The 47450-nt window shown below is 64.5% G+C and carries 37 protein-coding genes (1 of these 37 only partly in view); 22 read left to right on the top strand and 15 right to left on the bottom strand.

The window, feature by feature from the left end; all coding sequences use genetic code 11:
- From ACODTW_RS20315 to ACODTW_RS20290, 6 genes are all read left to right on the top strand, one after another.
- Nucleotides 1-527: hypothetical protein (locus ACODTW_RS20315; protein ID WP_488947900.1), on the top strand; the 527-nt coding region annotated here is incomplete at its 5' end.
- 151 nt (nucleotides 528-678) lie between these two features.
- Entirely contained in the window at nucleotides 679-1602 is a 924-nt protein-coding gene (locus ACODTW_RS20310; RefSeq protein ID WP_488947899.1) for a phytanoyl-CoA dioxygenase family protein, read from the top strand.
- Between the two features lie 18 nt (nucleotides 1603-1620).
- Nucleotides 1621-1839, top strand: a complete 219-nt coding sequence (locus tag ACODTW_RS20305) for a hypothetical protein (protein WP_488947898.1) — start codon at nucleotides 1621-1623, stop codon at nucleotides 1837-1839.
- Between the two features lie 98 nt (nucleotides 1840-1937).
- Complete coding sequence (locus ACODTW_RS20300) at nucleotides 1938-3203, top strand: methyltransferase domain-containing protein (protein WP_488947897.1); 1266 nt, start codon at nucleotides 1938-1940, stop codon at nucleotides 3201-3203.
- 36 nt (nucleotides 3204-3239) lie between these two features.
- The gene (gene rfbC, locus ACODTW_RS20295; RefSeq protein WP_488947896.1) at nucleotides 3240-3770 is read left to right on the top strand and encodes a dTDP-4-dehydrorhamnose 3,5-epimerase; all 531 of its coding nucleotides are present in this window, start codon (nucleotides 3240-3242) and stop codon (nucleotides 3768-3770) included.
- A complete protein-coding gene (locus ACODTW_RS20290) occupies nucleotides 3767-4732 on the top strand; it encodes an NAD-dependent epimerase/dehydratase family protein (RefSeq protein ID WP_488947895.1) in 966 nt (321 codons plus the stop codon). The genes rfbC and ACODTW_RS20290 overlap by 4 nt, the downstream gene beginning before the upstream one ends.
- On the opposite strand, the gene rfbG is transcribed toward ACODTW_RS20290, so the two are convergent.
- The 5 genes from rfbG to ACODTW_RS20265 form a co-directional block, all read right to left on the bottom strand.
- Nucleotides 4686-5756, bottom strand: coding sequence for a CDP-glucose 4,6-dehydratase (rfbG, locus tag ACODTW_RS20285; protein WP_488947894.1), 1071 nt, complete (start codon nucleotides 5754-5756; stop codon nucleotides 4686-4688). The two genes, ACODTW_RS20290 and rfbG, sit on opposite strands and share 47 nt — an antisense overlap.
- Complete coding sequence (rfbF, locus tag ACODTW_RS20280) at nucleotides 5753-6550, bottom strand: glucose-1-phosphate cytidylyltransferase (RefSeq protein WP_488947893.1); 798 nt, start codon at nucleotides 6548-6550, stop codon at nucleotides 5753-5755. The genes rfbG and rfbF overlap by 4 nt, the downstream gene beginning before the upstream one ends.
- A 156-nt stretch (nucleotides 6551-6706) precedes the next feature.
- A complete protein-coding gene (locus ACODTW_RS20275) occupies nucleotides 6707-6964 on the bottom strand; it encodes a hypothetical protein (protein WP_488947892.1) in 258 nt (85 codons plus the stop codon).
- A 416-nt stretch (nucleotides 6965-7380) separates the two neighbouring features.
- Complete coding sequence (locus tag ACODTW_RS20270) at nucleotides 7381-8034, bottom strand: hypothetical protein (protein WP_488947891.1); 654 nt, start codon at nucleotides 8032-8034, stop codon at nucleotides 7381-7383.
- 49 nt (nucleotides 8035-8083) lie between these two features.
- Nucleotides 8084-8410, bottom strand: a complete 327-nt coding sequence (locus ACODTW_RS20265; protein WP_488947890.1) for an NAD/NADP transhydrogenase alpha subunit-like protein — start codon at nucleotides 8408-8410, stop codon at nucleotides 8084-8086.
- 623 nt (nucleotides 8411-9033) lie between these two features.
- On the opposite strand from ACODTW_RS20265, the gene ACODTW_RS20260 reads away from it, so the two are divergent.
- The 8 genes from ACODTW_RS20260 to ACODTW_RS20225 all read left to right on the top strand — a co-directional run bounded on the left by ACODTW_RS20260 (nucleotide 9034) and on the right by ACODTW_RS20225 (nucleotide 21343).
- On the top strand, nucleotides 9034-10089 hold the full coding sequence (locus ACODTW_RS20260; RefSeq protein ID WP_488947889.1) for a sulfotransferase family protein: 1056 nt from the start codon (nucleotides 9034-9036) through the stop codon (nucleotides 10087-10089).
- Between the two features lie 306 nt (nucleotides 10090-10395).
- Nucleotides 10396-12522 carry a glycosyltransferase family 2 protein gene (locus tag ACODTW_RS20255; protein WP_488947888.1) on the top strand — a complete coding sequence of 709 codons (2127 nt, stop codon included), beginning with the start codon at nucleotides 10396-10398 and terminating at the stop codon, nucleotides 12520-12522.
- Entirely contained in the window at nucleotides 12519-13685 is a 1167-nt protein-coding gene (locus ACODTW_RS20250; protein WP_488947887.1) for a glycosyltransferase family 2 protein, read from the top strand. Before ACODTW_RS20255 ends, ACODTW_RS20250 begins: the two co-directional genes overlap by 4 nt.
- Entirely contained in the window at nucleotides 13682-14587 is a 906-nt protein-coding gene (gene cysD / locus ACODTW_RS20245; RefSeq protein WP_488947886.1) for a sulfate adenylyltransferase subunit CysD, read from the top strand. Before ACODTW_RS20250 ends, cysD begins: the two co-directional genes overlap by 4 nt.
- The gene (cysN, locus tag ACODTW_RS20240; RefSeq protein ID WP_488947885.1) at nucleotides 14587-16437 is read left to right on the top strand and encodes a sulfate adenylyltransferase subunit CysN; all 1851 of its coding nucleotides are present in this window, start codon (nucleotides 14587-14589) and stop codon (nucleotides 16435-16437) included. The genes cysD and cysN overlap by 1 nt, the downstream gene beginning before the upstream one ends.
- Nucleotides 16438-16552: 115 nt before the next feature.
- Entirely contained in the window at nucleotides 16553-18802 is a 2250-nt protein-coding gene (locus ACODTW_RS20235) for a peptidase domain-containing ABC transporter (protein WP_488947884.1), read from the top strand.
- A complete protein-coding gene (locus ACODTW_RS20230) occupies nucleotides 18771-20135 on the top strand; it encodes an HlyD family type I secretion periplasmic adaptor subunit (RefSeq protein ID WP_488947883.1) in 1365 nt (454 codons plus the stop codon). Before ACODTW_RS20235 ends, ACODTW_RS20230 begins: the two co-directional genes overlap by 32 nt.
- 401 nt (nucleotides 20136-20536) lie before the next feature.
- A complete protein-coding gene (locus tag ACODTW_RS20225) occupies nucleotides 20537-21343 on the top strand; it encodes a rhamnan synthesis F family protein (protein WP_488947882.1) in 807 nt (268 codons plus the stop codon).
- On the opposite strand, the gene ACODTW_RS20220 is transcribed toward ACODTW_RS20225, so the two are convergent.
- The 4 genes from ACODTW_RS20220 to ACODTW_RS20205 form a co-directional block, all read right to left on the bottom strand.
- Complete coding sequence (locus ACODTW_RS20220) at nucleotides 21337-24177, bottom strand: glycosyltransferase (RefSeq protein ID WP_488947881.1); 2841 nt, start codon at nucleotides 24175-24177, stop codon at nucleotides 21337-21339. The two genes, ACODTW_RS20225 and ACODTW_RS20220, sit on opposite strands and share 7 nt — an antisense overlap.
- Nucleotides 24177-24965 carry a hypothetical protein gene (locus ACODTW_RS20215; RefSeq protein ID WP_488947880.1) on the bottom strand — a complete coding sequence of 263 codons (789 nt, stop codon included), beginning with the start codon at nucleotides 24963-24965 and terminating at the stop codon, nucleotides 24177-24179. Before ACODTW_RS20215 ends, ACODTW_RS20220 begins: the two co-directional genes overlap by 1 nt.
- 111 nt (nucleotides 24966-25076) lie before the next feature.
- Nucleotides 25077-25985, bottom strand: a complete 909-nt coding sequence (locus ACODTW_RS20210; RefSeq protein WP_488947879.1) for a calcium-binding protein — start codon at nucleotides 25983-25985, stop codon at nucleotides 25077-25079.
- Nucleotides 25986-26350: 365 nt separating this feature from the next.
- Complete coding sequence (locus ACODTW_RS20205) at nucleotides 26351-28285, bottom strand: class I SAM-dependent methyltransferase (protein WP_488947878.1); 1935 nt, start codon at nucleotides 28283-28285, stop codon at nucleotides 26351-26353.
- Nucleotides 28286-28521: 236 nt separating this feature from the next.
- Here ACODTW_RS20205 and ACODTW_RS20200 point away from each other — a divergent pair, with 236 nt between their 5' ends.
- Both ACODTW_RS20200 and ACODTW_RS20195 read left to right on the top strand, forming a co-directional pair.
- A complete protein-coding gene (locus ACODTW_RS20200) occupies nucleotides 28522-29769 on the top strand; it encodes a glycosyltransferase family 4 protein (protein WP_488947877.1) in 1248 nt (415 codons plus the stop codon).
- Between the two features lie 153 nt (nucleotides 29770-29922).
- Nucleotides 29923-31563, top strand: a complete 1641-nt coding sequence (locus ACODTW_RS20195) for a tetratricopeptide repeat protein (protein ID WP_488947876.1) — start codon at nucleotides 29923-29925, stop codon at nucleotides 31561-31563.
- 187 nt (nucleotides 31564-31750) lie between these two features.
- Here the strand turns inward: ACODTW_RS20195 and ACODTW_RS20190 are convergent, their stop codons facing one another.
- Complete coding sequence (locus ACODTW_RS20190; protein ID WP_488947875.1) at nucleotides 31751-33814, bottom strand: glycosyltransferase family protein; 2064 nt, start codon at nucleotides 33812-33814, stop codon at nucleotides 31751-31753.
- A 67-nt stretch (nucleotides 33815-33881) separates the two neighbouring features.
- Here ACODTW_RS20190 and ACODTW_RS20185 point away from each other — a divergent pair, with 67 nt between their 5' ends.
- Nucleotides 33882-35171 (top strand): glycosyltransferase, encoded by a 1290-nt coding sequence (locus ACODTW_RS20185; protein WP_488947874.1) that lies wholly within the window; start codon nucleotides 33882-33884, stop codon nucleotides 35169-35171.
- Nucleotides 35172-35202: 31 nt separating this feature from the next.
- Here ACODTW_RS20185 and ACODTW_RS20180 read toward each other — a convergent pair whose 3' ends face one another.
- Nucleotides 35203-36225 (bottom strand): hypothetical protein, encoded by a 1023-nt coding sequence (locus tag ACODTW_RS20180; RefSeq protein WP_488947873.1) that lies wholly within the window; start codon nucleotides 36223-36225, stop codon nucleotides 35203-35205.
- A 207-nt stretch (nucleotides 36226-36432) separates the two neighbouring features.
- Here ACODTW_RS20180 and ACODTW_RS20175 point away from each other — a divergent pair, with 207 nt between their 5' ends.
- The gene (locus tag ACODTW_RS20175; RefSeq protein WP_488947872.1) at nucleotides 36433-37230 is read left to right on the top strand and encodes a metallophosphoesterase family protein; all 798 of its coding nucleotides are present in this window, start codon (nucleotides 36433-36435) and stop codon (nucleotides 37228-37230) included.
- Here ACODTW_RS20175 and ACODTW_RS20170 read toward each other — a convergent pair.
- Nucleotides 37187-38671, bottom strand: a complete 1485-nt coding sequence (locus ACODTW_RS20170; protein WP_488947871.1) for an O-antigen ligase family protein — start codon at nucleotides 38669-38671, stop codon at nucleotides 37187-37189. The two genes, ACODTW_RS20175 and ACODTW_RS20170, sit on opposite strands and share 44 nt — an antisense overlap.
- A 630-nt stretch (nucleotides 38672-39301) precedes the next feature.
- Between ACODTW_RS20170 and ACODTW_RS20165 the strand changes: the two genes are divergently transcribed.
- Both ACODTW_RS20165 and ACODTW_RS20160 read left to right on the top strand, forming a co-directional pair.
- Nucleotides 39302-41599 carry a GumC family protein gene (locus ACODTW_RS20165; RefSeq protein WP_488947870.1) on the top strand — a complete coding sequence of 766 codons (2298 nt, stop codon included), beginning with the start codon at nucleotides 39302-39304 and terminating at the stop codon, nucleotides 41597-41599.
- On the top strand, nucleotides 41565-42302 hold the full coding sequence (locus tag ACODTW_RS20160; RefSeq protein ID WP_488947869.1) for a hypothetical protein: 738 nt from the start codon (nucleotides 41565-41567) through the stop codon (nucleotides 42300-42302). The genes ACODTW_RS20165 and ACODTW_RS20160 overlap by 35 nt, the downstream gene beginning before the upstream one ends.
- A 4-nt stretch (nucleotides 42303-42306) precedes the next feature.
- On the opposite strand, the gene ACODTW_RS20155 is transcribed toward ACODTW_RS20160, so the two are convergent.
- The 3 genes from ACODTW_RS20155 to ACODTW_RS20145 are packed head-to-tail and all read right to left on the bottom strand — an operon-like array spanning nucleotide 42307 to nucleotide 45544.
- Nucleotides 42307-43497, bottom strand: coding sequence for a glycosyltransferase family 9 protein (locus ACODTW_RS20155; protein WP_488947868.1), 1191 nt, complete (start codon nucleotides 43495-43497; stop codon nucleotides 42307-42309).
- A gap of 34 nt (nucleotides 43498-43531) precedes the next feature.
- Complete coding sequence (locus ACODTW_RS20150; RefSeq protein ID WP_488947867.1) at nucleotides 43532-44908, bottom strand: O-antigen ligase family protein; 1377 nt, start codon at nucleotides 44906-44908, stop codon at nucleotides 43532-43534.
- Between the two features lie 57 nt (nucleotides 44909-44965).
- Nucleotides 44966-45544: a polysaccharide biosynthesis/export family protein gene (locus ACODTW_RS20145; protein WP_488947866.1), complete on the bottom strand. Its 579-nt coding sequence runs from the start codon at nucleotides 45542-45544 to the stop codon at nucleotides 44966-44968.
- A 239-nt stretch (nucleotides 45545-45783) separates the two neighbouring features.
- Between ACODTW_RS20145 and ACODTW_RS20140 the strand changes: the two genes are divergently transcribed.
- Together ACODTW_RS20140 and ACODTW_RS20135 are read left to right on the top strand one after the other, a co-directional pair.
- Complete coding sequence (locus ACODTW_RS20140) at nucleotides 45784-46896, top strand: hypothetical protein (protein WP_488947865.1); 1113 nt, start codon at nucleotides 45784-45786, stop codon at nucleotides 46894-46896.
- 206 nt (nucleotides 46897-47102) lie between these two features.
- Nucleotides 47103-47450: the 5' portion of an outer membrane beta-barrel protein gene (locus ACODTW_RS20135; RefSeq protein ID WP_488947864.1), read on the top strand. Its footprint extends 1032 nt past the window's final position; only the first 348 of its 1380 coding nucleotides appear in the window; it begins with the start codon at nucleotides 47103-47105; its stop codon lies beyond the right edge, outside the window.

Here is a 47450-nt window from a genome sequence, read left to right as displayed (position 1 = left end):
AGGAAGCGGCCCTGGCCGCATTGCAGGAGATGACCGCGCAGATCGAGCGGCTTCAGATTGATCACAGGTCGCTTGTAGAGGCCAACGAGCAGCTTGAGGCGGCGAGAGCAGCCGACCAGGAAGCGGCCCTGGCCCTTCAGGCGGAGCTGGAGCAGTTGAAGGCCACCCTGCATGTTGAACTGGCGCAGGAGCGGCAGAGTGCCGCAGAGCGCGAGGAGGCGGTGAACGCCCTTCAGGCGTCCTTGTCCGCCGTTTCAGAAGAACGGGCCAGCGCCATGCTGACGATCGCGGAAATGCAAGCCGTGATCGCCGACCTTAACGGGCAGCACCATCACGCGCTGGCCGAAAGCAGCGGATTGCGTGAGATTCTGGCCCATAAGGACGCCGAAATGGCGGCTGGCCAGGAGGCGCTGGCACAGGCGCAGGCCGAAGTGGCCGCGTTGCGATTGGCCTATCAGGAGTTGGAGAAATTCCTTGATGGGGTTGTGACCGGTCAACCCGTGGCCAATGTCGGCGCGCATGGGTAATCAGGGGCCTGGACAATGCCCCCCTTGGAGGACGGCGACGGCCGGAGCGCATACAAGCCAACGGATGTTGGCGCCGACGATTGCGAGGCGGGAAGGATTGACCATCGGTCAATAGTGCCCGCCGCGGGGATAAGACGGAGTTAGCAAGTCAATGGAACGCACGATGTTCGGCCACAATTCCCTGATGTCAGAAGAAGAGATGCTGGCTGACGAATGGGAGCGTCAGGGCCTGGTCACCTTGCGGGGGGCGGTTGACCCCGGTTGGATTGACGATGCGGCACGAGAGATTGCGGCGTTCCGCAGCAGTAATGGCGAACTGAAGGACGCGCATGGATATGGCGACCGTGTCGGCCAGTTTCATCAGATGTCGCCGGCCTATCTGCGTATGGCTTCGTCGCCCCGCATTCTGTCCTTCCTTCGTTACGCGCTGAAGGATGATCCTTTGCTGTTCGGTTCGTTGAATTTCGAACGCGGATCACAGCAGGGGGAACATATTGATTCTATCTTCTTCTACACCGAACCCAGCTATGCGATGTGCGGCGTCTGGGTCGCCATGGAAGATGTGAAGGAAGATGCCGGCCCCCTTTTCTACCTGCCGGGCAGCCACAAATGGCCATTTGCCCGGGGGGAGGAGATTGTGGCCCAGCATCCCGATCTGGCCGACGAGGTCGCCACCGCCCGCGCGAACCCCACCGCCCCCGAAAGCCAGAAGCTGGTGGAACGGCTGGGGCGGCTGTGGTCGGAAGATCTCAATCGCAAGATCGCCACCTATAATGGACAGCGGCAGGTTCTCCACCCCAAGCGCGGCGATTGCGTCATCTGGCACGCATTGCTGGCCCATGGCGGTACGCCGCGCCGCGATCCCAGCTTGTCCCGGCGCAGCGCCGTGTTCCACTATATTGGACGCAATTCACGACTGTATACTTTCCAGGACTTCTTTCTGAAGACCAATCAGGAAATATTTGAGGCAAAGGGGCTGTCGAATAATGTCGTCAGCACCCCTGACCTGGAGTACATCAAGTATAATTACGTCGTGAAGATCACGGAGAACGGTCAGGAAGTTGTCAACATCTGATACCAGCGGCATGAAATCATGACCGATGGTCACGATTTCATGCCCCCCTCAATCGCCGGGCGCCGCCATCCGGCGGCCTGGCTACGCGGCACGGGCCGCGCGGCGGCAGTCGCCGCCGTACCAACGGTCAATAATATTGGCCGTTGGTATGACTTCCCGTTGTTTTACGGCGATGTCGGAAGATGTTTTGAACAGTGGGATGAGCCGCACCGGCATGGTGTGTTTCTTCCACAATGATCACATCGGAATGTTGCTTGCAGGTCCTTCCTCAGTGTACCAACTAGGGTAGTTTCAGGGACGGCATGCGAATGGTGCTGTGGCTTTAAGGATCGCAAATGTCAATTGCTGCTTCGAATGTGGGTTCTCCGGCACCGAAATGTCGGTTCTGCGCAACGCCGCTGACACATAGTTTTGCCGATCTTGGCATGACGCCTGTTTCAAATGCGTTCCGCAAGGCCGATCAGCGCAATCTGATGGAGCCGTTTTATCCTCTGCGCGCCCTGGTCTGCAGCGAATGCAAGCTGGTGCAGTTGGAGGATTTCCAGTCGCCGTCGGAACTGTTCACCGACGATTACGCCTACTTCTCCTCCTACTCCGAAAGCTGGTTGCGGCACGCGCGCAATTATGTGGAGTTGATGACGGAGCGGTTCCACCTCAACTCCGACCATCTGGTTGTGGAGATCGCCAGCAATGACGGCTATCTTCTGCAATATTTCAAGCAGAAGAACATTCCCGTGCTGGGCATCGACCCTTCCGCGAATGTGGCCAAGGTGGCGGAAACGGAACGGGGGGTTCCGACCCTGGTCCGTTTCTTCGGGCGGGAGACGGCAACGGCCCTGAAGGCGGAAGGCAAGTCCGCGGATCTGATGCTGGGCAACAATGTGTTCGCCCATGTGCCGGACATCAACGATTTCGTCGCCGGCTTCAAAATCCTGCTGAAGCCCGAAGGCATCATCACGCTGGAATTCCCGCATCTGCTGATGCTGATGCGGAACAACCAGTTCGACACAATCTACCACGAGCATTATTCCTATATTTCGCTGCTGGCGGCCGAGCGTATCTTTGCGGCCCACGGGCTGGCGGTCTTCGACGCGGAGGAATTGCCGACGCATGGCGGTTCGCTGCGCATTTACATCACCCATGCCGAGCGCCAACTGCCCGCGGCACCGGGGCTGGTGACGATGCGGGCCCGCGAGGCGGCGGCACACCTGGACGATCTGTCCGCCTACGCGGCCTTTGCCGAGCAGGTGCGGGAGACGAAGCGCAAGTTCCTGTCGTTCCTGATCGAGGCCAAGCGCCAGGGCAAGACGGTCGTCGGGTATGGGGCACCGGCCAAGGGCAATACCCTGCTGAACTATTGCGGCGTTGGTACGGATTTCATCGACTATACCGTGGACCGCAGCCCGCATAAGCAGGGAACATGGCTGCCCGGAACCGGCATTCCCGTGCGATCGCCGGACGATATATTCCAGACCAAGCCGGACTACCTGCTGATCCTCCCCTGGAATCTCCGCGATGAGATCATGGAACAGATGTCAGGAATTCGCGCCTGGGGTGGACAGTTCGTCGTTCCGATCCCCGAGGTTGAGATTCTGCCCTGAAAGGGCCGATCGCATCGACCGACCACAGAGGCAATCGTGAAGATCATCCCCACACCATTGGATGGCTGTTTCGTCATTGAAATAGACCCGATGGAAGATAATCGCGGCTTCTTCGCCCGCACCTGGTGCGCACAGACCTTCGCCCAGGCCGGGCTGCTGGCAACGTTGAGCCAGTGTAGCGTGTCGTTCAACAAGCTGGCCGGCACTGTCCGGGGCCTGCATTATCAGGCGGACCCGCATGGAGAGGTCAAACTGGTGCGGTGCATGCGGGGCGCGATCTTCGACGTTCTGGTCGATATACGCCCGGCATCGCCCACCTTTGGCCACTGGTTCGGGGCAGAACTGTCCGCAGACAATCACCGTGCACTTTATATTCCGACGGGCTATGCGCATGGGTTTCAAACATTGACGGACGATGCGGAGGTCTTTTACCAGATCTCCACGTCCTATGTTCCGGAAGCGGCAAGGGGTGTGCGGTACGACGATCCGCGGATCGGAATTGCCTGGCCGGCCCCCGTCCGGGCGATTTCCGATCGTGATCGTGGCTTGCCCGGGCTGGCGGCATGAAGGTGCGGATACTTGTCACTGGCGGCACCGGGCTGATCGGCAGGGAAGCGGTCGACGCCTTGGCCGCATCCGATGTCGATGTGCATGTCGTCTCGCGACAGGCCCGCACCGCCGTTCTGCCGCAGGGGGTGACACCCCACGACCTGGACATCCTGGACGAGCCTTCGGTGGCGACCCTGTTGTCGGTTCTGCGCCCAAGCCATCTGGTGCATCTGTCCTGGGTCACGGCACACGGGCAATTCTGGAATGCGCCGGAGAACGAGGCGTGGCGGGCGCACTCCCTGCGGCTTGTCCGACAGTTCGCCGACCACGGCGGACGCCGGGTGGTCATGGCGGGGACCTGCGCCGAATATGACTGGACCGACCCCGCCCTAGTCACAGATTTTTGCCGTGAAGACACAACCCGCATTCGTCCGGCCACCTTCTATGGACAGATGAAGGAAGCCACGCATCGGGAAGTGGCGGCACTTTGCGCGGAACGCGGCCTGTCCATGGCCTGGGGCCGTGTCTTCTGGCTGTTCGGCCCGCGGGAGGACAAGCGGCGCCTGGTGGGATCTATCATCGACAAGCTGCAAGCGGGAGAGCCCGCCCCCTGTTCCCCTGGAACGCAGGTCCGTGACTTCATGGCGGTGGAAGATCTGGGGGGTGCGTTCGCCGCCCTGGCCCGGTCGGAAGTCGAGGGGGCCGTCAACCTGGCTTCCGGGGACGGCATGCGAGTCGGCGATCTGGCACTTTTGATCGGCCGCCTGATGGGCCGCCCGGACCTGATCCGTTTGGGGGCCCTGCCGATGCGGCGTGATGAGCCACCCCATCTGGTGGCGGACATCACCCGCCTGCGCCAGGAAGTGGGTTTCCGGCCGGCGACCAGCCTGGAGGAAAGGCTGGCCGCCACCATTCGGCAGATGGGAGCGGATATCAGCTCGCCAGAGCCATGTCGATCTGCTGTTCAGTCAGCTTCCTGACGTCGCCGCCCTTATAGAAGGTGCGATACCATTCAACGCTGAGTTCCAGCGCCTGAGCGAAGGTCCAGCACGGCTTCCAGCCCAGCTTGGCCGTGGCGCGGCTGCTGTCAATGGTCAGGTGACGCGCTTCATAGGGCTGTGCACCGGTTTCCAGGGCCCAGCGCGCACCCTCACCCCAGAAATCGCACAGCGCATCGACCAAGGCATGCACAGGCTGTACACTTTGATCGGAGGGACCGAAGTTCCAGCCCCCCTCCGTACCCGTCGGATCCTCAATCAGACGTTGCGCAAGGGCCAGATATCCGCGCACAGGCTCGCATACATGTTGCCAGGGGCGCACAGCTTGCGGGTTGCGGATAATCAGGATGTCGTCGCGACTGAAAGCCCGCATAGCATCCGGGACTAGTCGGTCTACCGCCCAGTCACCACCGCCGAAGATGTTGCCGGCCCGCACCGTAACGGTCGCCACCGGATCGACACGCTTGGACAGATAGGAATGCCGATAGGCCTCGGTCAACAGTTCGCAACAGGCCTTGCTGACGCCATAGGGCTCCTTCCCGCCCAACCGGTCAATCTCACGATATGGCCAGGGCCATTCCTGATTGTCATAGACCTTGTCGGACGTGACAATCACCAGCGCCCGCACCGACGGACAGTGGCGCACGGCTTCCAGTACATTGGCCGTGCCCATGATATTACTGGACAGCGTATCCAGCGGATCATTGAAGGCCGTCCGTACGATGGGCTGGGCGGCAAGATGGAACACGATCTCCGGCGCAGCCGCCTGCATGGACCGGCTCAGTGCGGGCAGATCGCGAATATCCCCGACCTGATGGTCAACCGCATCGGCAAGACCGATGGCGTCGAACAGGCTGGGATCGCTGGGTGGCGGCAGCGAAAAGCCCTGGCAGCGGCTTCCCAGGCGACTTAGCGCCAAGGCCAGCCACCCACCCTTGAAACCGGTATGCCCGGTCAGGAACACCTGCCGCCCACGCCAGAAATCAGCTTTAATCAATTGCGTCATCGTGCTGCTCGCTTGCCAGAGTGCACCCAGGGAGCCTTGCCGCCGGCCCAAAGTTCCTCCAGCATATGCTTTTCGCGCAGCGTATCCATGGGCTGCCAGAAACCATCATGATGCCAGGCCGCCAGTTCGCCAGTCGCGGCCAACGAGCGTAACGGTTCCTGCTCCCAGGTCGTATCGTCACCTTCAATGAGGTCGATAACGCTGGGGGACAGAACAAAGAACCCGCCGTTGATCAGACCCTGCTCGGTCTGCGGCTTCTCCTGGAATTCACGGACCATCCCGTCTTCAATGCGGGTGCTGCCGAACCGGGCCGACGGACGGACGACGGTCATCGTTGCCTTGCGGCCATGCTTCTGGTGGAAATCGATGCTGCCGGCGATATCAATGTCGGAAAGACCGTCACCATAGGTCAGCAGGAAGTAGGGATCATCCGCTACCAAATGGCGAATGCGCCGGATGCGCCCTCCCGTCATCGTCGTTTCACCCGTATCCACCACATGGATACGCCATGGCGGCAGCTTTCCCGCGCTGAACGTCACCTCATTACGGGTTAAGTCCACAAATACATCACTGTTGTGCAATGCAAAATTCGCAAAATACTCCTTGATCATATAGCCCTTGTAGCCGGCACAGATGACGAAATCTGTGATGCCAAAATGACTATAAATATTCATGATGTGCAGCAATATCGGCCGACCGCCGATCTCAACCATGGGCTTGGGCCGTAAACCAGTTTCCTCCGACAAGCGCGTCCCCAAGCCACCCGCCAGAATTACCGCTTTCACATCAGGCATTTTCTGAAACCCCTTCCCCTTATGGGCATCAATGTCAGCTCGCTTGTATGGAGGTATCTGCCTTATGGGGCGGTGCCGTCAAGTTGCTGTCGCAGCTTAGTGGTCGGGTCGACGCAACGGAGGCGCCGCCGGGGCCTGCCGACGGCGCCTTGGCCATCAGGCCACGACCGCTCCCCAAAAGGCGGGCTCGGCCACCAGTACCCCATAGGCCTGTTCAACGGTCAGGTTGCCCGTAACGTCAATCACCATCTGGTCACGCGCCTGCGGGAAGCGCTGATTCCTGTCCCGAAACGAGAAATAGCCCGCAACGACCAGGCGCGTCCTTCCGCTGTCCTTGTCCCAGGCGGTGTTGCGGATGTGCCAATATCGCAGGCAATACGGATCAGCCGTGTCGTAGGGTAGAATCAGGGCCATGTTTTAGTCTCCGCTTGTTAATCGGTGCCATGAGGGGAAAAGCTGGGGTCAGGTGCCGTGGCCACCGATGACGAACCACTGGGAACCATTGCTGATGACGCTGATCTAGGCGCCGTAGCTGCCCAGCAGAATGCCGGTGGCGGTATTATCGACCAGGCCGCCCGCCACCACCGCCACGGTGACGGTGCCACCGGCCGCATTGACGCGCTTGATCGTCCGCATGTGGCCATTCCATGAGCCGGCAGGCGATGCGTCGTATCGCCCCCAAAGCCGCTGACCAGATGGACGGCGGCGACCATATCCATGTCGATCACGCCACCCGCCGCTGGCGCGACATAACTGGTCTGAACCGCCAATGTTGAGGCGGCGACGGCACCGGTAACCGACAACGCCCCCGTCACCTGGACCGCCCCGCCCTATGGCTGAAGGGCCAGATTACCGGCGTTGGTGGCGATGACAGGGGTGCCGCCATTCGCCCCCTGGACCAACACGGCCCGGTTGGCGCTGGGGACATAGGAAACGCGCAGGCCTTCGGCGCCTGGCGGACCGGCCAGCGTCACGGTGCCATCATTGGCGAGCCGCAGACGCTCGTCGGATGCGGCAAAAGCCGTACTGTCATTTACCGGACGATTCAGGAACTTCAACGGCCCCCGCCCGTTCCCCGCGGCCCTTTCATAGACGATGCCGGCCTTGGGGCCGAACTGGCTGTACTCCGTCACATGCGCGACCTGGAACCCGATGCCGGCGCCGCCGGTATTGTTGGTATAGTTTTCTACCAACAATTGCGTTGATAGCGGGTCGGCGCCGGTTTCCCGCAGATGCACAAGATCAATCCCCGCCGCCCCGGCAGGCAGCCCAACCGCAAGGCGCCCCACAACCCCCAGATTTCCCATGGCCGTTGCGGCAGCACCATCCACCCGCAGCCGTTCGCCACCGCCTGTGGCGATGGAAAGACCATTGGCCGTCCGGCTGTATAGTCCCGTGTCCGTGTCACCCCGGATCGCCAGCGACGGTGCGGCGGCAGTCCCGGCGGGGATCCGCGTGACGCCCAGAAGCTGGGCATCGGACAAGGTGGACGCAATAGCGCCCGCCCGCATAATGGTACGTATCGCCCATGGCTCACCTGTAGAAGATAAGGTTGACGAGCGTGTCGTAATTGCTGACCAGTCCTATCGACGCATTACCGTTGAGCGCCCGCGCCGTCGGTGCCAGTTCGGGCGCAGACCCATCGCTGATGTCGACCCCCGGTGCGGGCAGGATAGCCGCCCCGCCGATGCGCGCCCAGAACGGCCCCGCCGCATTGAACAGGACAAAGCGGGCACCCGCCAGCGGCGTGACCTGTCGCGCCACGCCGGCCACCAGACTGATAACCCAGACGGTGTCGGATGGAATCAATATATGGGCTTTTTTTCCCATTGCATCAGCTGCAAGTCGCAAGGGCTGCATTCCACAACATCCTCATTGTGGTTTCGGGGGATCGCAAGGACCGTCGGTCATTTCCACGGACACTCCAATTTGTGTCACGGTATCTTTTCCCATGAAAGGTTTTTCTCCCTTTAACACATCGTGACCCGCTGGAGCCGGTGTCGGCACAGCGGCACCGCCCGTGAAAGAACGCGCAGAATTGCCCAATGCGGGATTCCCCCCCGACCGACGCCGTCAACGGCACCTGACTGGTTGACCAACCTCAGACAGGGTCACGCAGAAATTTCCGCCAATGCATTGTCAGTGAAATCATCCATTGCCAGAGCCCTGATATGCTGTCCCGTTATCGCCAACGGCGAAGGGCCAGAGCTGGATGAAGTATTCTGGCGCCCATGGGAACGCCATACCAAATGATTGTTTCCTTTGTTTTCATAAAACTGAAAAAATATCAATAATTGGGCAATGATCAAGTAAATATACTCTCAGGTTCCCTGCCAACTCCATCGATTTTGCCAAGAAGGTGTGGGGTGCCGTTGATGGGGTGAAGCCGGATCAGACGCGGAAGGGGCTTGCTCTTAGAATTCAGATGCGCTACCTTCCCACTTTAAGGTGGTAATTAAATACTGGAAGGACTCGCCCACGTCATGGAAATTCTTTACCCGCGCGACTGGGAAAAAGTCAGTAATTTTCCATCTATTATTATTCGCGAAGTGAATCGGAATGTTCATTTTCGCCCAATTCTTCTTCGGCAGATTGATGGTGTCTTTTCGATTGTCGATTGTCAGTTCACAATTCAATATTCTCAATATGGAACTATACGGCAATATACATTGAAAGAAGGCCTTGAAGACGGAAAATACACACTACATTTCGTCGAATCCAGATTCGACCGGACCCTGGCTCAGATCGGCTTTTTCGTCAGTGCGGACGTGCCGACCATTGGCATGGGCGTCAACGCCATTGAGATTTTGACGACCCAGATCGGCGATTCCCGTTTCGTCGTCAATGGCATTGGCAAGTCTGGAACAACTTGGCTGTTCCAGATGCTTGGCTCCCTGCCCCGCTGCCGCGCGATCGACATGACGGCCAACGGAATGACCGGCATCAACCATGAAGAGCTGGCCCGTGTACCTGAGCGGAATGTGTATCACGGCCATATGCGTCATGGCCTTGAGGTGATGGAAGCGCTGACAACCGGCAATTACCGGATCGTCAACATCGTGCGCGACATCCGCGACGTCGTCATTTCGGAATATCATCACAAATTCACGATGCAGCGTGACCTCGCCCGCCCGGAACTGGCCATACGCGGGCCTTCCTACATGCTCCATCGCGACAACATCATGAAATGGTCAAGCTCGCTTTACGCAGCCCCCGATGCGATCGGGTGGGCCAAGAGCGGCGACAGTGTCATGGTGAAGTATGAAGACTTGGTGTCCGACACACCCGGACAAATGCAGCGGATTCTTACCGAACTGGGGCTGAACGCCGACTCCAATGTCATCGCCTATCTCTGTGAAGTGAACAGCTTTGCCCGTCAGACCGGCGGCCGCAAGCCAGGGCAGGCCGACAATGCCTCCCCTGTCAGAAAAGGCGTGCCAGGTGGATGGAAAGGCGACCTGATGCCCGACACGGTGAAATGGATCGAGGATACATTTGCCGCCTATCTGGACACATTCGGGTACACGGCCAGCCGGTAAACGCGTCCCCTTGCCAGGACATTGGAACCGGCCTGATATTGAGGGCAGGCAGGTTCGGTTACTTGTGACCTGGGACAGGGGACCAACAGCATCTTCCCTTCTGGTTCTTCGGTATTTCCCGGCAGGTCCGTTGATTGAACTGCACAGCCGGGAAGTGTATGAATTGAACCCCAGCTGAACGGGCAGATTTGCCCGTTAGGCGTCCCGCAAGCCAATGGCCGCATGCATATCGTCGGATATCTGGAATTCTACGCGGATCAAACATTGGTGGGGTGGGCGTTGGCTCCCGGCGCCCCGGGGCAGCGGTTGCTACTCACCGTAGAGGTGGAAGGCGAACTCGCCGCCGCCGGACTCGCCAATATCGATCGGCAGGATGTGGCAAAGGCCGGGCAAGGCGACGGCCGTTGCGGTTTTCGCATTCCCATCCATCTGCCCCCCGGGGCGGCCTTCACTGTCCGTGAGGCAACCACCGGCACCGTGCTGTTCACACAGGCCAATCTGGCAACGGTACCCCCGAACCGGGAGGACGGCGCCGATGACACATGGCTGATTGACGGCCATGTCGATATCGCCATCGGCACATCGATCCGCGGCTGGTGCTGGACCCCCGCCGTTGCCGAGCGCCATCTGGAGGTCGAGGCCCGTATCGACGGCACCATCGTCGCCACCACCATTGCGAACGAGGTACGCGGCGATCTGATCAATGCGGGCATCGGCCGGGGCGATCATGCCTTCACCCTGCCCCTGCCCTATTGGATGATGGATGGGGTGGAACGGCAGATCACCGTAACGGCAAATGGCAACCCGCTGGACGGCAGTCCCATCACCTTCGTGGGTCTGGCGGCGGGGCCGCAGACCCTGCTGGGATCATTGGTGGCGGCCATTCCGCAACCGACGGCCGACACCAAGCGAGTGGCGGCCACGCTTGAATGCTATCTGCGCCACGCGGAAATGGTGATACCCCGCTCCGTCGGCTTCAGCCATTACGAGGAATGGCGTGCCGCACAAATGGAAGGGCACCAGGGAACGACGGCACCGATCCTGCCGGACACCATCGGAGCCGATGGCACATTGCTGCGGTTGCGTGACAGCACGGGTGATATCCTTGCCGTCTTCATCGATGACGGCGTCACCGCCATGCCGCATGCCATTCCGACTTTGCTATCGACCCTGAACAGCAGCGGGGCGGATGCCGTCTATGCCGATGCGCAGGCACCAGGGCCCGGCGGACATCTGCCCTGGTTCCGGCCGGACTGGAGCTACGACCTCTGTCTTGGCCAGGATTATACCCGCGGCGTCTGCCTGATCCGGGAAAAGGTGTTTCCCGACCTCCAGGGGCCGGAAACACTGGCCGGTCTGCGCGTAGCGGCCCTGCTGAATTGCGGGCCGGGGCGCATCCGCCATGTCGCCGAGATCGTCTGTACGCTGGACCGGCCGGCCTCTGCCGCGGCCACGGCCGGCGTGACCCGTGTGGTGCAGGCACACCTGGCCCGCCGGGCGCCTGGGGCCAGTGTGACGATGCTTGATGATCAGAACGGCCTGCGGCGTATCACCTGGCCCCTGCCGACCGAACAGCCGCTGGTCAGTCTGCTGATCCCCACGCGCGACCGGCTGGAACTGCTGCGGACGGCCGTCGACAGCATCATCCAGCGAACACGCTACAATCGTTTTGAAATCATCGTCATCGACAACCAGAGCCGGGAACCGGAGACGCTGGCCTGGCTGCGCGATGCCGAGCAGAGAGGCCGTCTGGAGGTCCTGAGCTACGACGCCCCCTTCAATTTTGCAGCCATGAACAATCTGGCGGCGTCCCGCGCCTCCGGCGATATTCTGGGCTTCATCAACAATGATGTGGAACTGATCAGCCCCGAATGGCTTGAAACCGCCGTCAGCCTGCTGGCACGGCCGGAGGTGGGTGCAGTGGGCGCGCGGCTGCGATTTGCCAACGGCATGATCCAGCATGGCGGCGTGGTCGTGGGTACGGGCGGACTGGCGGAAAACGCCTTCCAGCAGGTGCATGTGGACGATCCCGGCTATTTCCACCGCACGCGCGTCGCCGGCAATTACAGCGCCGTGACCGCCGCCTGCCTGTTCTGCCATCGGGCGGAGTTTCTGGCATTGGGCGGTTTCGATGCGGATAATTTGCCGGTGGCGTTCAACGACGTCGATTTCTGTTTGCGCCTGCGCCAGCACGGCCGGCAAATTGTCTGGAGCCCCGATATCGAACTGTACCATCACGAGAGCGTCAGTCGGGGGCGTGACAACACCCCGGAGAAACGAGCAAGGGCGATGAAAGAGGAACTCCACATGCGCCGCCGCTGGGGCCGCCAGGCACTGCTTGATCCGTTCTACAGCCCGAACCTCAATCTTGATGGTGCCCCGTTCACGGGGCTGGCGGTGCCGCCGCGCCGCCGCTGGGGGACGTCATCTTGATCCAGGGCCATTTCGATTGTATCGCGGGCCGTGATGTCTGCGGCTGGGCCTGGGACCCCGCCAATCCCGACCAGACCGTAGCGGTTCGCGTCCAGGTCGATGGGGAAATCGTGGCGCAAGGGGCCGCGGACCGGCACCGGCCTGATCTGCAGGCCGCCGGCATCAGCGACGGCCACCATGCCTTCTTCATCCCCCTGCCGGATCGGCTTCTGGATGGACGCATGGCGCGGTTGGTCCTTACCGGCGATGATGGCGTGCCGTTGGCCGGAACCCCGGCCACGGTGCAATTGCCCTGTTTCCAGTTCCGGCCGGTGCCGCCCCTGCCGGGTCCGCTGCCGCTGACCCTGTCCATCTGCGCCATCGTCAAGAACGAGGCGCCCTATCTTCTGGAATGGATCGCGCATCACCGGCTGGTGGGGGTCCAGCATTTCGTGCTGTTCGACAATGGCAGCAGTGACGGCACGACGCTGGTGCTGTCCGCCCTGGCACGGGCCGGCATTGTGGATCATGTGCCCTGGCCGGACATCCCGCACGTCGCGGCACAGCGCCCTGCCTATATTGCCGGGCTGGCCCGGTTGGCCGGCCGGTGCCAATGGGTCGCCTTCATCGATGCGGACGAGTTCCTGAACCCGTTGCAGGACGAGACGGTTCCCCAGATCCTGCGCGACTTCGGCACCGCCGCCGGACTGATGGTGCCGTGGCGGCTGTACGGTTCCAATGGCCAGACAACCCAGGAGGATGATCTGGTCATCCGCCGCTTCACCCGCCGTGCCGTGGCGGTGTCGACGCTGAACCACAGCGTCAAGACCATCGTGCAGGCGCGGCTGGTCGGCGTGCCGGATATCCATACGCCGAAAATCACCGATGGCAGCCTGGTCGACGAGTTCGGCCTGATCGGCGGCAGTCAGGGGCACCCCGATCGGCATGCGGTGCCCGATGCCCGCCGGCTGGTGCTGAACCATTATTTCACCAAGTCGCTGGCGGAGTGGCGGCGCAAGCGCGACCGGGGCCAGGCCACCGAAGTGGCGGGCCAGAGCGGCTGGCTGCGCCCGGACAATCATTTTGCCGCCCATGACCTGAACGACGTGGAGGATCTGTCCCTGGCATCCCGCGCGCCGGCGATCCTAGCCGAGATGCAGCGGCTGCGGGAGTGTCTGGCATGACCGCCGGCTTCACCCATCTGGACCGGCTGGAGGCCGACGGCATCCACATCATCCGCGAGGTGGCGGCTCAGTTTCAGAAGCCCGTGATGCTTTATTCCATCGGCAAGGACAGCGCCGTCATGCTGCATCTTGCCATGAAGGCCTTTTTTCCGGCCAAGCCGCCCTTCCCCCTGCTTCATGTCGACACAGGCTGGAAGTTCAAGGAGATGATCGCTTTCCGCGACGCGCTGGCGGCGCGTCTGGGGCTGGAGCTGCTGGTTCATACCAATCCCGACGGGCTGGCGCGGGGCATCGGACCGGTCAGTCACGGATCGGCGGTCCATACCGACGTGATGAAGACGCAAGGGCTGAAGCAGGCACTCGACAAATATGGTTTCGACGCGGCGTTCGGCGGCGCACGCCGCGACGAGGAACGGTCGCGTGCCAAGGAACGCGTCTTTTCCTTCCGCGACCGCAACCATGGCTGGGATCCCCGCAACCAGCGGCCCGAATTGTGGAATCTCTACAATGGCCGGATCAGCCCGGGGGAGAGCATCCGTGCCTTCCCGCTGTCCAACTGGACCGAGCAGGACATCTGGGCCTATATCGCACAGGAAAACATTCCTATTGTTCCGCTTTATTTCGCCAAGCCGCGGCCCGTGGTGGAACGTGACGGCACACTGATCATGGTCGACGACGATCGACTGCCGCTTCATCCGGGGGAGATTCCCCAGATGCGGTGGGTCCGGTTCCGGACCCTGGGCTGCTACCCCCTGACCGGCGCCATCGACAGCCGGGCCGACACGCTGGAGGCCATCCTGGCGGAACTGGCGTCCGCGCGCCTGTCGGAACGACAGGGGCGGTTGATTGATGCCGATGCCGGAGCCTCGATGGAACAGAAGAAGCGCGAGGGCTATTTCTGATGGCCGATCTTCTGCGCTTCATCACCTGCGGTTCCGTCGATGATGGCAAATCCAGCCTGATCGGCCGCCTGCTGCATGATTGCGGCGCGCTGACAGAGGATCAGCTGGACGCGCTCCGTCGTGACAGCGCCCGCCATGGCACGACGGGTGCCGGCAATCTGGACATGGCCCTGCTGGTGGATGGCCTGGCGGCCGAACGCGAACAGGGCATCACCATCGATGTCGCCTACCGCTATTTCGGCACGGCCCGGCGCCGCTTCATCGTCGCCGACACACCGGGACATGAACAATATACGCGCAACATGGCCACCGGTGCATCGACTGCCGACCTGGCCGTGCTGCTGATCGATGCGCGCAAGGGTCTGCTGACGCAGACACGCCGCCACAGTCTGATCCTGTCGCTGATGGGCGTGCGCCACGTCGTACTGGCCGTGAACAAGATGGATGCCGTCGACTGGGACAGGGGCGTCTTCGACGCCATCGTCGCCAATTATCAGACCTATGCGGGCGCGCTGGGCTTCCGTACCATCCAGGCCGTGCCCCTGTCGGCATTGGCGGGTGACAATGTGACCAAGGCGTCCAGCCGGATGCCCTGGTACCCGGGCCCGACCCTTCTGGATCTGCTGGAAACGGCAGATGTCACCGACGGGATCAATGACCAGCCCTGGCGGATGCCGGTGCAGTGGGTGATCCGGCCCGATGCCGATTTCCGTGGTCTGGCCGGAACGCTGGTCAGCGGCGTGGTGCGGGCCGGGGATCCGGTCCGGGTGCTGCCCGGCGGCCGCGACAGCCGGGTGGCCCGAATCGCGACCGCCGATGGCGACCAGGCCGAGGCGCGGGCCGGCCAGGCGGTGACGCTGGTGCTGGCCGACGCCGTGGATGCTGCGCGTGGCGATATCCTGTGCGATCCCGCCCGCCCGCCCGAGGTGACGGATCAGTTCACCGCCCACATCATCTGGATGCACGAACAGCCGCTGCTGCCGGGCCGCGCCTACCTGCTGCGGCTGGGAACGGGCCAGGTCGGGGCCCAGATCACCCATCTGAAATACCGCGTCGATATCCATACCGGAGAGCATCTGGCTGCACAGACATTGGCGCTGAACGATATCGGCCTGTGCAACCTGTCGCTGGACGCCCCGCTGCCCCTGGAACCTTATGCCCGCAATCGGGCCGGCGGCGCCTTCATCCTGATCGACCGGCACAGCAATGCCACGATCGGCTGCGGGATGGTGGTCCATACGCTGCGCCGTGCCGACACTATCCGCTGGCAGCCGATGAAGGTCGACAAGTCCGCGCGTATCGCCCAGGCGGGGCATCGTCCGGCCGTGCTCTGGTTCACCGGCCTGTCGGGGGCCGGCAAATCAACCATCGCCGACAAGGTGGAACAATGGCTGCATGCTGCCGGCTGCCGGACCATGACCCTGGATGGCGACAATATCCGGCATGGGCTGTGCCGCGATCTGGGCTTTACCCCGGCCGACCGCGTGGAGAATATCCGTCGCGTCAGCCATGTGACGCAGCTGATGGTGGATGCCGGGCTGATCGTTCTGGTCAGCCTGATCAGTCCGTTCCGTGATGACCGTGACATGGCACGGGCCATGGTCGCCGCCGGTGAGTTCGTGGAGATCTTCGTCGACACACCCCTGTCCTTGTGCGAAGCCCGCGATCCAAAGGGACTCTACGCCAAGGCGCGGGCCGGCAAGCTGCCCAATTTCACCGGAATCGACAGTCCTTATGAACCGCCGGAGGCGCCGGAAATCCATCTGCGCCCGGGAGATGGCGATGCCGACGCCCAGGCAGCGGTCGTGGTCGACTGGCTGCAGGCGCATGGAATGCTGGCGGCCCGATGATGGTGTCGGCATGGACCCTGTCGAAACGGTGGCCTGCCTCCATGCCCACCGCCCTTGACTTCGAAGGGCCGAACCCCCCAATTTCCGCCAGCGAGGCTGGCCCCCAAGAAGGACCATGATGGTGCAGGCGGAATATGGTGCCCTTGACGACGAAGAGGACGTGACGGCGGCCGGCGCCCACACCATGTTGGAAGGGCTGCTTTACGTCGCACGCTACCACGGGCTGCATCTGTCGCGTGAGCAGGTGATACGGCAATATGCCCGCGACAGCGCCGAGGTGCGGCCATCGGTCATCGTGGCCGCTGCCGACCGCGCCGGGCTGAAGGCCAAGGTCACGCGCATGCGGTTCGAGCATCTGCTGCGCCTGGGGCGCGCCGTGCCGGCGCTGCTGCGCCTGCGCGACGGCAGCGCCCGGCTGCTGATCACGATCCATAATCATGGATCGCCGCCCCTGGTGGTTCTGCGCCATCCCATGGACGGCGCGCAGCCGCAGCCATTCGATATGGTCGGCCTGTCGGAAATCTGGGATGGCGAAGTCATCCTTTTCAAGCGCAAGCATGCCGCCGCCGAAGTCAGCAGCGATTTCAGCCTGGATTGGCTGATCCGCCAACTGGCCAAGGACAAGCGCATCTTCCGTGATGTCGGCCTGTCCGCCCTCGCCCTGTCGATCTTTGCCCTGGTTCCGCCACTGCTGTACTTCGTGGTCGTCAACCGGGTGCTGGTGCATCAGCGGATATCGACCCTGTTCGTCCTGACGGTCGGGGTGGCGTTCGTCATCATTTTCGACACGATCTTCGGCTATCTGCGCCGCTGGCTGGTTGCTGAGGGGTCCGCCCGGACCGATGCCCGTATCAACACCTATATCTTCGACCGGTTGATCGGCCTGCCGATCGAGGTTTTCGAGCATCAGAGCACGGGCACCATCAGCTACAAGGTCGGCGAGGCCAACCGCATCCGCAATTTCCTGACCGGCCAGGTGTTCACGACCTTTCTGGACAGCACCGTCCTGATCGTGCTGCTGCCGGTCATGTTCTACATGCACGCGCCCCTGACCTTCTTCGTGCTGGCCATCGCCGTGATCATGTTCCTGGTGATTGTGCTGTTCCTGCCGTCCGTCGGCCGCGCCTATGCCCGCGTCGTCCGCGCCGAACAGCGCAAAGGGTCGCTGCTGATCGAGACGATCTATGGCATGCGCACCATCAAGACGCTGGCGCTGGAGGGACGGCGCCGGCACCAATGGGATGACGCCGCGTCGGAGGCCGTTCTGGCCCATCGCGAGATGCAGTTCCTGACCAATGTGCCGCAGACCATCCTGCAGCCGCTGGAAAAGCTGATCTATTCCGGCTCGCTGCTGCTTGGCTGCTATCTGGCGCTGACCTCGAAGGAAGGGGCCGTCGCCATCGGCGGACTGGTCGCCTTCACCATGCTGGCCGGCCGCGTGACCCAGCCCTTCATGCAGATCGCCAGCCTGCTGCAATCGGTGCAGGAGGTGCGCGGTGCGCTGGCCCAGGTCGCTTCGCTGGTCAATGTGCCGGCGGAGGACACGCGCTCCACTCACGGCCTGCGGCCGCGCTTTGCCGGCCATATCATGTTCGACGATGTCCGGTTCCGCTATCCGGGGTCACAGACCTATGCGCTGGATCGCGTCTCCTTCAACCTGCCGCCGGGCAGTGTCACCGGCATCATGGGCCGCAGCGGATCGGGCAAGACCACCGTCACCCGCATGCTGCAGGGCCTGCATCAGGATTACGGCGGGCTGATCAAGATCGATGGCACCGATCTGCGCCAGATGGACCTGTCGCATCTGCGCGCCAATCTGGGCGTCGTCCTGCAGGAGAATTTCCTGTTCACGGGCACCATCCGCGAAAATATCGGCATCGCCCGCGCCGACGCGACCTTTGAGGAGGTCATCGAGGCCGCGCGGCTGGCGGGCGCGGAAGAGTTCATCGAGCGGTTGCCGGCCGGCTATGACACCATGCTGACAGAGGGGGCCACCAACCTGTCGGGCGGTCAACGCCAGCGCCTGGCCATCGCCCGCGCCCTGCTGGTGGACCCGCCCATCCTGATCCTGGATGAGGCGACCAGCGCGCTGGACCCGGACAGCGAGGCCATCGTCAACAACAACCTGCGGCACATCGCCGAAGGTCGGACGATGGTTGTCATCTCCCACCGGCTGGCATCGCTGGTCGATTGCGACCAGATCATTGTCATGGACCGCGGCACCGTGATCGACATCGGTACGCACCAGGAACTGGTCGTGCGTTGTCCCATCTACCGGCACCTCTGGTTCCAGCAGAACAGACACCAGTCCCCGCCCACCGGAGCAAGCAGCCATGAACGGTCGATCACTGGTCCTGCGTCCTGACGCGCGGACCGAAAGCGCCGATCAGGACATTAATGATTTCCAGTCCCATATGGCGGAAATCACCGGCGCGCCCTATCCGCGGCGCGTGCGCATCACGGTGCATGTGCTGCTGGCCATGCTGGTGGTCGCCATCACGGCCAGTTCTGTGCTGCAGCTGGACCGCGTCGTGACCGGCATGGGCCGTCTGGTGTCCCGCAGCCCGACCCTGCTGGTCCAGCCGCTGGAGCCGTCCGTCCTGCGCCAGATCCATGTCCGGCCGGGCAATGTGGTGGCAAAGGGTGATCTGCTGGCGACATTGGACCCCACCATCTCCACCGCCGACGTGACGAAGCTCGTCTCCACCCAGGACGCCCTGCGCATGCAGATCGCCCGTCTGGAGGCGGAGCAGAACGGCACGGACCTGCCCAAACCAGCAGACGATGACGAGGCGGCCAAGACGCAATATTCCATCTGGAAATCCCGCATCGCCGAACGTAACGCCCGCGTCGCCGTCTTCGAGCAGAAGATGCAGGCGACAACCGGCCTCATCGAAAGCGGCCTGCGCGATGCGGAGCATTTCCGGTCCCGCCTGAAGGTCAGCGACGAGATCGAGCAGATGCGCTCCGAACTGGCACGCAAGGAGGTGGGCAGCCGGCTCAACGTGCTTCTGGCCCAGGACACCAAGGCGGAAATCGCCCGCAACCTGTCCAACAGCGAACAGCAGGTGCGTACCTCCCGGCATGAACTGGAAAGCCTTCAGGCCGAACGTGAAGCCTATCTGCAGGAATGGCGCTCCAGCCTGACCAAGGAACTGGTGGCCCGCCGCAGCGAGCTGGCGCAGGTGGAGGAGGATCTGGGCAAGGCGCAGTTCCGGCGCGGTCTGGTTGAATTGCGTGCCGTGGCCGATGCAACCGTCGTCAGTGTTGCCGATGCCGGCCCCGGCTCGGTGATCCCGTCGGGAGAGATCATTGTCAGCCTGATGCCGGCCAACGCCACCCTGGAAGTCGAAGCCGACGTGCAGGGCATGGACCAGGGCTTCGTCAAGGTCGGCGACGAGGTGCAGGTGAAGCTGGATGCCTATGACTTCACCCGCTATGGCACCGTCCGGGCGGAGGTCCGTTCGATCAGCGAGGACAGCTTTACCCAGAAGGATGACGGCACCGTGGCGCAGCAGCGCTATTACAAGGTGCGGGCGGAGATCAAGTCGGTGGACCTGCGCAATGTGCCGGACACGATCCGCCTGATCCCCGGCATGCCGCTGCAGGCCGATATCGTGGTCGGCCGCCGTCCGATCATCGCCAGCCTGCTGGACAAGGTCATCGCCAACACCATGGAAGGGATGCGGGAGCCCTGACATAAGGTCGCGCCTTCCCACCTGCTGCCGGCACGCGGCGGGTGGGGGTGCCGTTCCTGGATCAAGGGCCGGCCAAGCCCGCGGATGCTCATTGTAAGCTCTTGGTAAGGCTGATAAAATGTTCGTTGTTCGGTCTTGTCGCAAGATACCGAGGGCAGTTTGCCATTTCGATAGAATGAAAGACCATGACAATAATTAAATTAATCAAATATTCCTGGGCAAACGCCCCTGACATTTACGACTATGCTCGCGCGCGCACGACGGCATTATTCAAGCCCAATCATGTCCGGCGCCGCTGGGATGGCGATGTATCGCTGCAAGGGGCCAAGCGTGTTGCTGTTTTCAATCATTTCGACACACATGGCGTCGTTCATGACTATGTCGAATATTATATCCAGGAAATGCAGAAGGCCGGATTCGCCGTCATTTTCACGTCGAACTCGCCGAAATTCCCTGAAAGCAGCGTCAAGCAGCTGAAGCCTTTGGTATCGAAGATCATCTGGCGTGCAAATGTCGGCTATGATTTCGGCGCCTTCAAGGACGGTATCGCCGCCATTCCGGATTCCCAGGCGCTGGACATGCTGCTGGTCACCAATGACAGCATGTACGGGCCATTGCGGGATCTGCCGGACATCATTGCGGAATCGGATCCCTCCCAGGCGGATGTCTGGGGCATTACCGACTGTTGGGACCGTCAGTTCCACCTGCAAAGCTACTTCCTGCTGTTCCACCCCAAGGCGCTGCGCAGCAAGGCCTTCCAGCAGTTCTGGAAGCGCCTGCCCTATTACCAGCGCAAACGGTGGGTGGTCCGGTATGGTGAAATCGGCCTGACGCCGTACTTGCAGCGCTATGGCCTGCGCTGCCAGGCGCTGGTTCCCTATCGCCAGACGGTCAGCACGCTGGCCCCGCGGATCGAATCCTATCTGGAGGAAACCAAGCCGGACGAGGATCCGATCCGTTATCGCTATCTGGAAACCATTGCCCGCGCCATCCGCGATGGCGTGCCGCTGAACCAGACCCATTTCTTCTGGGATCACCTGCTGGGGCCGGCGCGCTGCCCCTTCATCAAGCGCGACCTGCTGCAGCACAACCCGATGGCCATCCCGTTCCTGCACCATTGGGAGCGCATCCTGGCCGGCCATTCCCAGTATGACAGCCGGTTGATCGTCCGCCATCTGGAACGGACGATGCGCAATCGCGTCTATTGACGGCCCGCCGCCATGGCGATCAGCGCATCGTTGATCGCCGATGGCGTCATCTCCAGGGACAGCAATATCCCCTTTCCATAGGCGCGCAGCCGTTCAGCCTGCGCGCCCAGATCAAACGTGGCCACCGGCAGCCCGGTCGAGAACAGGTGCGTCAGCGCGTAGCACCAGGTCTCTGGCCAGGTTGAGGGCAGGAAACCCGCATGCGGCGCCAGCCGCGCCAACAGGCCCGGCGCCTCCCCCTCCTCATAGGGGCCTGTGACATCCACCCGTCCGGTATCAAACAGCGCCGCGTCATCCAGCGTATAGCCCATGACGATGAAGCGCAGCGGCAAGTCGCGGGCAGCCGCGTCCAAGGCGCAGGCCAGCAGCAGGGCGAAACCCTTGGGCGGACCGATCGCCCCCGCAATCAGCACCGACCAGGGACGCTGATCCGGATCGGCCCTCACCACCGGGCCAACGATCGGCGCGGTCCCGTCCTCAATTGCGACCATCTGCACCGGCGCGCCGGGCGCATAACGGACGATTCGCCGGGCGCTGTCGGGCGTGGCGCAATCGACAGCATCCGCGCCCTCCAGCACCCGGCGCGTGCCGTCACGCCATTGGGCGACCGAGACATCAATTCCCAGCAGATCGCCGTTATCGATCACGCATTGCTCGCAACCGGTCACGTCTGGTTCGCCGCAATAACGGCCATCCTGCGTTGTCAGGGTGATGCGGGGGCATATCCATGCGTAATCGTGCAGATGCACGCGATAGGGGAACCAGCCGGTCAGACGGGACAGGACCGGCAGATCCAGATTGAACAGATGGTGGATTTCCATCCGTTCAACACCCAACCGACGCAGATCGGCCCGCAGATCAGCCAACCCGTCCGCCAGGTCATAGACCAGATTGGGCAGGTCCGGCCGGCCGGGCACCTCCAGACGCAGCGAACGCGCACCCTCCGCTGTCCGTTCCGGGCGCAGGATCAATGTCGACACACACGCCGCTGCACACCGCGCGACGCGCGCGGTGACGAACCGGTCCGTCCCGCCCCCCAGTGTGGCGCAGACCAGCAGCAGCGGGAAAATCGTCCCCTGCCCCACCAACCGGGCAATATCCAGCTGGCGCCGGGCCGCGGCCAGCGGGTCAGCCGCCAGGAAACACTGAATTTCCTGCTCATAGCCAGGGTAGCGCTGTTCCAGAATCGCCAAGGCGTTGCGGATGCGACTCTGCTTCTCCGGACCGAAGGAGCCGCCGCCGACATGACCGACGAAAACATCCAGTGCCAGCACATGCCGCCAGCCCAGGGCCGTCGCCCGCAGGCAGAAATCATTCTCCTCGCCATAGCCCGTGCCGAAGGCCACCGCATCGAACCAGCCGGTCCGGTCCAGGCAATCCCGGCGGATATACATGCAGAAGCCGACCGCGGTCGGTATCGGCGCGACTTGTCCGGCAAGCGCCGTCTGGGCCACGCTGTCCAGCCCGGCCGGATCGACCTGATCCAGCGGCGTGCGGTCATTTCCGGTGGGATAGGAACAGATGGTCGCATCGTTGGACCAGGGCGTGGCCGTGCCGATATCCGATGAAAGATAGGCCGCCGCGCGCAGGCGACGCAACCAGCCTGCGGAAACGATGGTGTCTGCATTCAGCAGTACCACATCCCGGTCCGCGGATACGGCCATGCCGATATTGACGCTGCGCACGAAGCCCAGATTGCCGTGGTTGCGGCGCAGCATGATATGCCCGGCTCTGGCCAAACCATCCAGGAATGGCACCAGGGCCGGGATGGGTCCGGCATCATCGACGGCGATAATCCGCATCGGTGCGCCGGCATCATTTTCCAGCAGAGCCGCAAAGCACGCCCGCGTCGCCGCCTCGTCCCCATAGACGGGGACAATCACGTCGACAACATCATCTGTCCGCCCCCGCGACGCGGCCTGCGCCCCGGCGGGCAGATGCAGGGGTTCCCCCGTCAGTTCGAACAGCAGCCGGGGGCGGGCGATGTCATTCGGCACCGGTACCGACAGAAGGGGGGCATCCAGCAGGTCCGCGATGGGCTGACCACCGGGAGGGACAGAAACATGGCGCGACAGCAGCCGGTCCCCGTCCAGCAGCAATAGCGCTACCGGCCGGCCCGGTGCGGCCAGATCCAGCACGCGGGCCTGCCAGTGCCCATCTTCCCGTTCCTCGACCAAGCCCGTCAGCCGCGGCGGCCGCAAGCTCACGGCATCGATTGCCGGGCCCACTGCCTGCCCATCGACCAGCACCAGCGGATCAATGATGCCGCGCAAAGGCTCCGGCAGGCGAATCGCCACGACACGGACGCCATCACCCGATGCGGCCAGGGATTGATCGGCCAGAATCAGGCCCTGCCAGACCATCGCCAGTCGCTGCGCTGTCGGCGGCAGGATGCAATGCACTGTACGCCCGGCGATATAGGTCAGGGGTGCGCCGGCGCGCGCCACCTGATCCATCAACTTGCGAATGGCATCGACATCGGTTTCCGCGTGCCAGGACAAAGCGGCGAGGACGGAGCCATCAATTACGCCCAGTCCGAGCAGGCCCTTGGCCGCCGTGAGGTGATAGGGATCGAGCGTCAATACCCGCCGCAGCAGATGACGGGCCTCCTCGGCATCGCCACAGCAGAACCGCATAGTGGCAACCACGGTAAGGTCATCGGCAGCGGCCGGTACCAGACGACCAAGATATTCGCCCAGCAGCCGGGCCCTGTCATGATCGCCTCTGGCAAGCGCTTCCAGCAGTTCGGTCCGCAGACGTAGGCGCAACGGCACGGCCGCAGCCCCCACCTGCTGCGTATCAGGTTTCGCCTGCGGATCCTGTCCCTGGGCCATCAGCGTGCGACGATGGCAACGCGCACGGCAATCAGCGGGTCCTGAGGTTGTGGCGATCGGCACGGCTCGCCATCGGCGGCTTCCATTTCACCATGCCGAAGGAAGCGGGCGCCATAGATGACCCGATGTGTCTGGGACAGCGGCGGCATCAGCCGGAACGCGATGCCTGACAGCGGCCGTCCACCCGGCGTTCCCAGAAGCAGAGGCGACGATGTCCAGTTACCGTCACTGGACGAAGAGCCCGGCACCCGATATTGCAGCAACTGTCCGACCGATGCGCTGGTCTCGACATGCAGCGCCTCTATCCAGAAGGGCGCATCCTCTGCGGCGGCCCATTGGCCCGCGGCAAAGCTGACGGGGCCGACCTGCTGGATATGGGCATGCAGCCGCAGGCCCACCTGGGCAGCGGGGATGACATTGTTCAGCCGCTTGATCTCCAGATCCAGGCAAACCTGCAATTCAGAGCCGAACAGGTAATTTGTGATCAGAAGCGGGGCCGGACCGGCCGGCACCACCAGCACAGCCTGCCCCGTTCCATTCAGCCAGGCCGCATTGACCAGTTCGCCATTCTGCAGAAACTTCAATCCGGCCGTGCCGGGCTGAGGCAGGCAGGACAACTGCGCCGCGGGGAAGCTGACACCATTGACCACCCGATCCGGCTGGGCCCGCGGGCGCACCGAGACCAGATAAAGCCCCTCCGGCAAGGCCAGCACCTGGCTGGAAGAACGAAAGCGTTCCGCATTCACCTCCCGCTCGCCCGCGGGTGTCACTGCATTCTCTGTCGTCATCGCCTGCGCACCGGTTCTGCAATGGCTCATCGTAGCAATTTGCTGCGATTCCACAAAAGGAAATGGCGGGACAAAGCCCGCCATTTCCCTTCACTTCGGCAACGGTGAGGGTTACTTCACCGTGAACCAGCTCAGATTGATGTTGGTCACGCCGACAACCGTGATGGTCGAGCCATCGGGCAACGTCAGGACGGTGTTGCCACCGGACACGGTCGCATTGTTGATCAGCGACAGCAGGTCCAGCGTCCCGCCCGCCCCGTAATTGGTGCTGGAGAAGGCCAGCGTATCCTTGGTCGGATCGAAGCCAACAACACGGTCGCTGCCATCGCCCGGCTGGAAGACGATAATGTCGTTGCCCGCACCGGCGGTCAGCGTATCGTTACCAGCTTCACCCAGCATGACGCCGCCACCGGCACCGGCCACAATGCTGTCCGCACCGGCGCCACCGCCCAGGGTCGAGGAACCCGTACCACCGATCAGCGTATCGGCACCGGCACCGCCGTTGGCGACACCGAACTCGCCCAGCTGCACCTGGTCGTTACCACCGCCACCGATGATCGAGTCGTTACCGACACCACCAACGACGGTCAGGGCGACAGTGCTGTTTGCGTTGCCAACGACGAAGCTGGAGCCGGCATCACCGACGATCAGGCTGGTGCCCGTGCCGGCGAAGAGAGACACGACCTGATTATTGGACGTCCCCGACAGGACGATGTTCTGGACCCGGTCATCAATCACGACGTTGCTGATGGAACCAGAACCGCCAGACGGGGCGGTAATCTGCACCAATTCATTCGCGGCACCGGTCGAGGTGATAACCGAATTGGTGATGTTCGTGGAGCGGATGTTACCGATCAGAACTTCCTCGGCCCCCGTAACCGCGGTCGGCGTCAAGGTAACCTGCTGAAGTACGACCGCCTGGCCGGAACTCTGCGTGTTCAGAACCGATGCAATGAACTGGTTCTCCGTCGCCGTCAGACCGATCGTCGCTACCGTTGCACCACCCGTCAATGTCGCCATCGCAACCCCCACCTATCGCAAAAATTATCTACACCAACCGCCTAATGCCTTGGCGACTTCCGGGCCAAGCCTACCCAACGGACTACGCTGAGATTTCTCGAAAACTTTAGCAGTCATCCCCACCTGATGCAACCTCATTGATGCGTCGCATCCTTACCCAGATGTTAACGGATTCATCCCGGCATTTGGCACCCCGCCCCCGGCCGTCGCGGCGGCCAGCCCAGAATCTCCGGTAATAACAAGGACTTGAGCCATCGCCCCGGCCTGTGCGCCGCAGGCAGCCTCCCATCAGTATGACCTTCGGCCTAGTCCTCTTTACAGACACATCACAAGCCAAACAGTTGCATCAACCTAGCCCACCCCGCCTATCTCGCAGATGCAGCAATCTCCAAAGCGGTAGCCACCGGTGCATCATCCGCCAGGGACGGGTCTTCCCAGGCAGCAAACAGCCCCCGCGCTTCCGCAAATGCCCCCAGCAGAACCAGCCGAATCAGGGCCAGTTTGCGCGCGTGACGAATCGTTGTCGCCGACCGGGCCGCCCGGGGCGAAAGCCAGATGTCCCGCAAGGCGCGATGGACGGCGTCCGGATTCGCGGCGTTCTGGATGGGCGCGAACACGGACTCCGCCGCCTGCGGCACCGCCGGCCCGGCCGACCGGGCGATCTGCAGGGCATTGCTCACCGACGTATCGTCCGCCAGGGACGGATCGTCACAGATCTCGAGCAGATAGCGAGCCTCCGCGAACTCACGCAGCTGCACCAGTCGGATCAGGGCGATGCGGCGTGCGTGACGGACGGAACAGACGGCCTCTGCCGCATGGGGAGTCGCCCAGATATCCCACAGGGCCTGACGCAGCTCCTCGGCGTCCTGTGCCGCGGCCAGGGCCTGGAGGGCGGGTACCGGCTCTGTGGGCAGCCCGTTGCGCAACAAGGTCCACAGCAGGGCCAGTTCATCCGGCGCGGACGGACGCGGACACAAGCCCTGCCAGAGCAGGGCCGGGTCATGGCGGGCCCGCAGGTCCCGGCAGATATCCGCGCGCAGCCGGCGGCGGAAGCCGTCGGGCAGCATCAGCCCATGGCTGTCGTCCCCGGATTCGATGCTGGACAGCAGCGTCGCCATGTCGGCGCCGGCCCCGATCCCCGCCGACAGCGTCAGATGGGTTGCCGCCATGGTCAGCAGTTCGGTTTCGCCATCATCCATGCCGGTGGGCAGGATTGCGGCGCGCAGGGAAGCGCCGGCCAGCGCCGCGACGGCAGCGAAACGGGCGGCCAGACGCGGATCGCCCTCTGCATTATTGGCCAGCACGGCCCGGAAATAGAAAAGACCAGTAATGTTCCCGGGAAGAATCTTCAGCCAGTCGAAGAACCCGACACCCCTCTCCGGTACCGGCAGCGTCTCCGGCTGTCGCAGGTCGATGCCGAACCGCGCGACCGCCTGATCAGCCAGCGCCTCGAACTGTGCCATGGCTGCCGCCGTCTGACCGGCATTCACCAGTTCCTTCAGCAGGCGATAGCGCAACCCCGACAACAAGGCCGGCGAGAGGTCGGGCGTGTCGATCCGCTTTCGCAGATATTGCAGAAAGCGATCCGGGTCGAGCGGCACGATCGGCGGCAATGGCGCATCGGAGGCATAGGCGCGGATCTGCGCGCCGCAGACATCCACCTGCACATACCCGAAACCGACTCGTTTCAGCGCGATTTCCATTCCCAGGGCGCTGAACAGGGTCAGGTGCAACCCCGGACTGGCGATCGGCGCCAGCATGCCGGGGGTCGTGCCGACATTCAGCGCCGCGCCGTCCGGCGTGGTCAGAACGGCCACGCCCCGACTTCCCACCGCGCGCCGCATGGAGGCCAGGAATGCCGATGGTTCGGGGATATGCTCAACCACTTCCGACGCATAGGCGATGTCGTAGGGCTCCGTCATCGGCACATCGTCGGTCCAATAGTCGCGAACGATGTCCAGGCCGAGATGATCCCGCCCCAGGGCTGCCAGGCCGGACGGGTCATATCCCTTGGCCGTCCATCCCAGCACCTGCTGGACATAGTCGCTGGCAAAGCCATAGCCGCCACCGATTTCCAGCATGCGCCGACCCGGCCCCGGCTCGGCGAATCCCAGCGGTTCCAGCATGGGGCGCAGCCCCGCCCCTTGTTCCAGATAGAAATCCAGCACGACCCCGCCGGGCGCCTCCTCCCCCCGGTAATCCGCGCCCTGGCGGTCGCTGGAAAACCGGGTGCCGCATCCGGCACATTCCAGAATGCGCCAGTCGGCGCCGGCCGGTCCGGCACCGGGGATGACCAGCACCGGCCGATGGGGGCCAGGGTCCCGACAAACCGGGCACACGCAATCAACCGCCTCGACATCTTCTTGTTGCCACAGGAAATGCACGGGGTCACTCCGGAAAATCATCGGGGAAGCAAGAGGTCGTTCTGGACCAACGCGCCATAGCTTTAGAAGGTGTGGCCACAACAGGAAAGCAAATCTCTTGCGGGACGCCAATCGGCTGGGCCACGCTGTGGGCAAGGCGCGGGGATGGGACGATGTTCAGGATACTATTTCTGCATAAGGATTTTCCGGGACAGTTCGTGCATCTGGCCCGGTACCTGGCAGCACAGCCGGGTATCGAGGTCCGGGCCCTGGCCAGTGATCCCGTCATGGACGTGCCCGGCGTCCAGCTTCACCGCTACGTGGCGGAGGTCGGTGCCGACAGTCGCCCCCATCCCTATCTGTTCCTGTCCGACCGGGCCATGTGGCGCGGGCAGGCGGTGCTGGCCAACTGCGTGCTGCTGGATCGGCAGGGCTACCGGCCGGACCTGATCATCGGGCATAATGGCTGGGGCGAGATCCTGTTCCTCAAGGAAGTCTGGCCCAATGTGCCATTGATCGGCTATTTCGAGTTCTACTATCACGGCACTGGTGCCGATGTCGGCTTCGACCCGGAATTTCCCGCCAGCTTGAATGACCGGGCGCGGGTCCGGGCCATGAACGCCACCAATCTGCTGGGGCTGGCCACGGTTGACCGGGGCGTCAGCCCCACCCGCTGGCAGCGTGACCTGCATCCCCCGGCCTTCCGGGACGCGCTGGCGCTGCTGCATGAGGGCATCGACACGGTCAGGGCCAGTCCGGGTCCGGCGAAACCGCTGGCTTTGCCTGATGGACGCGTGCTTGACGGGTCGCGGCCCATCCTCACCTATGTGGCGCGGGATCTGGAACCTTATCGCGGCTTTCACACCCTGATGCGGGCCGCCCCGGCCATTCTTTCCCGGCACCCGGCGACGGATCTGGTGATTGTCGGCGGCGACGGCACCTCCTATGGTCCGCCGCCTGCGGATGGCGGCGGCTGGCGGGAGCGGATGCTGGCGGAACTGGCCGGCACACTGCCGCTGGACCGCGTGCATTTGGACCGCGTGCATTTCATAGGGCGGCTGGCCTATGATGATTTCATCAATCTGATGCGCCTCAGCACCCTGCATCTCTATCTGACCTACCCGTTCGTGCTCAGCTGGTCGATGCTGGAGGCCATGGCCTGCGGCGCGCCGCTTCTGGCCTCCGCAACAGCACCGGTGGAGGAGGTGGTGGCGCACGGGCAGAATGGATTGCTGGTACGGTTCCCGGATCCTGCCGCGTTGGCGGACGGCGTTTCAGCCGCGCTGGCCCTGCCCGCCGAAACGCGGTCAGCCCTGGGAGCGGCAGGCCGGCAGACGGTGCTGGACCGGTATGACCTGACCGGCATCGCCCTTCCGGCCTGGCTGTCGCTGCTGCGCCGGGACGGAAATCTGCCGATCTGACCCTGCCCCCTTTGCGGGGCGGGCCGCATCCGCTAGACCTTGCGCCTTGCACGCTGCCATCGGCAAGGTGCGTTCCGAACCATCGCCCCCTGCTTGTCCCGCCCCGAAAGGTGGAAACATCCCGTGTCGGTAAACAAACCCCAGAAGTCCTTGATGCGCCGGGCAATCGACAAGCTGGGCGGATCGTTGTTGCAGCGCGGCACCCAGGCGGCACGCAAGGGCAAGCTGTCGGATGCCACGCGGCTGTGGCACCAGGGCGCGCAGGAGGGCGACCCCCATTGCCAGCTGGCCCTGGCCAATGCCCTGGCCCAGGGGCAGGGCGTGCTGCGTTCGGTACGCAATGCCTATCGCTGGTTCGAGGAGGCCGCAAAGGCGGGCCTGCCCGCCGCACAGGCCCAGCTTGCCGTGTTCCATGCCAATGGTGTCGGGGAGGTGGCCGACCAGGATGCCGAGGGGGACGGTGGCAGCCGCCATCAGGACAAGCTGCGTCAGCCCTTCTTTCTGCCGCGTGACGATGCCAAGGCGCGATACTGGGCCCGGCTGGCGGCAGAACAGGGGCATGTCGATGCCCAGGTGCTGCTGGGCTGGCTGCTGAACCGCGATGCCGGCGAGCAGGCGCCGCGCCTGCCGGCCGAGGCTGCGGAATGGTACAGAAGGGCCGCCGAGGCCGGCAACGCCCAGGCCATGGTCGGATTGGGGGGGCTGATCGCCGACGGCCAGGTGCCGGGCAAGGATGTGGCCGACGCCTACCGGCTCTACGAACAGGCGGCAGCCCAGGACAATGCCACGGCCTATTATCTGGTGGGCGCGCACCTTCTGCATGGGGTGGGGGTGGAAGCCGATCCGGTCGCTGCCCGCAAATGGCTGTTGAAGGCCGCCGACGCCGGGATCGTCGCGGCGATGCAGACTTTGGGCCGGATCTATCTTCACGGCATCGCCACCAGCGTCGATATCAGCCAGGCGGAAACCTGGATTCGCCGCGCCGCGTTGAAGGGCGATGTCGACAGCATGGCCATTCTGGCCGAGTTGCACGCCACGGGACAGGCCGGCATCCCGAACAAGGCCGAGGCCATCGTCTGGTACACCGCCGCGGCCGAGCGCGACCACCCGGGCGCCGTGCTGGCCATCGGGCTGGCCCACCTGACGGGTGACCATGTGCCGGCCGATCCCGAACGCGCCGTGTCCTATTTCGAGCGGGCGGCCGAGCGTCTGCCGGAGGCGCTTTTCCGGCTCGCGATCTGTCATCTGGACGGTACCGGCGTGCCGCAGGACGAGGAAAAGGCCGCGCAGCTGATGATGAAGGCCGCAGGGCAGCAGCACGCGAACGCGCTCTATAATTTTGGTGTGCTGCTGTATCACGGGCGCGGCGTGCCGCAAGACCAGGAGGCGGCGCGGCGCTGCTACGAGGCGGCGGCCAACATCGGCAGCGCGTCGGCGCAGTTCCGGCTGGCCCATGCCCACACGCTGGGCGAAGAATATGCGGAGGATCCGGACCGGGCCATCGAGCTGTTCACGGCCGCCGCCGCACAGAACCATTGCGCCGCCCAGGTCAATCTGGCGCGTATGCTGCTGAAGCACCGGCCGGACGACCGCCCGGCCCTGGACAAGGTCCGCGGGCAGCTCGCGCGCTGGACCGAGAAGGAGGTGCCGTCGGTCCTCACCGTGCTGGCCGAGCTGGCTTGGCGCCTGGACCGGGACGCGGCGACGGCCAAGGCACTGTTGGACCGCGCCGAGGCTCTGGCCGACCCCCATGTCAACTATGTTCGGGAAATGATCAGCCAGGACACGATATAATACAATCTGCCGAGGGTTTGACCCTTGGCGGATTGCAGGCCGGCGAGCGCCGGCCCGGCGCTCGTGCGCCGCAAGCCAAGCCCGCGGATGCGGGTGCCCGGCGCTTGAGGGACCACAAATCACCCTTGATCGGTCACAATCAAGGGTGATTTGTATAAGGCGTGATCGGTTACCTCCGCCGGACAGATTACCCCATATGCACGAGTCTGCCGTCCGCCTCGACCCGGTCGGCGATGTAGGGATAGGCGTTCAGGATATGGGCCGGCCGCACGGTCCCCGCCTGCAACGCCCGCAGCATGTCGGACACATATTGGCTGGCGATGATGACCGTGGAGGGTTCCAGGTCGGCCGGATCCAGGTCCTGTGGACAGCGCAGCGGAAGCCCCTGCACTTCCCCCCGGCTGCGGCTGTCCAGGAAGCCGCGCAGCCGGGCGCGGGCTGTTGCCGGCAGGGCCGCCATGACCAGCTCCCCGCCACGGCCCGCCCCATAGAGCCAGATCGGCCCGCGTGGCGGCAGCCGGTCGAAATCCGCCGGGGACCACAGGCAGGGCAGGTCGGCGGCCAAGGCCGGCGACAGGTCGTTGATACCGGTCACCCGCGGCGGCCGCGCCGGCGATGACACCGGCGACAGCGGCGGCCAGGCCAGCGATGCCGGCTGCCCCGCCGGTGAAGGGTCTGTCAGGCGCAGACTGGTCACGGGGTGAAAGGCCAGTCCGTCCGCGGCGGCCAGGGCCGGCGGCAGGTCCAGCGCCAGCGACCGCCAGTCGGCTGCGGCCAGTTGCAGCCCCCGCAACCGCTCCGCCGGGCAATAAAGCGCCCCGGCCCGCAGGAGGGCGAGGGCTGGTTCATCGCCCCCGGTGGTCAGCGGAGCCAGCGACCATTCCTCTGCCGGATCGACCGGAAAGCCCGTCGCCCCCGCCGGTCGCGGCCACAGGGCAGCGGCAAGCGCCGCCCGCCCCGTCGGCGCCATCTCCCGCATCCGCGCCAGATGGTCGGCGTGCCATTCCACCCAAGCGGGCAGGATGGCCAGGCCGGCCGCATCCCCCATCGCCGACAGCAGCGCGGCGGCATCCGCCGGCCCCGGCAGGGGACGGACCGTGATGCCGGCCACCGCGGGCGGCAGTTCGGCCCCGCCCGGCACCAGCGCCGTCACGGCCGGCGCCCCGCACTGCCCCGCCAGCATGGACAGCCGTTCCGCCAGACCGGGCCCGTCCGGCAGCAGCACAGCCACACCGCCCGGGCCACCGGCCCGACGCGCGCCCGCCAGTTCGGTCAGAAGATCGGGCAGCGGGGCCAGCAGTTCCTCCAGGCAGAGCCGCCGGTTGAAGATGGCCTGTGCCGTGGCCGCCATCTCCCGCGCCGTGGCGGGATTGGCCCTGATCCAGGCGACACGGTCCAGGATGTCGGCTGCCGCCGCCGCCTCACCCTCGTCGGTCCCGACATATAGCACGCTGTCACCAAACCAATGTTCGATGAAGGGATGCCGGTCGGACACAATCACCGCACCGGCCGCCGCCAGCTCGAACACCCGCATGTTGGGGACACCATCCGCCCGATGCTGCGGCAGGTGCAGGCACAGGCCCATGCCCCAATGATGGGCTGCATCGATCACCGATCGCCCGTCGAAGGGAAGTTCGCCCTGATACGCCCCCGGCAGGTGCGACCAGCGCGCCGCCGCCCCATACAGGGCCAGCACCCCTTCCTCCGCCAGACGGGCCATCAGGTGCGGAAAACGCAGCCCGTCCCAGTTCGACCCGACATAGAACAAGCGGCTGTCGGGCCCCAGGCCCGGCTTCCGGCTGGACCGGGGCGAGCTGACATGCATCGCCCGCATCGGCGCCGACCGGCCCGCCACGGCCAGCCGCCCGCGCAGATGAAGTTCCAGGGACTCGCCGGACACCAGATAGGCGTCGTGGCTCAATTCATTGACGGCGGCCAGATCGCGATCCGCTGCCTTCATCCCCTCGATGATGGATGGCGGTCCCCAGGCGCAGCCCAGCCATGGGTGATCGGTCAGTTTCGGGGCCGCCACCGGAAACAGGTTCAACACGGCGTCGGGGTTGAAGGTCCGCACCTGGTCCGATCGATGATGGATGCCGGCCTGCCACCCCAGCCCGGTCATGGCCTGGGCAAAGCGCAGGGCCAGTTCCCTTTCCGCCACGGGGCGATCAGGATCGATGGGATTGAACAGGGAGAGGCGCAGGGTCATGGCGGCGGCGGGGCCTTGCGAAGACAGGAGGCGGGAGGTCATTATGCCCTGCCGACGGGGTACCTGACCAGTTGAGCGAAATCCCGGCGAACAGAATGGAACCGGCCGGATGCGCGTGGCGCTGCTGAACACTTTCGACACGGCCGGCGGGGCGGCCCGCGCCATGCATCGGCTTTATGTCGGTCTGGGCCGGCTGGGCATCGACCGCAGCCTGTATGTCGCCCGCCGCGACAGCGATGATCCCGCCATCATTCCTGTCCGGGCCGTCACGGTGGCGGAGCAAGCGGAATATCAGGCGGCGGAGGAGGCCGTCCGGGCCGAGGAGGCCCCCTACCCCCGCTTGCGCACCTCCGGCTTCGTTCCCTTTCATTCGGAACGCGCCGCGCGTGCGCAGCTGCTGGAACAGCGGCTGCGGGATGCCGATGTCTTCAACCTTCACTGGACGCGCGGCCTGGTCGACTGGGCGCACTTCATGGAACGGCGCGGACCGCATCAGGCCCTGGTCTGGACGCTGCACGACCAGAACATCTTCACCGGCGGCTGCCATTACACGGGCGACTGCGAGCGCTATACCCGCGCCTGCGGGGCATGCCCGATGCTGGATTCCACGGATGAGGGTGACCTTTCGGCCGTGATCCTTTCGCGCAAGCGGGTGGCCCTGACCCGGCTGCGGGCGCCGCTGCATATTGTGACGCCCAGCCGCTGGATGGCTGCGGAAGCCGCACGCAGCAGCCTGCTGCGCGACCGGCCCATCCATGTCATTCCCAACGGACTGGATATTGACACATACCGCCCCCGTGACCGGGACGCGCTGCGCCTGCGACGCGGCATCGATTGCGCGGCCACCGTGGTCCTGTTCGTCTCCCATGCCCTGGATGACCCCCGCAAGGGCTATGCGCATCTGAAGGCGGCCCTGGACACGCTGCCCGGTGCGGACCGCCTTGTCCTGCTGCTGGCGGGAGAGGGGCAGGTGCCGCCGCCCGTCAATGTGCCCGTCATCCATGCCGGCACCGTCCGCACCGACGCCGACATGGCCGAACTCTACGCCCTGGCCGATCTGGTGGCCGTGCCCAGCGGCCAGGAGAATTTCCCCAATACCGGTCTGGAGGCGCTGGCCTGCGGCACGGCTGTCATCGGCTTTGATCTGGGCGGCCTGCCGGACATGATCCGGTCGGGCCGGAACGGCATCCTGGCCCCGCGGCACGATACCGCCTGCTTCACCGCTGCCCTGCGGGAGGCACTGTCGGATCGCGATCGGCTGATCGCCTGGGGCCGTGAAGGTCGGGATTTCGTGGAACGCGAATGCAGCCTGGAACGGGTTGCGGCCCGCTATGCAGCACTTTATGCCACGGCCCTGGCCCGCACGGCCGCTGCGGGCAGCAGCAGCAGCAGCAGCTGATGATACCAGGGGTGGGAAGCGCCTTGCGAACTCAATCCGTCCCCAGGGATGCGGCGACGCGCGTCGGCAGGCGGGAAAGAACACCGCGGATACCGACCGCGTTCCCATCCAGCCTGGCCGCTGGCGGCTGACCTGTCTGCCGATCATACCAGGCCCGGACCACCTGCACCCAGGGGTTGCCGGGCAGCGCCTGTTCTGCATATTGCAGATGGCGTGCAGCTTCCTCCGCACGGCCCAGCAGCAGCAGTGCCGCCGTATGAAGCGCCGCCGTCATGCCGTGAACGGGGTCTTCGGTCAGGCGCCCCAGTTCGGCCAGTGCCGCTGCCCCATCATCCAGGCTGATGTTCAGGATCGCGCATTGGCGGGTCGCAACCGCCCCGTCGCGTGGAAGCGTACCCAGCAGGGAGCGCACCTCGTCCAGCCGCCGTGCGACAACCAGAGCCAGGGCCCGGTTGATCAGGACCGTTTGATCCTCCGGCTCCAGCGCGCAGTACAGGTCGAAATAGTCGATGCCGTCTGGATTGGCCCATTGCAGGCACAGCTGACCCGCCTGGCGGAACGCGCCCCGCAGCGGATAAAGGATTTCCAGCTGCTGCCGGTCCAGGGGCGCGGCCGGGTGCGGTCGGCTTTGCCGGGCGCCGTCGCACAGCAGGTCGATCAGGACCCGCGCCCAGGCCAGCACCTTCTCATCGGATGCCGGACCCGAGATATCGGCCAGCACCTGACGCGCGCGCGTCGCCTTCCCCGCTTCCAGCAGCGAGGCCAGATGCTGGATCAGGCCCCGCAGCCACTGTGCAGGGTCAAGCCGTTCGGCCGGCGGCTGCCCCTGTGCGGACAGCAACTGTTCCAGATCATAGCGCGCGCCCAGATGATCGGGCGTCAGTTCCACGGATTTGCGGAAATTGGCGATGGCGGCCTCGGTGGCGCCACTATCCGCCAGGGCAAGCCCCATATGGTAATGGTAATTCGCCGCCGTGGTGAGGCGGATGCGTTGGCGCCATTGATCGATGACCTGGCTGGACAGCGGGTCGTCGGAATGGAATGCGTTCCCCATGCAGATATTCCATGCTTCGCCCCGGAAGGGGCGCGGATCGAAGCCCATAGGGCGTTGATAAACCATTACCCCTGCCCTGTCTTGTCTAAACGGCCGGGCTCCTCAGCCGTTGCCTTTTCCCTGGCCGCCCCGTCCAGGACAGTTGCAACCGGCGGCGGCACGGCCCCATATCTGCCCTGGCTTCTCCCCCAGCCCGCCCGGAACCCGATGATGCGCTTCCTGATCGACGCCCTTTCCGCGATGTTGCGGCGCCAGCCGCCGGCGCCGCCGGTTCCGGTTGAACCACCGTCGATCCCGGCCGGCTTCCTGGTCTATGCGGTCGGCGACATCCATGGCGAGGCCGAATTGCTGGAGGCGATGCTGGACGCCATCCGCGCCGACGCCGGCGACCATCCACCGTCCCGCATCGTTCTGATCTTTCTGGGCGATTACATCGATCGCGGACCGGACTCACGCGGCGTGCTGGAGCGGCTGACGGGCAACCCCCTGCCCGGCGCCACGCTGCGCTTCCTGCTGGGCAATCATGAAGCGGTGATGCTGGAATTCCTGTCCGGCGGTGCCGGTGGTGCTGAATGGCTGCGCTTCGGCGGGGTAGAGACGCTGGCCAGCTATGGCATCGCGGCAGCGGGCGCCACGACGCCGGCCAGACTGGCCCAGTTGCGGGGTGAACTGGAAGCGAAGCTGCCGCCGCGGCATCTCGACTTCCTGCGCGGACTGGAGAACTCCTGCGTGACCGGCGGCTATGCCTTCGTTCATGCCGGCATTCGGCCGGGCCGGCCGCTGGATGCGCAGGTGTCAGAGGATCTGCTGTGGATCCGCGAACCCTTCCTGTCCGATCCGCGCCCGCACGGGCATGTCATTATCCATGGCCATACGGTGACGCCGGAGCCGGACATGCATCCCAACCGGATCGGCCTGGACACCGGTGCCTATGCCACGGGCGTGCTGACGGCGCTGTGCCTCAAGGGGACGGAACAGCGGATTCTTCAGGTGAAGCGTCCCTAGCGCGCGACCGGCGCGACCAGGATTGGGCAACGCCGATCCCCAGCACGAAGGACAGAGTGGCCGCGACGGCCGGGACCTGCGGGCTGAAATCCATCGCCCCATGCACGCCGGCCATGAACAGACAGGCCAGCGCCACGGCCGGATAGACCTGATGCCGCCGCCGGCGGCGCATGCCGCGGACCAGCAGGATGACCATGGCCGCCATGGCCACATAGACCAGCGCCGCCCCGGGGATGCCCAGATCCATCAGCAGTTCCAGATGCACATTATGTGCGTAATCCCAGACCAGGGGTCCCGGCAGGCCGGGATCCCGGAACTGCCGGAAGGCCGACAGGAACGCCCCCAAGCCGTAACCCGTCCAGGGGGCCTGGGCGATGGCCCCGATCACCAGCCGATAGACGGGCGTCCGCGCCTCCGCCTCGGTGGAGACATGGTCGCTGGTTTCGCTGAGCCGGCTCAGCGTTTCCTCCCCGCTGAACAGAAGCAGCCCCAGGACCAGGGGGATGGCCACCACCACCAGCAGCAAGGCCTTGCGCCGCGAGATCAGCCGAGCCGCAACAAAGCAGGCCAGCAGCGCCGCCAGCCCCGCCAGCACGCTGATCATCGCCCCGCGCGAATGGGTCAGCAGCACGGCCGTCAGCAGCAGGAAGGTCGCCACCAGCATGGGCACGGCGCGGATGGCCAGCCGGTCGGCCAGATCGCGCAGCCGGAACGACCGGCCGGAATGCAGCGACGCAATGGCCTGGGTCAGACGGGCCAGACAGCACAGCAACCCAATGCCGGCATAGGCGCCATAGGCGTTTCGGTTGACGAAGGTGGCCGTCAGATCCCCCTGATAGGCCCATTTCGGCATCCACAGGATCATCTGCATGCCGGACAGATGCATGAACAGGCCGTAGATTGCATAGGCCGCGCCCGCGACGGCCAGGGTGGACAGTGCCATGGAGGCATTGGACGGGTCGCGGCCCAGCTGTACTGCCAGAAAGAAGATGCCGACATAGGCGGCATTGCGCAGCACCGCATCGAAGGTCGCCTGCGGGTCGAGCGAAAGGGATGCCGGCCCCGGCACACCAAGCGTCCGCCAGGTCTCTTCCCATAAGGGATGCAGGAGACCTGCTGGCAACTGCCCCGTCCCCTGCAGACAGGCCCAGGCCAGGGCCAGCAGCAGCGGAAGGATCACCGGCAGCAGCCGGCGTGGCGCCACCGCGAGATGAAGACGACGCAGCAGAAGCAGGACACTCCAGGCCACAAGCAGCAGACCGACCAGCATTGTCAGCACCAGCCACGCGACCGGTCTGGTGCTGCCCAGCGGCAGGGGCGCCAGGGCCACGACGGCCACCAGCATCCCCATCAGAATACGACCGTTGCGGGAGGCGACCAGGCCGGGACCGTGAGGATGATGACCATCCGCCTGCTCGGGCTGCGCCTCAACACGCTCCATTCGTCCCATTCCCTCGCGGCTTCAGGCGAAGCACCGTCCTGATGGCTCGCCGCTTCGAAGCTAACGTTATCCGGCACGCCACCGCAACCCGCCTCGAACCGGATCAGCGCAGCGACAAGCCCGACAGGTCCATGCCCAGGCAATCATCAATCTAAGGTTACAGTCCCTGGACTGTGATCCATCGGTTGCAGAGGTAGATAACGCTCTGGCATGATGTTGTACACTCATTGATCATTCTGACGGAACGGGACAGAATCATGGCCGCACGCGATGAAACATGCCGCCGCGTCGCGGGCCTTGTCATGCGCGTTGCTGCCAACCGCCCTGATTCTGCCCGGCCCTGCGCTGCCGGCCGGCCCCGGCCGTGCCTGCCCTGATAATGGGCATCAGCCGTCCGGAGGGACGCAGGGCATCGCGCCCGCCACCGGCATCGGGGCAATGGCGCCCCCTATCTTGCCGGTGGAGCACTTGGCCGCCATCAGCAATCTTCACTGGTGCCTTGCCTAAGAAGGGGGTGATCAGTAAGACATGTCGGCAGGCTCCGATGGGGCCACCTATGCGGACGAAAGCGGTGTATCCGTTGTTGGCCACCATCGGGTGGCGGTTCCAGATCATGGACCTTGAGGCGATATGAGCAAGCATTCCAGTGTCGGCCCCACGGTCGAGGAACTTTTCCCCGAAGGTCAGCCGGGTCACCACCACCGGCCCCACACGCCGGCCGGGCGCTCGTTCGACTTCCGTCAGACCATGCGCTGGGCTGCTCGCGTGCTGTTGCGCGGCAAGTTCGTCATTCTGGCCTCTGTCCTGCTGCTGGTGGTCCCGACCGCCATCATCCTGAAGCAGATGGAACCGCAATATACGGCCACGGCCCGCGTGGTGGTGGAAACCGCCGACAGCAGCAACATGCTGTCGGAGCAGACCGCGATGTTCCGGCGCCAATGGCTGTCACCGGAAGTGATCCAGACCGAAGCGGAACTGATCACCTCGACCAACCTGATCCGCCGCGTGATCAACCGGCTGGCCCTGGACAAGGACCCCGAATTCAACGCCGCCCTGCGCAAGGGCGCAACGAAGGACGGCGAAAGCTCGTGGCTGTCCTGGCTGTCTCCGCTGAACTGGCTGAAAGGCCGCGACAGCGAGAGCGCCAACAGCGACGTCACCCCCGGCGCCCGCGAAGAGATGCGGCAGGCCCGCATCGTCAAGGCCGTTCTCAGCCGGCTCACCGTCGTCTCGCAGCGTCGATCCTACGTCATCGAAATCCGCTTCATCTCCAGTGATCGGGAAAAGGCGGCGCAGATCGCCAACATCGTCGCCGAGACCTATATGAACGATCGGCTGGAGGCGAGCCTGGAGGAGGCCCGGCGCGTCACCAGCTGGCTGGGCGACCGGCTGGAGGGGATGCGCGCCGACGTGGTTGCGGCCGAAAACGCCGTGGAAAACTTCCGCGCGGCCAACAACCTGCGCCGTTCCGACCAGCGTCAGGCGACGCTCAGCGATCAGCAGCTGTCGGAAATCAATTCCCGTCTGGTCATCGCCCGGGCCGAACTGTCACAGCGGGAAGCGCGTCTGGCCCAGGTGCGCGCCCTGGCCCGGTCGCCGGAAAGCCTGGCCACGTCCAGCGACGTGCTGCAATCCTCACTGATCCAGCGCCTGCGCGAGCAGGAAGCGGTCAAGTCGCGCGAAGTGTCGGAAGCCGAAAAGACCTATGGCGACCGCCATCCCCGCATTGTCGGCCTGCGCGCCGACCTGGATGATCTGCGCGCCAAGATCACCGAGGAGATCAACAAGATCGCGGCCGCGCTCAGCAATGACGTGCAGATCGCCATGGCCGGTGTCCGGTCGATGGAGGCCGAACTGGCCGGTATCCGCCGGGAGACGACGACTGCCGGCACGGCCGAGGTGAAGCTGCGCGAGCTTGAGCGTCAGGCAGACGCCAGCAAGAGCCTGTACGAGGCCCTGTTGGGTCGCTTCAAGCGCGATACTGAAATGGAACAGATGCGCCGCGCCAATGCCCGAATCGTCTCTCCGGCTGAAATTCCCATCGTTCCGTCGGCACCGCGCACGATGTCGATCCTGTCGGTGGTCTTCATGCTGTCGCTGATCCTGGGCGTGGGCCTGGTCTTCCTGATCGACCGTCTGGACAGCACCCTGCGCTCTGCCGACGAGGTGGAGGATGTCACCGGTCTGCCCGCCTTCGCCCTGATCCCCATGCAGAAGGAAAAGGGCGACAAGACCGCACGGCAGTTGCTGGAGAAGCCGACATCCGGCCTCGCGGACAGTCTGCGCAACCTGCGCACCGCGGTGGAATTCGGCGTGCCGCCCGGCAGCAGCCTGATCTCGCTGGTCACCTCTTCCGTCCCGCGGGAGGGCAAGACCTTCGTGTCGCTGTGCCTGGGTATCACCAGCGCACGCAGCGGCGGCCGGGTGCTGATGATCGACGCCGACCTGCATCGTCCGCGTCTCAATACCGCCTTGGAACTGCCGGGCGAACGGGGACTGGGTGACATCCTGGATGGAACCGCCACCTTCGACGAGGTCGTGCAGCATAATGTCGTCGAAGGCGTGGATCTGCTGGCGGCCGGCCGTACGCAGCGAGTCGTGGACCTGATCCATGCCCAGGCCATCCAGACCCTGCTGAACGAGCTGCAGGGGCGTTATTCGCGGATCATCATCGACAGTCCGCCGGTGCTGGCCGTGTCCGATACGCGCATGCTGGCCCGCATGGCCCATCGCGTGATCTATCTGGTCCATTGGGGCTCGACGCCCCGCGATGCGGTCCGCAACGGCATCAAGGTTCTGCGCATGGCCGGGGCCCCGCCGCATGGCATCGTCCTGTCGCAGGTGAACCAGAGCAAGCACGCCACCTACGGCTATGGCGACTACGGACAATATTATGGCCGTTACCGTGACTATTACGGCAGCCGGTAACGGAACGGGCCGCCTGGCCGGACGCCTCACCCTGCTGCTGGTTGGCGGGGCCGGGCTGGCCTTGGTCGCCTTCGCGGCGCCGCGTCTGGCCGCGACGATCGCAGCCCTGCCCGCACGGCCCGTGCTGTGGGAGGCCTATGCCGGCCAGCCTGTGGCCTTGCCGGCCTTGCTGACGGCTGTACAGGCGCTGGACCGTGCCGCCGCCATGGGCGACCGCTCGTCCGACGGCGACCGGGGATTTCTGCTGTTGCGGGCAGCCGCGATCGCCCCGCTGGCCGACCAGTTCCGCCTGCTGATGGCCGCAGAAAGCGCAACGGAGGCCGGCCTGTCGCGGACACCCGGCAATCCGTCCCTCTGGCTTCGCCTGGCGGCCCTGAGGGAGGGGCACGGCGACATGACCGGGGCCCTGGCCGCCTGGCGCATGTCCGTCCTGACCGGCGGGTTCGAGCCGGCCATCATGCCGGACCGTCTGCGCATAGGGGCCCGGCTGCTGCCCTTGATGGACGCGGACGGCCGCAGCCTGTTGAAGCGGCAGATCCGCAACAGCTGGACACTCTCCTGGGAATGGCCGGAAATGGTGCGGGCGGTCCCGGGCATGGCGCCGCTGGTGGACGAGGCGCTGGACAGCCTGACCGACCGCGAAATGGCAGCCTATCTGCGCAACAATGGCGGTCCCCCGCCGCCGCGGCCGCCGCGCTCCTGATCGCTCACCGGCCCGCCGTCCGGTCCTGACGCAGCACTATCTGCACCTCCGCCCACGCCGCCTCCAGCGACACATCCTCGATACAGGGGGCCGGCCTGCGTCCCGTGGGTCGGTATGGGCATTTCCAGGCACAGCCGAAGCAGGATCTGGGGTGGACAGCCACCCGCGGTGGTGTCACCGGCGCCAGCCGGACATCCGGGTAGGGCACAAAACGTTCATACCCCCCACCCCCCGTGATGCAGACACCGGGTGTTCGCATGGCCGCTGCAATATGGATGGCGGCGCTGTCGCACGACACGACCAGACGCGCCCGGGCGATCAGATCGGTCAGGGCCGGCAACGCCGTGGCCCCCGTCATGTCGATCAACGGGACTGCCGGCAGCGTCGCCCGCAGCCGGTGGGCGCGGGCCCCGTCGTCACGGCCCCCGCAGATGATACCCGTCCATCCCGTGGCAGCGTGGATCCGGCCCGCCAGGGCCGCAAACCTTTCCACGGGCCAGCGACGCAGTTCCTGACTGGCCCCCGGCGCCAGCACATAGAATTCCGGCGGCAGCCCGGGCACGGCGTCGCGGGGCAGCGGCACACAGGGCCAGGACCCAGCCTCCGCCACCCCCAGCAGGGCCGGCAGCGCCTCGTTGCGCGCCAGCTCGCTGTGCATGCCGGGTGGGGCGGAAAGCAGCTCGGTATAGGCGCTGTCGCCCAGCCGCCGCTCGAACAGGCTGCTGGCCGCCCCGTCGCCGACCCAGCCGACACGGCGGGAAGCCGCGCTGGCGCGGACCACCGCGTCACCAAGGGCGGCGACGCGAGAAAATGTCGGGTTCAGCGCCAGCGTGGCACCAAGGCGCCGCACCCGCCGCAGGGTCCGCACACGATAGACCGGATTGAGCAGCAGCGCGGCGCGGTCGATGGTGATGATCTCGTCGATTGCCGTGATCTCACGCAGCAGAATGGCGCATTCGGCCGCCACCAGTACCACCACGCGATGGCCGCTCGCCTTGAAATGTTCTGCCAGGCACCGGGCGGCCGGCAGCCACAGAACCACATCCCCGATCCGATCAAGCCGAACCAGCATCACTGTCGGTGCCTGTGTGACCGGTCGCGGCAGCAAGGGCAGCAAAACGGCGTCCACCGCCTGCCACGCCAATCCCAGCAGGGATTTCAGGGTGCTTTTTGGCGCTGGCAACAGCGGCCTCATGACCGGGTCCACCGACAGGCGGGGGGCCCCGCCATCATTCGATCGCCGCCAGCGGCTGTAGAACCAGCGGCCGCGTCTGCTCCCGATAGGCCCGGTTCTCCAGGTGGATCAGGGCGACGCCGAAGCCGATGATGCACCAGAACCAGATGCCACCCTGCGGCCCCTCCAGATAGACGTCGAAACTGGCATTGGTGAGGGCCGCCAGCCAATAGGCCATCACCCAGACATTCAGACGCACCCAGCCCAGTGCGTTGATCCGACGCATACGCAGGCTGCAAAAGACCAAGGTCGCGCCGAAGGACAGCTGCGACACCACCCACAGCATGAAGCCGGGAACGCCCGCCCGGGCCAGAAAGGTCATGTGGGCATTGTGCGGGCTGCGCAACGCCCCGTCGGGATCGACCTGATAGCCATCGATCGTTGCCAGATTGGGACCGAAGCCGCGCCCCGTCCAGAACAGGTCCCCGAAGAAAGTGTAATCAACAATGTCCGACCACCAGTCCAGACGCCAGCTGGCGGTCGACCCCAGGGCCTGCATGTCGATGTCACTGCCGGCGATGGAGGCGCTGTCCACGTCAAAAACCGAGATCAGGTTGGCGACAACCTGACGGGCGGAGATTTCACGGTATTCCGTCGCAACGCGGATATCCAGGATCGCCGATGCAATGACGACCAGAACCATGGCAAGGGCGGCCCAGGCCAGAAGCCTCCGGCTGAACCCCCACAGAAACAGCGCCCCCAGACCCAGCATCATCGACATCAGCGCACCGCGGCTGAGCGAGGCGCACCAGAGGCCGACAAGCACGGCAATCAACAAGGTCGCAGCCAAAGCCACCCGGAACAGCAGCGCGGGCCAGCTGTGATCATTGCTGTCGAGACGCCGCCCGAGACCCAGCAGGAAAAACGCCAGTACCCCCGTCAGATGAACCGCCGTGTCACCCGGTTTCAGCTGCGTGGGCGAGCCATCCGCCAAATCGGCGTCGCTGACGCCGATGATCAGCAGCATGGCAAAGATAGCCGGTATGGCCACCAGTGCAGCGTATTCATACGTGCGGACAGAGAGCAGGACCGACTGCGGAGTCGACAGACAGCCGGCGACCAGCACTGCGAACAGCATGTAGCCGTAAAGCACGCTGTCGCGCAGGGCAAAGATGCCAAAGACCTCGATGAAGGGCGCCGTCCGGATGAAACAGACAAATGCCAGCAGAAAGAAGGGCAAGGCAACGTAGGAGCTGAACACGGCCCGGAAATTGGGGGAGAAGATGAACAGGGTCACGGACGCTGCCAGCACCATCTCGCCGATATAGAAATTGGCGATGCCCAGATAGGCAAAACCCTTGCTCCCGACCGCGTAGCCGAAGAGCAGGAAACCGATCAGGGACAGGATGATGGCGTGACTCTTGACACTCATCGGATACGGCCTGCTCGCGATCGACCGGTCATGCGGGCATGGCCGGATCGCCGCCTCTTAGAAGCGCCGCTCTAGGACGCGGACAATGTCACCCGGGAATAGCGGGGTCAGTTCCGTCGCCTGATATTCCTTCTGGACGCCGTCGACATTGCGCACCAGGACCACCGTTCCTGTGACGGCCCGGTAATCATATCCACCCGCGCGGGCCACGGCGCTCAGCACGGTGATGCCGGCCGAATATTGGTATTCGCCGGGCTGGCGCACCTCGCCCAGCACATAGAAGGGCCGGAAGGTCTGCACCTCCACGGCCACGCTCGGCTGCTGAAGCAGCCCGTCCTGCTTCAGCTTATCCTCGATCCGCGCGCCCAGCTGCTTGGCCGTCAGGCCCGCCGCCGGAATGTTGCCGATCAGGGGCATGGCCACATTGCCGGTGGCATCCAGGGTGAAGTCGCCGGACAGGTTCTGCTCGTTGAAGATATTGACGCGTATCTTGTTGCCGGGCTCCAGCTTGTAGCCCTGCATCACCTCAGTGGTCTGCGGCGCCATCTCGGACGGGAAGACGCCCACCGTCTGGCTGCAGCCGACGATCAGCAGCATGAACGGCACAAGCAGCACGCTTTTCCAGTTGAAAGCCATTGGCAACACTCTGTCAGGCACAGGAAAATAAGGCAGCGCCCAACAGGGGGCGCATGGCGGTCTTCACGGCCATTCATATGCGATGCGCCGCCCTCGGCGCAACCCCGACAACCGTCGTCGCCGGCCACCGCCGATGTAGCATACAACCCATCGTTCAATCGAGACTTGTGCCTTCGCGGGAGTTGCGGCAATATTCGCCAAGCTTCAAGAATATTGCCCTGAAAGCGGAAACCCCTGCCATGACCCGTCTGCGCCTCGCCGTCCTCATCACCGCCCTTCTGGCGGGGACCGCACTTGTGCCCGCTCAGGCCCAGCAGCAGCAGGCCGCCGCCGCAGGTCAGGCGATGAATGCGCTGCCGCCGGCATTGCGGGCGGCCGTGTTGAGCGGCAATGGCGGCGCCGTCACCCAGGCGATCAATGTATTGTCGGGCGGCAGCCCGACGCGGGCAGCCAATCTGGCGAATCAGGTGGTAGCCGCAGCCGAACAGCTGGTGCAGACCAATCCCCAGGCCGCCATCATCGCCGCCGGCGCGGCGGTCGAAGCCGTGCAGAGCAGCCCCGTGCAGACCAGTTCGCCGACGCAGGTGCAGTCGGTGGTGACCACGGCTGCGCGCATCTTCGTCGCCCCGCCCGTGCAGGCCGTCGCACCGCAGATCGCGGCCAGTGTCGCCGCCAACACGATGCAGGTCGCCGTGCAGACCAGCAGCCCGGCCGTCATCGCCGCCGTCGCCCAGAGCGCCGTAAATCTGGCGGAAGCGATCGTGGCCACCAATCCCGCCGCGGCCGTGTCGCTGGCGGCCAGTTCCGTACAGGCCGTCGCCGCCCAGAACGTGACCAACAGCGCGCCCACGCAGACGTCCGGCGTCATCACCACGGCGGCCCGCATCGCGGTCCAGCCGGCTGCTCAGGCTGCCTCACCGACCGCCGTCGCCCAGATGGCAACCGCCGTGGTGCAGGTGGCCTCCACGCCCGCCGTCTATAACGCCGCACCGCAGGCCGCCATCCAGGTCATGTCAAACGCCTACAGCGCCGTGACCAGCCAGGCCGTCACCGCCGCCGCGCCGGGCGCAACGCAGACCGTCGTCCAGACCCTGAACACGGCCAGCAGCAATACAGCCTTGTCGCAGTCCAACCCAACCAACGCCGCCCAGGTCAACGCCATCCTGTCAGCCGCGGCCCCATCCACGCCGCAGACTGGCACTACCAACCAGGGCGGCGCGACTGCCCAGGCGACGACGACGCAGACGACCACCCAGACGGCGACCAACACCAACAATAATAATACAAACAACAACACCAATAACAACAATGTGACCGAGCAGCCTCCGATCTTCACGGTCAGTCCCAACTGATCAGGCGTAAGGTCGCCGGCCGCTGGATATCCTGGCGACGATGTTCTTATTGACGATCACTGACAGTTGCTGATGCAACACGGTGCGATGACTTTTTGTCTGCAAATGTAGGGCGTAGCTCGCCGCTGGCAACAAACCTATTGATTGCAGTGCGGGGAGTGGTATTTTGCAGTTAACCTTTGTTTCGACGGGCAGGTAACGACGTCATGCTGGTTTTGATGCGGGCGATTTCCATGAAGATCGGCACCATTGGACGTTCCCGGCCGATGAGCGTCCTGGCTTTGCTGGCGGCGACAACGGCTCATCTGGCGCTGGTGTCGCCTGCCATGGCACAGACCAGTACCCCGACGATCGCAGCTCGCGACCAGGCCGGCAACAGCTCCGCGGTCGTCCGCGAGGCCAGCCCGGAAGCGGACGGCGGGCCCGGTGCCGACGACGTCAAGCGCGTGGACGAGTCGTATCAGCCTAAGGGCATCGAGATGGGCAGCTTCCTGATGCTGCCGCAACTCGAAGTCTCGGAGGTCTATAACAGCAACATCTACGCGACGTCCCAG

It is taken from the genome of Niveispirillum sp. FG148 (assembly GCF_057809655.1).
The sequence above is the reverse complement of the archived record's forward strand: the minus strand, read 5'-3'. Positions and strand labels throughout refer to the sequence as shown.

Bases quoted from the DNA above. Each gene is read 5' to 3' on its own strand.
- ACODTW_RS20290 (WP_488947895.1), top strand. From the start codon at position 3,767: ATGAAGGTGCGGATACTTGTCACTGGCGGCACCGGGCTGATCGGCAGG.
- ACODTW_RS20200 (WP_488947877.1), top strand. From the start codon at position 28,522: ATGTTCAGGATACTATTTCTGCATAAGGATTTTCCGGGACAGTTCGTG.
- ACODTW_RS20220 (WP_488947881.1), bottom strand. From the start codon at position 24,177: ATGGCCCAGGGACAGGATCCGCAGGCGAAACCTGATACGCAGCAGGTG.
- ACODTW_RS20275 (WP_488947892.1), bottom strand. From the start codon at position 6,964: ATGGCCCTGATTCTACCCTACGACACGGCTGATCCGTATTGCCTGCGA.
- ACODTW_RS20190 (WP_488947875.1), bottom strand. From the start codon at position 33,814: ATGACCTCCCGCCTCCTGTCTTCGCAAGGCCCCGCCGCCGCCATGACC.
- ACODTW_RS20260 (WP_488947889.1), top strand. From the start codon at position 9,034: ATGGAAATTCTTTACCCGCGCGACTGGGAAAAAGTCAGTAATTTTCCA.
- ACODTW_RS20195 (WP_488947876.1), top strand. From the start codon at position 29,923: ATGCGCCGGGCAATCGACAAGCTGGGCGGATCGTTGTTGCAGCGCGGC.
- ACODTW_RS20160 (WP_488947869.1), top strand. From the start codon at position 41,565: ATGGCCGTTACCGTGACTATTACGGCAGCCGGTAACGGAACGGGCCGC.
- ACODTW_RS20175 (WP_488947872.1), top strand. From the start codon at position 36,433: ATGATGCGCTTCCTGATCGACGCCCTTTCCGCGATGTTGCGGCGCCAG.
- ACODTW_RS20235 (WP_488947884.1), top strand. From the start codon at position 16,553: ATGATGGTGCAGGCGGAATATGGTGCCCTTGACGACGAAGAGGACGTG.
- ACODTW_RS20265 (WP_488947890.1), bottom strand. From the start codon at position 8,410: ATGCAGCCCTTGCGACTTGCAGCTGATGCAATGGGAAAAAAAGCCCAT.
- ACODTW_RS20305 (WP_488947898.1), top strand. From the start codon at position 1,621: ATGACCGATGGTCACGATTTCATGCCCCCCTCAATCGCCGGGCGCCGC.
- ACODTW_RS20210 (WP_488947879.1), bottom strand. From the start codon at position 25,985: ATGGCGACATTGACGGGTGGTGCAACGGTAGCGACGATCGGTCTGACG.
- ACODTW_RS20300 (WP_488947897.1), top strand. From the start codon at position 1,938: ATGTCAATTGCTGCTTCGAATGTGGGTTCTCCGGCACCGAAATGTCGG.
- ACODTW_RS20230 (WP_488947883.1), top strand. From the start codon at position 18,771: ATGAACGGTCGATCACTGGTCCTGCGTCCTGACGCGCGGACCGAAAGC.
- ACODTW_RS20150 (WP_488947867.1), bottom strand. From the start codon at position 44,908: ATGAGTGTCAAGAGTCACGCCATCATCCTGTCCCTGATCGGTTTCCTG.
- ACODTW_RS20185 (WP_488947874.1), top strand. From the start codon at position 33,882: ATGCGCGTGGCGCTGCTGAACACTTTCGACACGGCCGGCGGGGCGGCC.
- rfbG (WP_488947894.1), bottom strand. From the start codon at position 5,756: ATGACGCAATTGATTAAAGCTGATTTCTGGCGTGGGCGGCAGGTGTTC.
- rfbF (WP_488947893.1), bottom strand. From the start codon at position 6,550: ATGCCTGATGTGAAAGCGGTAATTCTGGCGGGTGGCTTGGGGACGCGC.
- ACODTW_RS20215 (WP_488947880.1), bottom strand. From the start codon at position 24,965: ATGACGACAGAGAATGCAGTGACACCCGCGGGCGAGCGGGAGGTGAAT.
- ACODTW_RS20145 (WP_488947866.1), bottom strand. From the start codon at position 45,544: ATGGCTTTCAACTGGAAAAGCGTGCTGCTTGTGCCGTTCATGCTGCTG.
- ACODTW_RS20170 (WP_488947871.1), bottom strand. From the start codon at position 38,671: ATGGAGCGTGTTGAGGCGCAGCCCGAGCAGGCGGATGGTCATCATCCT.
- ACODTW_RS20165 (WP_488947870.1), top strand. From the start codon at position 39,302: ATGAGCAAGCATTCCAGTGTCGGCCCCACGGTCGAGGAACTTTTCCCC.
- ACODTW_RS20140 (WP_488947865.1), top strand. From the start codon at position 45,784: ATGACCCGTCTGCGCCTCGCCGTCCTCATCACCGCCCTTCTGGCGGGG.
- cysN (WP_488947885.1), top strand. From the start codon at position 14,587: ATGGCCGATCTTCTGCGCTTCATCACCTGCGGTTCCGTCGATGATGGC.
- ACODTW_RS20155 (WP_488947868.1), bottom strand. From the start codon at position 43,497: ATGAGGCCGCTGTTGCCAGCGCCAAAAAGCACCCTGAAATCCCTGCTG.
- cysD (WP_488947886.1), top strand. From the start codon at position 13,682: ATGACCGCCGGCTTCACCCATCTGGACCGGCTGGAGGCCGACGGCATC.
- ACODTW_RS20310 (WP_488947899.1), top strand. From the start codon at position 679: ATGGAACGCACGATGTTCGGCCACAATTCCCTGATGTCAGAAGAAGAG.
- ACODTW_RS20225 (WP_488947882.1), top strand. From the start codon at position 20,537: ATGCAGAAGGCCGGATTCGCCGTCATTTTCACGTCGAACTCGCCGAAA.
- ACODTW_RS20180 (WP_488947873.1), bottom strand. From the start codon at position 36,225: ATGGGGAACGCATTCCATTCCGACGACCCGCTGTCCAGCCAGGTCATC.